Origin of the sequence: Streptomyces sp. NPDC050658 (genome assembly GCF_044457025.1) — a bacterium.
Lineage (GTDB): Bacteria > Actinomycetota > Actinomycetes > Streptomycetales > Streptomycetaceae > Streptomyces.
On sequence record NZ_JBITGM010000006.1, the window covers coordinates 1 to 57,350 of the forward strand.

44 protein-coding genes, 6 tRNA genes and 1 riboswitch are annotated in these 57,350 nt (G+C 71.0%); of the genes, 19 read left to right on the forward strand and 31 right to left on the reverse strand.

The window, feature by feature from the left end:
• Positions 1-512: 512 nt before the first annotated feature.
• The gene (locus ACIBKX_RS21255) at positions 513-1,061 is read right to left on the reverse strand and encodes a MarR family transcriptional regulator (RefSeq protein WP_363270500.1); all 549 of its coding nucleotides are present in this window, start codon (positions 1,059-1,061) and stop codon (positions 513-515) included.
• Between the two features lie 115 nt (positions 1,062-1,176).
• On the opposite strand from ACIBKX_RS21255, the gene ACIBKX_RS21260 reads away from it, so the two are divergent.
• A complete protein-coding gene (locus ACIBKX_RS21260; RefSeq protein ID WP_363270529.1) occupies positions 1,177-2,457 on the forward strand; it encodes an MFS transporter in 1,281 nt (426 codons plus the stop codon).
• A gap of 30 nt (positions 2,458-2,487) precedes the next feature.
• Here ACIBKX_RS21260 and ACIBKX_RS21265 read toward each other — a convergent pair whose 3' ends face one another.
• A complete protein-coding gene (locus ACIBKX_RS21265; RefSeq protein WP_363270498.1) occupies positions 2,488-4,128 on the reverse strand; it encodes a SpoIIE family protein phosphatase in 1,641 nt (546 codons plus the stop codon).
• A gap of 142 nt (positions 4,129-4,270) precedes the next feature.
• Entirely contained in the window at positions 4,271-5,629 is a 1,359-nt protein-coding gene (locus ACIBKX_RS21270) for an NAD(P)/FAD-dependent oxidoreductase (protein WP_363270497.1), read from the reverse strand.
• Between the two features lie 375 nt (positions 5,630-6,004).
• Between ACIBKX_RS21270 and ACIBKX_RS21275 the strand changes: the two genes are divergently transcribed.
• Both ACIBKX_RS21275 and ACIBKX_RS21280 read left to right on the forward strand, forming a co-directional pair.
• On the forward strand, positions 6,005-6,781 hold the full coding sequence (locus tag ACIBKX_RS21275; RefSeq protein ID WP_363270495.1) for a helix-turn-helix domain-containing protein: 777 nt from the start codon (positions 6,005-6,007) through the stop codon (positions 6,779-6,781).
• A 221-nt stretch (positions 6,782-7,002) separates the two neighbouring features.
• Positions 7,003-8,895, forward strand: a complete 1,893-nt coding sequence (locus tag ACIBKX_RS21280) for a sigma-70 family RNA polymerase sigma factor (RefSeq protein ID WP_363270494.1) — start codon at positions 7,003-7,005, stop codon at positions 8,893-8,895.
• A gap of 87 nt (positions 8,896-8,982) precedes the next feature.
• Here ACIBKX_RS21280 and ACIBKX_RS21285 read toward each other — a convergent pair whose 3' ends face one another.
• Together ACIBKX_RS21285 and ACIBKX_RS21290 are read right to left on the reverse strand one after the other, a co-directional pair.
• Positions 8,983-12,498, reverse strand: a complete 3,516-nt coding sequence (locus tag ACIBKX_RS21285; protein WP_399375856.1) for an AfsR/SARP family transcriptional regulator — start codon at positions 12,496-12,498, stop codon at positions 8,983-8,985.
• Positions 12,499-12,579: 81 nt separating this feature from the next.
• Positions 12,580-14,667, reverse strand: a complete 2,088-nt coding sequence (locus tag ACIBKX_RS21290) for an asparagine synthase-related protein (protein WP_363270493.1) — start codon at positions 14,665-14,667, stop codon at positions 12,580-12,582.
• A 701-nt stretch (positions 14,668-15,368) separates the two neighbouring features.
• Here ACIBKX_RS21290 and ACIBKX_RS21295 point away from each other — a divergent pair.
• The 4 genes from ACIBKX_RS21295 (at position 15,369) to ACIBKX_RS21310 (ending at position 20,470) form a co-directional block, all read left to right on the forward strand.
• Entirely contained in the window at positions 15,369-16,817 is a 1,449-nt protein-coding gene (locus tag ACIBKX_RS21295; RefSeq protein WP_363270492.1) for an MFS transporter, read from the forward strand.
• Between the two features lie 173 nt (positions 16,818-16,990).
• On the forward strand, positions 16,991-18,193 hold the full coding sequence (gene lhgO, locus ACIBKX_RS21300) for an L-2-hydroxyglutarate oxidase (RefSeq protein ID WP_363270491.1): 1,203 nt from the start codon (positions 16,991-16,993) through the stop codon (positions 18,191-18,193).
• Between the two features lie 31 nt (positions 18,194-18,224).
• Complete coding sequence (gene trmB / locus ACIBKX_RS21305) at positions 18,225-19,028, forward strand: tRNA (guanosine(46)-N7)-methyltransferase TrmB (RefSeq protein WP_363270527.1); 804 nt, start codon at positions 18,225-18,227, stop codon at positions 19,026-19,028.
• Positions 19,029-19,087: 59 nt separating this feature from the next.
• On the forward strand, positions 19,088-20,470 hold the full coding sequence (locus ACIBKX_RS21310; protein WP_363270490.1) for a PrsW family intramembrane metalloprotease: 1,383 nt from the start codon (positions 19,088-19,090) through the stop codon (positions 20,468-20,470).
• On the opposite strand, the gene ACIBKX_RS21315 is transcribed toward ACIBKX_RS21310, so the two are convergent.
• From ACIBKX_RS21315 to ACIBKX_RS21375, 13 genes are all read right to left on the reverse strand, one after another.
• Entirely contained in the window at positions 20,471-21,415 is a 945-nt protein-coding gene (locus tag ACIBKX_RS21315; RefSeq protein WP_363270489.1) for an aldo/keto reductase, read from the reverse strand.
• A 210-nt stretch (positions 21,416-21,625) separates the two neighbouring features.
• On the reverse strand, positions 21,626-22,708 hold the full coding sequence (locus ACIBKX_RS21320) for a M23 family metallopeptidase (RefSeq protein ID WP_363270488.1): 1,083 nt from the start codon (positions 22,706-22,708) through the stop codon (positions 21,626-21,628).
• Positions 22,709-22,719: 11 nt separating this feature from the next.
• A riboswitch (cyclic di-AMP (ydaO/yuaA leader) is annotated at positions 22,720-22,866 on the reverse strand.
• Positions 22,867-23,087: 221 nt separating this feature from the next.
• Complete coding sequence (locus ACIBKX_RS21325) at positions 23,088-24,251, reverse strand: PP2C family protein-serine/threonine phosphatase (RefSeq protein ID WP_363270487.1); 1,164 nt, start codon at positions 24,249-24,251, stop codon at positions 23,088-23,090.
• 175 nt (positions 24,252-24,426) lie between these two features.
• A tRNA-Met gene (locus ACIBKX_RS21330) sits at positions 24,427-24,500 on the reverse strand.
• Between the two features lie 67 nt (positions 24,501-24,567).
• On the reverse strand, positions 24,568-25,779 hold the full coding sequence (locus tag ACIBKX_RS21335) for an alginate lyase family protein (protein ID WP_363270486.1): 1,212 nt from the start codon (positions 25,777-25,779) through the stop codon (positions 24,568-24,570).
• Between the two features lie 105 nt (positions 25,780-25,884).
• Complete coding sequence (locus ACIBKX_RS21340) at positions 25,885-26,658, reverse strand: glucose 1-dehydrogenase (RefSeq protein WP_363270485.1); 774 nt, start codon at positions 26,656-26,658, stop codon at positions 25,885-25,887.
• Complete coding sequence (locus ACIBKX_RS21345; RefSeq protein WP_363270484.1) at positions 26,651-27,193, reverse strand: cupin domain-containing protein; 543 nt, start codon at positions 27,191-27,193, stop codon at positions 26,651-26,653. The genes ACIBKX_RS21340 and ACIBKX_RS21345 overlap by 8 nt, the downstream gene beginning before the upstream one ends.
• Positions 27,194-27,260: 67 nt before the next feature.
• The gene (locus tag ACIBKX_RS21350) at positions 27,261-27,425 is read right to left on the reverse strand and encodes a hypothetical protein (protein WP_363270483.1); all 165 of its coding nucleotides are present in this window, start codon (positions 27,423-27,425) and stop codon (positions 27,261-27,263) included.
• Between the two features lie 126 nt (positions 27,426-27,551).
• Positions 27,552-27,624, reverse strand: a tRNA-Lys gene (locus ACIBKX_RS21355).
• A gap of 110 nt (positions 27,625-27,734) precedes the next feature.
• Positions 27,735-29,276, reverse strand: a complete 1,542-nt coding sequence (locus ACIBKX_RS21360; protein WP_363270481.1) for an amino acid permease — start codon at positions 29,274-29,276, stop codon at positions 27,735-27,737.
• 131 nt (positions 29,277-29,407) lie between these two features.
• On the reverse strand, positions 29,408-31,672 hold the full coding sequence (locus ACIBKX_RS21365; protein WP_363270479.1) for a DEAD/DEAH box helicase: 2,265 nt from the start codon (positions 31,670-31,672) through the stop codon (positions 29,408-29,410).
• 330 nt (positions 31,673-32,002) lie between these two features.
• Entirely contained in the window at positions 32,003-32,497 is a 495-nt protein-coding gene (locus tag ACIBKX_RS21370) for a hypothetical protein (protein ID WP_363270478.1), read from the reverse strand.
• Between the two features lie 157 nt (positions 32,498-32,654).
• The gene (locus ACIBKX_RS21375) at positions 32,655-33,005 is read right to left on the reverse strand and encodes a metallopeptidase family protein (RefSeq protein ID WP_363270476.1); all 351 of its coding nucleotides are present in this window, start codon (positions 33,003-33,005) and stop codon (positions 32,655-32,657) included.
• A 92-nt stretch (positions 33,006-33,097) separates the two neighbouring features.
• Between ACIBKX_RS21375 and ACIBKX_RS21380 the strand changes: the two genes are divergently transcribed.
• From ACIBKX_RS21380 to ACIBKX_RS21395, 4 genes are all read left to right on the forward strand, one after another.
• Positions 33,098-34,753, forward strand: a complete 1,656-nt coding sequence (locus tag ACIBKX_RS21380; RefSeq protein WP_399375857.1) for a metallophosphoesterase — start codon at positions 33,098-33,100, stop codon at positions 34,751-34,753.
• A tRNA-Glu gene (locus tag ACIBKX_RS21385) sits at positions 34,739-34,811 on the forward strand. The genes ACIBKX_RS21380 and ACIBKX_RS21385 overlap by 15 nt, the downstream gene beginning before the upstream one ends.
• A 39-nt stretch (positions 34,812-34,850) precedes the next feature.
• Positions 34,851-34,925, forward strand: a tRNA-Asp gene (locus ACIBKX_RS21390).
• A 23-nt stretch (positions 34,926-34,948) separates the two neighbouring features.
• Positions 34,949-35,022 (forward strand) — tRNA-Phe (locus ACIBKX_RS21395).
• Between the two features lie 95 nt (positions 35,023-35,117).
• On the opposite strand, the gene ACIBKX_RS21400 is transcribed toward ACIBKX_RS21395, so the two are convergent.
• From ACIBKX_RS21400 to ACIBKX_RS21410, 3 genes are all read right to left on the reverse strand, one after another.
• On the reverse strand, positions 35,118-35,960 hold the full coding sequence (locus tag ACIBKX_RS21400; protein WP_363270474.1) for a cytochrome c biogenesis CcdA family protein: 843 nt from the start codon (positions 35,958-35,960) through the stop codon (positions 35,118-35,120).
• A complete protein-coding gene (locus tag ACIBKX_RS21405) occupies positions 35,957-36,703 on the reverse strand; it encodes a DsbA family protein (protein WP_363270526.1) in 747 nt (248 codons plus the stop codon). Before ACIBKX_RS21405 ends, ACIBKX_RS21400 begins: the two co-directional genes overlap by 4 nt.
• An 88-nt stretch (positions 36,704-36,791) precedes the next feature.
• On the reverse strand, positions 36,792-37,154 hold the full coding sequence (locus tag ACIBKX_RS21410; protein WP_363270473.1) for a hypothetical protein: 363 nt from the start codon (positions 37,152-37,154) through the stop codon (positions 36,792-36,794).
• An 85-nt stretch (positions 37,155-37,239) separates the two neighbouring features.
• On the opposite strand from ACIBKX_RS21410, the gene hrpA reads away from it, so the two are divergent.
• The 3 genes from hrpA to ACIBKX_RS21425 all read left to right on the forward strand — a co-directional run bounded on the left by hrpA (position 37,240) and on the right by ACIBKX_RS21425 (position 41,760).
• Positions 37,240-41,214, forward strand: coding sequence for an ATP-dependent RNA helicase HrpA (hrpA, locus tag ACIBKX_RS21415; protein ID WP_363270472.1), 3,975 nt, complete (start codon positions 37,240-37,242; stop codon positions 41,212-41,214).
• A 95-nt stretch (positions 41,215-41,309) separates the two neighbouring features.
• Positions 41,310-41,384: transfer RNA gene (locus ACIBKX_RS21420), tRNA-Asp, on the forward strand.
• 187 nt (positions 41,385-41,571) lie between these two features.
• A complete protein-coding gene (locus ACIBKX_RS21425; protein WP_363270470.1) occupies positions 41,572-41,760 on the forward strand; it encodes a DUF6274 family protein in 189 nt (62 codons plus the stop codon).
• A gap of 504 nt (positions 41,761-42,264) precedes the next feature.
• Here the strand turns inward: ACIBKX_RS21425 and bldC are convergent.
• Together bldC and ACIBKX_RS21435 are read right to left on the reverse strand one after the other, a co-directional pair.
• Positions 42,265-42,471 carry a developmental transcriptional regulator BldC gene (bldC, locus tag ACIBKX_RS21430; RefSeq protein WP_003949541.1) on the reverse strand — a complete coding sequence of 69 codons (207 nt, stop codon included), beginning with the start codon at positions 42,469-42,471 and terminating at the stop codon, positions 42,265-42,267.
• 508 nt (positions 42,472-42,979) lie between these two features.
• Positions 42,980-43,822 (reverse strand): hypothetical protein, encoded by an 843-nt coding sequence (locus ACIBKX_RS21435; RefSeq protein WP_363270469.1) that lies wholly within the window; start codon positions 43,820-43,822, stop codon positions 42,980-42,982.
• Positions 43,823-44,030: 208 nt separating this feature from the next.
• On the opposite strand from ACIBKX_RS21435, the gene ACIBKX_RS21440 reads away from it, so the two are divergent.
• A complete protein-coding gene (locus tag ACIBKX_RS21440; protein WP_363270468.1) occupies positions 44,031-45,113 on the forward strand; it encodes a Glu/Leu/Phe/Val dehydrogenase dimerization domain-containing protein in 1,083 nt (360 codons plus the stop codon).
• A gap of 290 nt (positions 45,114-45,403) precedes the next feature.
• Positions 45,404-45,658 carry a DUF3073 domain-containing protein gene (locus tag ACIBKX_RS21445; protein WP_363270467.1) on the forward strand — a complete coding sequence of 85 codons (255 nt, stop codon included), beginning with the start codon at positions 45,404-45,406 and terminating at the stop codon, positions 45,656-45,658.
• Positions 45,659-45,795: 137 nt separating this feature from the next.
• Here ACIBKX_RS21445 and purM read toward each other — a convergent pair whose 3' ends face one another.
• Both purM and purF read right to left on the reverse strand, forming a co-directional pair.
• Entirely contained in the window at positions 45,796-46,869 is a 1,074-nt protein-coding gene (gene purM, locus ACIBKX_RS21450; RefSeq protein WP_363270466.1) for a phosphoribosylformylglycinamidine cyclo-ligase, read from the reverse strand.
• A gap of 37 nt (positions 46,870-46,906) precedes the next feature.
• Entirely contained in the window at positions 46,907-48,433 is a 1,527-nt protein-coding gene (gene purF / locus ACIBKX_RS21455) for an amidophosphoribosyltransferase (RefSeq protein ID WP_363270465.1), read from the reverse strand.
• Between the two features lie 163 nt (positions 48,434-48,596).
• Here purF and ACIBKX_RS21460 point away from each other — a divergent pair, with 163 nt between their 5' ends.
• The 3 genes from ACIBKX_RS21460 (at position 48,597) to ACIBKX_RS21470 (ending at position 51,507) form a co-directional block, all read left to right on the forward strand.
• Positions 48,597-48,698 (forward strand): putative leader peptide, encoded by a 102-nt coding sequence (locus tag ACIBKX_RS21460; RefSeq protein ID WP_363270464.1) that lies wholly within the window; start codon positions 48,597-48,599, stop codon positions 48,696-48,698.
• Between the two features lie 69 nt (positions 48,699-48,767).
• A complete protein-coding gene (locus ACIBKX_RS21465; protein ID WP_363270463.1) occupies positions 48,768-50,195 on the forward strand; it encodes a sulfatase-like hydrolase/transferase in 1,428 nt (475 codons plus the stop codon).
• A gap of 130 nt (positions 50,196-50,325) precedes the next feature.
• Complete coding sequence (locus ACIBKX_RS21470; protein WP_363270462.1) at positions 50,326-51,507, forward strand: LPXTG cell wall anchor domain-containing protein; 1,182 nt, start codon at positions 50,326-50,328, stop codon at positions 51,505-51,507.
• Positions 51,508-51,568: 61 nt separating this feature from the next.
• On the opposite strand, the gene ACIBKX_RS21475 is transcribed toward ACIBKX_RS21470, so the two are convergent.
• The 6 genes from ACIBKX_RS21475 to purS all read right to left on the reverse strand — a co-directional run bounded on the left by ACIBKX_RS21475 (position 51,569) and on the right by purS (position 57,128).
• Entirely contained in the window at positions 51,569-52,384 is an 816-nt protein-coding gene (locus ACIBKX_RS21475) for an META domain-containing protein (RefSeq protein ID WP_363270460.1), read from the reverse strand.
• 58 nt (positions 52,385-52,442) lie between these two features.
• Positions 52,443-53,234: a sterol carrier family protein gene (locus tag ACIBKX_RS21480; protein ID WP_363270459.1), complete on the reverse strand. Its 792-nt coding sequence runs from the start codon at positions 53,232-53,234 to the stop codon at positions 52,443-52,445.
• A 10-nt stretch (positions 53,235-53,244) separates the two neighbouring features.
• Positions 53,245-53,883 carry a TetR/AcrR family transcriptional regulator gene (locus tag ACIBKX_RS21485; RefSeq protein ID WP_363270458.1) on the reverse strand — a complete coding sequence of 213 codons (639 nt, stop codon included), beginning with the start codon at positions 53,881-53,883 and terminating at the stop codon, positions 53,245-53,247.
• Positions 53,884-53,950: 67 nt separating this feature from the next.
• A complete protein-coding gene (purL, locus tag ACIBKX_RS21490) occupies positions 53,951-56,200 on the reverse strand; it encodes a phosphoribosylformylglycinamidine synthase subunit PurL (protein ID WP_363270457.1) in 2,250 nt (749 codons plus the stop codon).
• Positions 56,200-56,880 (reverse strand): phosphoribosylformylglycinamidine synthase subunit PurQ, encoded by a 681-nt coding sequence (purQ, locus tag ACIBKX_RS21495; protein WP_363270456.1) that lies wholly within the window; start codon positions 56,878-56,880, stop codon positions 56,200-56,202. The genes purL and purQ overlap by 1 nt, the downstream gene beginning before the upstream one ends.
• Positions 56,877-57,128, reverse strand: a complete 252-nt coding sequence (gene purS / locus ACIBKX_RS21500; protein WP_363270455.1) for a phosphoribosylformylglycinamidine synthase subunit PurS — start codon at positions 57,126-57,128, stop codon at positions 56,877-56,879. The genes purQ and purS overlap by 4 nt, the downstream gene beginning before the upstream one ends.
• Positions 57,129-57,350 lie beyond the last annotated feature (222 nt).

The window sequence follows — 57,350 nt, forward strand, 5'->3', positions numbered from 1 at the left end:
GGCGTTGACTTTTGGCACGCTGTTGAGTTCTCAAGGAACGGACGCTTCCTTTGTACTCACCCTCTCGGGCTTTCCTCCGGGCGCTTCCCTTCGGTGTTTCATTTTGTTCTTGCTGTTCTTGCGTTTCCGACTCTATCAGACTCTTTCGTGTCCGATTTCCTCGGTGCCTTTCCGGTTCCCGCACCAGCCTCTCGGCCTTCGCGTTTCCCTTTCCGGCGGTTCCGACTCTATCAGATCCTTTCGGGCCTGATTCCCAGTCAGAGTGGGTTGTCCTCGCGGCTGTTGGGCCGTTCCGACGTCTCAAACTCTAGCGGGTTTTCCCGGCGGCTCATAATCGAGCCGTGGAATTGAATTCGGGCATGCCGAATGCGATCCCGGTGGGATGTCGTGCAGAGTTTGTTTTGCCGCGTCTCAGCGGCGGGAGTCGTTGTCGCAGAACCGTTACGGCTCCGTGGCAACCCGAAGAACCTTACGGATCGGGCGGGTGACTGTCAAACGCCGAGGTGGGACGTTCAGTCCAGGTCGCTGAGGCGGCCGCCGGCGTCCGGCTGGGCGTCCTCGACCCTGCGCAGGAGGCGGGTCAGCACCTCGCCGAGCGCGCCCCGCTCCTTGGGGGACAGGTCCTGGAGGAGGTCCTCCTCGAAGACCGTGGCGAGGCGCATCGCCTCCAGCCACTTCTCGCGGCCCTCCGCGGTGAGCTCGACGATCACTCGGACCCGGTTGGACTCGTCGCGCTCCCTGGTGACCAGCCCCTCCGTCACCATGCGGTCGATCCGGTGGGTCATCGCGGCCGGCGTGAGGCCGAGCCGCTTGGCCAGCTCGCCGGGGCCCATTTGGTACGGGGCACCGGAGAGGACGAGTGCCTTGAGGACCTCCCACTCGGCGTTGCTGATGCCGAGGGTCGCGGTCTGCCGCCCGTAGGCGACGTTCATGCGGCGGTTGAGGCGGCCGAGGGCCGAGACGATCTCTTCGACCTGGGGGTCGAGGTCCTGGAACTCCCGCTGGTAGGCGGCGATCTGTTCTTCGAGTGTCGGCTCACTGGGGCCGGGGGTGTCACCCATGGCCGCAGTATGGCACGGCCTCGCTTGGCGTTGAAGTCCTTCTATGTGTATTGTTTAGGTTCTAACTTTAGCTTCGAAGTCTTCACTCCTAAGGTAGGTGAAAGTGACCAGGGCGATGGGCGCAGCGATGCGTCGTATTCAGGCAGGCAGCGCGCTGAGCGCGTTCGGCATCGGGTTCACGGTTCCGTTCCTCTACGTCTATGTGGCGCAGGTGCGGGATCTCGGGTCCGGCGCGGCGGGCATCGTGCTCGCCGCCTTTGCCATGGCCGCGCTGATCGTCCTGCCCATCACCGGCCGCGTCATCGACCGCCGCGGCCCCCTCCCCGTACTCCTCGGTGCCGCGCTGATCGCCTCGGTGGGTGCCGTCGCCCTCGGCTTCGCCGACAGTCAGGTCACGGCGATCGCCTCGGCGGCGCTCCTCGGCGCCGGTACCGCCGTGATGCAGCCCGCGCTCGCCACGATGATCGTCTGGTGCTCGACTCCGACCACCCGTACGCGTGCCTTCGCGATGCAGTTCTTCCTGCAGAACCTGGGTCTGGGCATCGGTGGTCTCATCGGCGGCCAGATCGTCGACGAGCACGACCCGAGCAGCTTCACGCTGCTGTTCTCCATCGAGGCCGTGATGTTCCTGGTGCTCGCCGCGATCGCCGTCACCGTGCGGCTTCCGCACGCGCCGGCGCTCCAGGGCAGCCTGCCCAAGGACGCGTCCGCGCCGAAGGGCGGTCTGCGGGCGCTGCTGCGGCACAAGGCGATGGTGCAGCTGTGCGTGCTGGGCTTCGTGCTCTTCTTTGCCTGTTACGGGCAGTTCGAGTCGGGGCTTTCGGCGTACGGCGTCGAAGCGGCCGGGGTCTCGCCGTCGACACTCGGCATCGCGCTCGCCGCCAACACCGCCATGATCGTCATCGCGCAGTTCGCCGTCCTGAAGTTCGTGGAGCGGCGCAAGCGGTCGCGGGTGATCGCGGCCGTGGGGCTCATCTGGGCCGTCGCGTGGATCGCCGCCGGTTACGCGGGGCTCGGCAACGGCAGCCAGGCCATGGCCACCGCCGCGCTGATCTCGACGTACGCGCTCTTCGGGCTCGGTGAGGCGATGCTGTCGCCGACCGTCGCGCCGCTGGTCGCCGATCTGGCCCCGGCGGGCATGGTCGGTCAGTACAACTCGGCCTTCGCCCTGGTGAAGCAGCTGGCCCTCGCGGTCGGTCCCGCTGTGGGCGGGCCCATGGGGGCCTCGCTGCACGGGCCGTACATCGTGACGTTCCTGCTGTTCTCGCTCGGTATCAGCGTCCTCGCGATCCGGCTCGGCCGGCAGCTCACTCCCGTACAGAACCAGCCGTCGCTCGCGAAGAGCCGGGTGGTCGCGCAGGGCGCCCCCGAGCCCGTACCGGCCGCCTCTTCTTAAGAAGTCAGCTCAAGACGTCAGCTCAAGACGTCAGCGCGGCAGGGCGAACTCGCACCACACCGCCTTGCCGCCGCCCGGTGTCCGCCGGGAGCCCCAGTTCGAGGCAATCGTCGCCACGATGGCGATGCCCCGTCCGGCCTCGTCCGCGGGCTCGGCGCGGCGGCGCCGGGGCAGGTGGTCGTCGCCGTCGGTGACCTCGATGATCAGCCGGCGGTCCGTGCGGCGCAGGCGAAGGCGCATGGGCGGTGTGCCGTGCTGGAGGGAGTTGGCGACCAGTTCGCTGGCCGCGAGGACTCCCAGGTCGTGCAGTTCCGGCGGGAAGCGCCAGCTGGCGAGGACGCCGGTGGCGAAGGCACGCGCGCGTGGCGCCGCCTCCACGCCGCCGAGCAGCTCCAGTGCGGCGTTGCGGAACAGCTCCGCCTCCGCGCCGGTGCGTGCCGGATGCTGGAGGACGAGGACCGCCACGTCGTCGTCGTGGTCGGCGGTCACCCCGAGGGCGCGGATCAGTCGGTCGCAGACCACCTGGGGTGTGCCCGTGGCGCCCGCGAGGGCGCGCTCCAGGGCGGCGACTCCCTCGTCGATGTCCTCGCTGCGGCGCTCCACGAGCCCGTCCGTGTAGAGGACGGCGGTCGAGCCGGGGCCGAGGGGGACCGAGCCGGAGGTGTGCAGCCAGCCGCCGGTGCCGAGCGGCGGGCCCGTGGGTTCCTCCGCGCGGTGGATCGTGCCGCTCTCGTCCCGTACGAGGATCGGGAGGTGCCCCGCGGACGCGTAGACGAGGCTGCCCTCGTTCGGGTCGTGCACGGCGTAGACCATCGTGGCGATCTGGCTGGCGTCGATCTCCGCCGCCAGGCCGTCCAGGAGCTGCAGGACCTCGTGCGGGGGCAGGTCCAGGCGGGCGTAGGCGCGCACGGCCGTACGGAGCTGGCCCATGACGGCCGCCGCGCGGACACCGCGGCCCATGACATCTCCGATGACCAGGGCTGTGCGGCCGCCGCCGAGGGTGATCACGTCGTACCAGTCGCCGCCGACCGCCGCCTCCGTGCCGCCCGGTTGGTACGTGGCGGCGATGCGCAGGTCGTCGGGCTGCTCCAACTCCTGGGGAAGGAGCGAGCGTTGCAGGGTGACGGCCGTCTCGCGCTGGGTGCGCTCGCTGGCGCGCAGCCGCTCGGCGGCCTCCGCGTGGTCGGTGACGTCGGCGGCGAAGACGAGGACGCCGCCGTCCTTCAGCGCGTCCACGGGGGTGCACGTGAACGTGTAGGAGCGGCCGCTGGGCGCCTTGCGGGACTTCACCGTGCGCGGCTTGGAGCTGCGCAGGACCTGGTCCAGGAGGGGCAGCAGGCCGAGCTCCTCCAGCTCGGGCAGGGCCTCGCGGGCCGGTTCGCCCACGGGGCGGTCGCCGAACGCGGCGGCGTACGCGTCGTTGACGTACGCGATCCGGTGGTCGGGGCCGTGCACCAGGGCGACGAGGGCCGGGATGTGGTCGAGCACCTCACGGGTCGGCAGTTCGTCGACGCCTGCGGTGGGAGCGGGTTCCGTGCCGTCCGCGCGGCCCTCGGCGCGGGCCGCCGGGACGGAGCTTTCGGCTCGTGCCGGGGAGAGCCCTAGGTCGGTCCGCGCTGCGGCGCGGCGCTGCGTTCCGGGGAGCCGGGCGCTCCAGCGCGTGAAGTTCACTGCGGTAGGCCTCGTGATGTCGCTTCTGGATCGGGCGGGGAATTCCGGCGGTCCTGGCCCGCCCATGGTCACACGAACAGTCTGGCCGACCGGACTGACATCCGTCAGACGCCGGTGTCGCGCGGGGAGTTCCGGCCTCCGGTCAGGAGGACTCCTTCGGGCTTCTGCCCCCGGCCGCGAGTTCGAACTCCGCACGCGGGTGTTCCAGGGATCCCAGGGAGACGATCTCCCGTTTGAACAGGCCGGACAGGGTCCATTCGGCGAGCACCCGGGACTTGCGGTTGACGGTGGGCACCCGGCTCAGGTGGTAGACGCGGTGCATGAACCAGGCAGGGTAGCCCTTCAGCTTCCGTCCGTAGACGTGTGCGACGCCTTTGTGCAGTCCCAGGGAGGCCACGGAGCCAACGTATTTGTGCGTGTACTCCTTGAGGGGCTCTCCGCGCAGGGAGGCGACGATGTTGTCGCCGAGCGTCCTGGCCTGGCGGACGGCGTGCTGGGCGTTGGGGGCGCACTCCTTGCCGGGTTCGTCGGCGGTGACGTCGGGGACGGCGGCGGCGTCTCCCGCGCCCCACGCGTGCGTGGCGCCGTCCACGGTCAGCTGCGCGGTGCAGTTCAGGCGGCCGCGTTCGTTGAGCGGCAGGTCGGTGGCGGCGAGCACGGGGTGGGGTTTGACGCCCGCGGTCCACACGACCGTGCGGGTGGGGAAGCGCGCGCCGTCGCTCAGGACGGCGACCCGGTCCTCGCAGGAGTCGAGACGGGTCTGAAGGCGTACGTCGATGTTGCGGCGCCGCAGCTCGCGGACCGTGTACTTGCCCATCTCCTCGCCGACCTCGGGGAGGATCCGCCCGGAGGCCTCGACGAGGATCCACTTCATGTCCTCGGCCTTGACGTTGTGGTAGTACCGCGCGGCGTAGCGGGCCATGTCCTCCAGCTCGCCGAGCGCCTCGACGCCCGCGTATCCGCCTCCTACGAAGACGAAGGTGAGGGCGGCGTCGCGGACCGCGGGGTCGCGGGTCGATGAGGCGATGTCCATCTGTTCGATGACGTGGTTGCGCAGGCCGATGGCCTCTTCGACGGTCTTGAAGCCGATGCCGTGGTCGGCGAGACCGGGGACGGGCAGGGTGCGCGAGACGGAGCCGGGGGCCAGGACCAGTTCGTCGTACGTGATGTCGACGGGGCCCTCTCCCTCGTCCTGGGTGGCGAGGGTCGTGAAGGACGCGGACCGCTTGGCGTGGTCGACCGACTCGACCTCGCCGATGACGATGCGGCACTTGTCGAGGACGCGGCGCAGCGGGACCACGACGTGCCGGGGCGAGATGGATCCGGCGGCGGCTTCGGGCAGGAACGGCTGATAGGTCATATACGGCTCGGGCGTCACCACCACGATCTCCGCTTCGCCCCGCTTCAGCTCCGGCTTCAGCTTCCGCTGGAGGCGCAGCGCGGTGTACATGCCGACGTATCCGCCGCCCACAACGAGAATGCGCACAGGTTCCTTCACCATCCCATGACGCACCCAGCTCATGAGTTTGTCCACAGGCTCGGCAATTTGTGTGACCGGCCGTGGTGCACGGCCCGCCGCGCGGGCTTTGCCGGGGCGGCGGAAGAATGTGCAGGTCAGCGGGTGGGAGAGGGGAAAAGGGCAGGGGTGCAATCGGGTCGGAATCGGTGCGTACTCCGATCGGGGGGCGGTCCGTGCGGAACCCGCCTCTTCTGAATTGACTCTGGCTCAACTATGTTCGTGTGTCGTCGGGGTGTCGGGGGATGCGCTCGTCGGGTCCAGCTACGGGATTCGGGATCAGGGCTCGCTCCTCAACACTTCGGTAGTCAATGGCGGGGAGTGTCTCCGGGGGGAGACGTCATTACCGGGGGAACGCGTATGCATATGCAGGACTCTCACTGGACTTCGACGACGGCGACGGCACCGGCGGTCGCCACCAGCGGGAACGGACGCGACATGGGGGACGGACCGCGTACGACGCCGCTGCGCGTGGACGCACAGCGCAATCTCGAGCATGTCCTTCGCGCGGCGCGCGAAGTGTTCGGCGAGTTGGGGTACGGCGCGCCGATGGAGGACGTCGCACGCCGCGCGCGGGTAGGTGTGGGCACGGTCTACCGGCGGTTCCCGAGCAAGGACGTGCTGGTCAGGCGGATAGCCGAGGAGGAGACCTCCCGGCTGACGGACCAGGCGCGCGCGGCGCTCGGTCAGGAGGACGAGCCGTGGTCGGCGCTCTCGCGCTTCCTGCGGACGTCCGTAGCGTCGGGTGCGGGCCGGCTGCTGCCGCCGCAGGTGCTGCGGGTGGGTGTGGCCGACGAGGTGGCCGGGGGTGTGCGGGAGGACGAGGCGCGGGTTCCGCAGCAGCGTCAGTCCGCGCCGGGCGGTCCCGAGCTGCGGCTCGTCGAGCAGCGCTCGGCTCCCGCCGAGGAGTCGGTGCCGGACGATCCGGGCGCGGTCGCGCTGCTCGATGTCGTCGGCCGTCTCGTGGAGCGGGCGCGGGCGGCGGGCGAGCTGCGCGCCGACGTGACCGTGGCGGACGTGCTCCTGGTGATAGCGACGGCGGCGCCCTCGCTGCCGGACGCGGCGCAGCAGGCGGCGGCCTCTTCGCGGCTGCTTGACATCCTGCTGGAAGGGCTGCGGTCCCGCCCGACGGCTTGACGCTCGCCGGGGAAGGCTTAACTCCGTTGAAACGCGGGGAAGTTGAGCCTTCCCCGAAAGAGTGAACGGTATGACTCGTTCGCGCGAAGTCACCTCGGACGGGTGGTTGACCGTCATCACCGGCCACCGGATAGCGGCCGTGTGGCACTCTTTCCCGGTGTCGGGGTCCTCTCCCGGCTTCCAGGTCTGAGTGCTGAGTGCGCAAGCGGGGGCTTTCCGCGATGAGTGGTGACGGGCGGGACGAGTCGTCGTCCGCCGTGGGCGAGGAGGCCGGCGGGCTGCCCTCTCGGCAGGTGCCGAGCCAGGGCGGGCCCGGTGGCAGCGGCGGCAGCAGCCCCGGCGGGGCGGATCCCAGCGTTCCGCCGCAGCGGGAGGGCGTCGGCCGGGGCGAGACCCCGGCGGCGGCCGTCGACGCGCCACCGGCCGACAGCGACCTCATCGCCAGCATGCGCGCGGGCGACGACTCGGCGTACGAGGAGCTCTACCGCAGGCACGCCGAGGCGGTCCGCCGCTATGCGCGCACCTGCTGCCGCGACGCGCACACCGCAGACGACCTCACGGCCGAGGTCTTCGCCCGAATGCTGCAGGCGGTCCGTGGCGGCAGCGGCCCCGAGTACGCGGTGCGCGCGTATCTGCTCACCACGGTGCGCCGGGTCGCCGCGGGCTGGACGAAGTCGGCCAAGCGGGAGCAGCTCGTCGACGACTTCGCGGTCTTCGCGGCGCAGGCCGCGCGCAGCTCCGAGGTGTCCGACGACGACACGCTCGATCTGGGCGCGGACGTGCTCGCGATGCACGAGGCCGAGCAGTCGATGGCCATGCAGGCCTTCCGGAGCCTTCCCGAGCGCTGGCAGGCCGTGCTGTGGCACACGGAGGTCGAGGACGAGTCGCCGAGCGACGTCGCCACGCTCTTCGGGCTCGACGCCAACGGCACGCGGGTGCTCGCCAAGCGTGCCCGTGAGGGGCTGAAGGAGGCGTATCTCCAGGCGCATGTGAGCACGACGCTCACCGCCGACGAGGAGTGCGCGCGCTACGCCGACCGGCTCGGTGCCTATGCGCGCGGCAGCCTGCGCACCCGTGCCGAGCGCGGGCTGCGCAAGCACCTGGAGGAGTGCGCCAAGTGCCGCCTCGCGGCGGGCCAGATCAAGGAAGTCGCCAGCGGTATCCCCGGAGTCGTGCCGATCGCGGTCATCGGTTGGTTCGGTGCCGCCGGGTACGCGAAGGTGGCGGCGCTCGTCGGCGGTGGCGCCGCGGGTGCGGCGGGCGCCGGTGCGGCCGGTGCGGCGGCGGCCGGCGGCGGTTCGTCCGGTGGCGCGGCGGGCGGTGCGGCAGCCTCCGAAGGGCTCGGCGCGCCCGCGAAGGCCGGTATCGCCGCGGGTGTCGTCGTCGCGGCAGCGGCGGCCGTGGCGCTCGCGCTCGTCGGCAACGACGAGAAGCCCAAGGACCTGCCGAGCGCCGGGAAGCCCCCGGCGGTGGAGCCCGCCAAGCCGAGCGATCCCCCGCCGCCCCCGAAGCCCAAGCCCAAGCCGCCGGCCCCCGCGCCGAAGCCGCCGCCCCCGGCTCCCGAGCCGAAGCCGACGCCCACACCGACCCCGAAGCCGACGCCTCCGAAGCCGAAGCCGACGCCGACGCCCACACCGACCAAGCCGAAGCCCAAGCCGCCGCCTCCGCCGCCGCCCGCGCCGAAGATCTACCAGTGGAGCCAGCTGCAGTACGGCGGGCTCGGCGACGGCACCAAGCCCGAGATGCGGCTCGGCGAGAGCAGCTGGGTCTGGCAGCGCTCGGGCCTGTCGATCGCGGACACCCAGTACGCCCACGGTGTGACGGTGCACGGCCAGTCCTCCGTCACCATCGACCTCAACCGCAAGTGCACGACGTACGACGCACTCGTCGGTGTCGACGACATGACGATGGGCCTCGGCAAGGTGCGCTTCTCCGTCTTCGGGGACGACGTACGACTGTGGCAGTCGCCGCTCATCAAGGGCGGGGACCCGGCGGTTCCCGTGCAGGTCGATCTGACCGGGCGCAAGACGATCCGCCTGGTCGTCGAGCCACACTCACCGTTCGACACGGCGGCGCTCGCGGACTGGGCACAGTCGCGGTTCCGCTGTACGTAGGGCGCCGTCGGAACGCGTGCGCGTAGGCCGTCATGACGCGTGCACGGAGGTCGTCATGACGTGCAGGGCGTCATGACGTGCAAGGCGTCAGAAGGCGGCGGTCAGTTCGGCGAGCGCCTCCGTGCCGGTGAGCGCGCCGCCCGCCGCGCACTCGGTCTCGTAGCGCTCGGGGCCGAGCGCGGCGATCGCCTCGGCCTCGACCCGTTCGGCATAGCCGAGATCCGGCATCGGGCGCGGGTTGCCGGCCCGCAGCCGCGTGCCGACGGCCAGCAGCCGGGCCGCGCGCGCGTGGTCGCCGGTGCGGCCCACCAGGGAGGCCCCGCCGTCCACGAGCGCCGCGACCACCACCTCCGCGCAGCGGCTCTCCAGCGCGCCCCGCAGCGCCTCGGCGTGCAGGGGCAGCGCCTTGTGGGGACCTGACTCGGCGGCGACGACCTGGGCCTCGAAGCCACGCAGCGCGGCGTCGAACTGCGGTGGCAGCGTGCCGCGGGCCGCTTCCGCGTACGCCGCGTCGCACAGGGAGCGGGCCCGGCCGACGTCGCCGCCCTCCAGGGCCAGCAGCCCCTGGAGGAGCCGCATGAAGGCCCTCGGGTCCGCCACTCCGTAGCGATCGGACTCGGCTCCGGCCTCGTGCAGGGCCTCGGCCGCCGCGCCCCTGTCGCCCTCGCGGTACGCGATCTCGGCGAGCCGCACGATCAGGAACGGCGTCTCGGCGTGGGCGCCCACTTCGTAGGCGAGTTCCAGCGCCTCCTTGTACGCGACCCGCGCGTCCTCGTGCCGGCCGCGGACCATCGCGGCCTCCCCCGCCGCGCTGGACACCTGGGCGCGGAGCCAGCGGTCGCCCGCGCGCCTGCTCAGCGTCCGCAGTTCGGCGATGTCCTCGTCGACGCCGGTCAGGTTGCCCGGCGTGTCGACGGCCATGTGCGTACGGAACATCAGGCCGATGGCGATCTCCCAGTCCCCGCCGTACTCACGGCAGTTGGCGATCGCCTCGTCGAGGGCCGTCCGCGCGTCCGGTGCCGAAGCGTCGAGGAAGAACACGGTGAGCGGCCAGATGAGCCCCGGGAAGCGCGCGGCGGCGGGCACCGGCCGACGGAACACCTTCATCACCCGGCCGATGTACTCGCGGTCGCCGTCGCCGCTCAGGGCGTCCCTCGCACGGGACTCCGCCACCAGGAAGATGTGGAGGAGGCGCAGATTCATCCGCTGCCAGAAGAGGGCGTCCTCGTCGCCGTCCAGCTCGACGCGGGCGTGGTCGAAGGTCGACCTGGCGGCGTCGAGGGCGGAAGGGCCTCCCGCCGGGACATCGGCGTGGACGTCTGTGGGGGTGGCGGCGTGGACGTCTGTGGGGGTGGCGGCGTGGACGTCTGCGCGGCCGGCGGCATGGGCGGTGTCGGGCTCGGGGGCCGGCGCCACGGCCCAGAAGGCGGGGCCCGCGGGGGCGGCGGAGCCGTCTTCCGGGGCGGGCGGGGCGGCGGGTGCGGACGCTCCGGGGATCAGCCGCAGGACGCGGTCGATCCACTCGGTGCCCTCCCTGCGGTAGTTCCGCAGCCACCAGAACCAGCCCATGGCCAGGGCGAGCGCCAGGGCCTGCTCCTCGTCGTGGGACGTGACGGCGCGCTGCAGGGCCGCGCGGATGTTGTCCAGCTCCGTCTCCAGGCGCCGGATCCAGCGGAGTTGGTCCGCCGAGCGGAGCAGCGGCTCGGCCTCTTCGACCAGCGCGCGCACATACGCGGAGTGGCGGCGGCCCGCCGCGGCGAGCAGCCGCGGGGCTTCGGCGGCGCGCTCGGCGGCGTACTCGTGGATGGTCTCCAGCATGCGGTAGCGCATACCGCCCTCGGCGGTGGGCTCGGCGATGACCAGGGACTTGTCCACCAGGGCGCCGATCAGCTCGGCCGCGGACCCGGTGCAGACGGCCTCCGCCGCCGCGAGGTCCCAGCCGCCCGCGAAGACGGACGCCTCGCACAGGACGGTCCGCTCGGCCTCGTCGAGGAGGTCCCAGGACCAGTCGACGACCGCGCGGAGGGTCTGCTGGCGGGGCAGGGCCGTGCGGCTGCCGCTGGTGAGGAGGCGGAAGCGGTCGTCCAGGCGGTCGGCGATCTGGCGTGGGGTGAGCATCCGCAGGCGCGCGGCGGCCAGTTCGATGGCCAGGGGCAGGCCGTCGAGGCGGCGGCAGATCTCGGCTACGGCGGTCTCGTCGTCGCCCGCGTCGAAGCCGGGGCGTGCCGCCGCGGCGCGCTCGGCGAAGAGGCGGTGCGCCGGGTCGGGCGGGAGCGGCTCCACGGGGCGGACCAACTCGCCCGGCACGCCGAGGGGTTCGCGGCTGGTGGCGATGACGGTGAGCCCCGGGCAGCGGGTGAGGAGCGTCTCCGCCAGGTCGGCCGCGGCGCCGATGACATGTTCACAGTTGTCAAGGATCAGGAGCGGACCGCGCGCGGCGCAGTACTCGACGAGCAGGGCGACCGGGTCGCTCTGCGGCACCGCGAGCTCGCTGGTCATCAGCACGGTCTCGCGCAGACCGAGCGCGCTGACGACAGCGCCTGGCACCGCCTCCGGTCGGTCGAGCGGGGCGAGCTCGGCCAGCCATGCCTGCGGATGCCCGGCGGCGGCTTCCTCGGCGAGGCGGGTCTTGCCGGAGCCGCCGGGCCCGGTGAGGGTGACCAGGCGTGCTCTCTGCATGTCCGAACGGATGGCGGCGAGTTCGGGTTCCCGGCCGACGAAAGAGGTCAGCCGGGGGCGGAGATTCCCGCCGCGGGCGGGCTTCGCGGGCGGTGGGGCCGACCGGTGCGATGGGCCCGACCTGCCCGGCGCGCCAGGTCTGTTCGACAGGCCAGGTCTGTCCGACGGACCGGGCCTGTCCTGCGGGCCCACCGGGTCCACCGGGTCCACCGCCAGCAACTCCGCGTGCAGCGCCCGCAGTTCCGGCCCCGGATCAGTGCCGAGGCCCTCGGCGAGGGTGCGGCGGGCGTTCTCGTACGCGGCGAGGGCGTCGGCGCCGCGGTCCGCGTCGCGCAGGGCGCGGATCAGCAGGGCGTGCAGCGGTTCGTCGTACGGCTGGGTGGTGGTGAGCTGCTTCAACTCCGGTACGACGGCGGGGGCGTCGCCCAGGAGCAGGTCCGCCTCGATCCGGGCTCGGGTGGCCTCGGCGAGCAGCGCTTCCGGGCGGATCGCCGCGCGGCGGTCGGGGAGGTCGGCGAGTGCGGGGTCGCGCCACAGGGCGAGGGCCTCGCGGAGGGTGCGGGCGGCTGATGCCGGGTCGCGGCGGTTCAGGGCCCGGGTGCCTTCGCGTACGAGGCGTTCGAAGCTGTGCAGGTCGACGTCTTCGGGGGTGGCGGCGAGGCGGTAGCCGCCGGGGGTGGAGGTGACGGCGTCCTTGCCGAGGGCTCTCCGTAGCCGGCCGACGAGAGCGTGGAGGGCGGCGGGGGCGTCGGCGGGCGGGGTGTCGTCGGCCCAGATCTCGGCGATGAGGGAATCCGCGGGGGCGGTGTGGGGGACGTTCAGGGCGAGGGCGGCGAGCAGCGCCCGCAGCCGGCGTCCCCCTACGGGCAGGGGCGCCCCTTGCTCGTCGTACGCCTCGGTGGCGCCCAGGATTCTGTACCGCACGGGGTTCATTGTCGCGGCTGACCGCACGGGGTTCATTGTCGCGGCTTCGTCCGCACTCCGCGGGGGCACCGGCCCGCCCGGCTACCGCCCGGCGCCCAACGCCCCCCGCTGCGGAACCACGCTCCCCGTAGGGACCGCCCGCTGCCGGGCCGGTGTGCCCGTCCAGCAGGTCCCTCTCCGGGAGAGCAGGCGGCGCAGCCACAGCTCCGTGGAGACCAGGTCGGCCAGGCCGTCCAGGGGGAGCGGCTCGCCCTCGGCCGCCGCGCGGAGGGCCTTGCGCACGACCCTCGCTTCGACCAGGCCCGCCTGGGCGAGGAGCGGGGTGTCGAAGAGGGCGATCAGGTCGTCGACGGCGACCCGCAGCCCCGTCCGCGCGGCGGCGGCCGAGGAGGCGTGGGACGGCGCGCCCCAGCCGGGCGGCAGTTCGGCCACTCCGGCGCCTTCCAGGACCGTACGGAGGATCGCCGCACGGGCGCCGGGCTGGACCCGCAGCGCCACGGGCAGCTCGCGGCAGGCGCGGACGACCTGGTTGTCCAGGAAGGGCGCGTGCAGCCGCTGGAAGCGGACCTCGGCGGCCTGCTCCAGGACGCGCAGGTCCGCCGCGTGCCGGGCGAGGGCGGCGCGGGCGCGGAATTCGCCGGGGCGTTGGCCTGGTCCGGCGCCGGGGCGGCCCGTCGTGTCCTGGAGGCGAACCGATACTTCAGCGAGGGCCTCGCCGGTCAGCCAGCGCGCCGCGGGGCCCGGCCTGGCCCACGCGAGGGCGGCAAGCGACGCATCCACCGCCCCGCCCGGCTCGTCGAACCGGCGCTTGAGGAGGCGGTCGGCGAGCGAGTCGACGCCTGCGCGGTACGGCATTCGGGCCAGCTTGCGTGCCGCGCCGTACACGCGCGCGGGGACCATGACGGAGCCGTCCGCCTTCGCCAACGCGGCGACGGGACGCACCAGATGGCGTCTCCTGCGGTCCATCAGGAGATCGGCGAGGCGCGCCGGATGCGCGTCGAGGACCTGCCGGGCGCCGTACCCCGTGAAGTGGTCCGCGCTGCCGGAGGAGAGCCGCGCGCGGTGCCGCTGGGCGGCGATGAGGGTGCCGCTGGGTTCGTCGGTCAGCGGGCCGTCCAAGTCCGCGTACGGGAGGGCCTCTTCGCCCCCGGCGACCACCACGTGGTGCAGCCGCGGGTTGGCGGCGATCGCGCCCGCCCGCTCCAGCTCGGCCTCCCGGCCGTTGACCGCGAGATCGTTGAACGTGACGGCGAGGAGCCGCTCCCCCGCGCCCGTGCCGTGGCCGAGGACCGTGCCGGGCATCCCCGGAAGGCCGGCCGCGAGCAGCGCGAGGGTCCCGGAGGCGGGCCCTCCGGAGAGGTCGGCGCCGATGCCGGGCACCGGCATCCCGCGCGCCGCGCGCCGTTCGGCGGGACCCATGCCGGGCACGGGGCCGGGGTCGATGTCCGCTCCGGGGACGTGGCGCGGGGCGCCGAGGCGGGCGCGCACCGCCTCCACGAGCGCGTCGCGCACGCCGTCCACGGCGCTCGTCGCGTCGGCCGAGGGCGCCGCGACCGCCAGCGATGCCACCGGTTCGTACCCGGCGATCTCCCGGGCGCCCGCGCGCAGGATCAGCGCGTGCCCCGGTGGCACACGGCGCACGCCCTGGTAGGGCGTCGAGTCGTGCAGCGCCTCCGGTACGTCCGGCGCGGCGAGGAGTGCCGCGAGGTGGCCGATGTCGAGGTGGGCCTCGATGAGGTCGGCGAGCGGGAGGGCCGCCGTCGCGTACGCCGTGCCGGAGGCCCAGGGGGTGTAGAAGACGGGGCGCGCTCCGGCGAGGTCGCCGGCGACCATGACGCGGCGCCCGACCTGGACGACCGCGGTGTAACTGCCCGACCAGGCGGTGAGATGGCGCAGGGCGCCGCCGCGGGCCGCGAAGAGGCCGACCCTGAGCTCCTCGTCGCTCGCCCCGCAGGTGCCGAGCACGGCGATCCGGGTCTGTTCGTCGGCCTTCACCGTGCGCACCTCGTCGGCGCGCCAGTCCCCCACCGCCCACAGCGGGTCCGGGTCGCCCCACAAGAGTTGGGAGCCCACGGGGTGAACGGTTTCGCCGTTCTCACCGGCGGCCCCGGCCGAACCGACCGTCGAAGGCTTCGCGGCAGTGCTGCTCCACCCCACCAACCACCGCATCGCTGCCTCCACAGGCTGTGGACAACCAGTGCACCGAAGAACTGGGGTCCCATGCTGCCACGAAGGAGGCGTGCGGGAGCGGCTACCGGGCTGCTCGCGCTCCCTCTGATATCCCTGGAGAGAGCGGTACTTGAAGGGCTCAACAACACCCTTCCCCTTGCGCGCGGCCGATTTGTACCGCACCCCGGAGGGGCGATTTTCGGCCAAATCAGTGGATGGCGCCCGCGTGCGGGAACCGTGAAAGGCAACACACAGTCCGGGAGGCGGAGTTCGCCCCCCGGACCGGTCCGCCGCCCGCGGGGATGGAGGCGGCGGTGTCCCCCAGCCCACTGACTCCAGCGCAGCGGGCCGACCCACGCACCATCCATGGAAGCGCTCCCCATATGGCCGGTGAAGAGCGCACACGTGGGCGCACGGCCACACACCGGGAGCACACCCCGGCACCCTCGCTCTCCCCTACCGGCAACAATCTCGCCATCCGGAACTGCGCCTCTTAACGCTTGGGATGCGGCGAACTACGCTGTGTGTGCTGATGTTTTCGCGGAGGCATATTCCTGGGTCCCCGGCCAAATGCTCTTGCGGCCGAGGGTTCCGGGCCACGGCGCTCGTAGTCGCGGACGCCGCTGCCCCTGGGGGAACGCAGCACGAATGCCGAGTGGTCGAGCCACTGCCCGGCAGCCGTCTGTGTCGAGGGGTGGCGCATGTCCAGGGAGCAACGCGGGCCGAACGAGAAACTCGGCACCGTTCTCGCCCTCGCGGGAATCAGCAACGCGGGACTCGCGCGCCGGGTCAACGACCTCGGCGCCCAACGCGGGTTGACGCTTCGATACGACAAGACGTCGGTGGCCCGGTGGGTGTCCAAGGGGATGGTGCCGCAGGGCGCAGCCCCGCACCTCATCGCCGCCGCGATCGGCCAGAAGCTCGGCCGTCCGGTGCCGCTGCACGAGATCGGCCTCGCGGACGCCGACCCGGCGCCCGAGGTGGGCCTGGCCTTCCCGCGTGACGTGGGCGCCGCGGTGAAGTCGGCCACGGAGCTCTACCGGCTCGATCTGGCGGGCCGCCGCGCGGGCAGCGGCGGCATCTGGCAGTCGCTCGCCGGCTCCTTCGCGGTGAGCGCGTACGCGACTCCGGCCTCGCGCTGGCTGATAACCCCGGCCGACAGCTCGGTCGCCCGCGACGTCACCCGTGACGCGCCCCGCGAATCGGGGCACTCCGAAGACGGCGGGCCGCCCATGAAGGTGGGCCACAGCGACGTCCTTAAGCTGCGCGAGGCCGCCGAGGACGCCCGGCGCTGGGACTCCAAGTACGGGGGCGGCGACTGGCGTTCGTCGATGGTCCCGGAGTGCCTGCGGGTCGAGGCGGCGCCCCTGCTGCTCGGCTCGTACTCGGACGAGGTGGGCCGCTCGCTCTTCGGGGCGTCGGCCGAACTGACGCGCCTGGCGGGCTGGATGGCCTTCGACACGGGCCAGCAGGAGGCCGCGCAGCGCTACTACATCCAGGCCCTGCGCCTGGCCCGCGCGGCCGCCGACGTGCCCTTAGGGGGGTACGTCCTTGCTTCCATGTCCCTCCAGGCGACCTACCGCGGCTTCGGCGACGAGGGAGTCGACCTCGCGCAGGCCGCGCTGGAGCGCAACCGCGGTCTGGCCACCGCGCGCACCATGAGCTTCTTCCGCCTCGTCGAGGCACGCGCGCACGCGCGCGCCAGTGACGCGCAGGCCGCGGGGGCGGCGCTGCGGGCCGCCGAGGGCTGGCTGGAGCGGGCGCGGGACGGCGACAACGACCCGTCGTGGCTCGGCTTCTACTCGTACGACCGTTTCGCGGCGGACGCCGCCGAGTGCTACCGGGACCTGAAGGCGCCCCGGCAGGTGCGCCGCTTCACGGAGCAGGCGCTGTCCAGGCCGACGGAGGAGTTCGTGCGCTCGCACGGGTTACGGCTCGTGGTGTCGGCTGTCGCCGAGCTGGAGTCCGGGAACCTGGACGCGGCGTGCGAGCAGGGCACGCGGGCGCTTGAGGTCGCCGGACGCATCTCGTCCGCGCGGACGACGGAGTACGTCAAGGATCTGCTGCACCGCCTGGAGCCCTACGGGGACGAGCCCAGGGTGGTGGAGCTGCGGGAGCGGGCGCGGCCGCTGCTGGTCGCTCCCGCGTAGGCCCGGCCGGTGTCCCGGCGTCGGGGCCCCTGTCCGTGTCCCCTACACACAGCCCGTTCGGCAACAGCAGTTACGCACTCCGTAACCCTCCGGTCCTCACCGGGTTTGGGGGCGTTGTCAGTGGCGCAGTGCACTATCTGGTGTGGGAGATCTGGTGCGGGAGGTGATGCGGGATGGTCCGGGACGTGGCGTACGACTGCGATGTGCTGGTGATCGGCGGCGGAATCGTCGGTCTCTCGACGGCGTATGCCCTCACGCGCGGCGCGCCGGGGACACGGGTCACCGTCCTGGAGAAGGAGCCGGGCCCGGCCCGGCACCAGACGGGGCGCAACAGCGGCGTGATCCACAGCGGGATCTACTACAGGCCCGGCTCCCTGAAGGCGCGGTTCGCGGTGCGGGGCGCCGCCGAGATGGTCAAGTTCTGCGCGGAGTACGGCATCGCGCACGAGGTCACCGGCAAGCTGATCGTCGCCACCGATCGGGAGGAGCTGCCCCGACTGCACGCGCTCGTGCAGCGCGGCAGGGAGAACGGGATTCCGGTCAGGGAGCTGGGCCCCGCCCAGATCGCCGAGTACGAACCGGAGGTCCGGGGCCTGGCCGCCATCCACGTCGGCACCACCGGGATCTGTGACTACGGGGCGGTGGCGGAGCGCCTCGCGGAGGCCTCCGGGGCGGATGTGCGGTACGGCGCGGAGGTCGTCCGCATCGACCGCCGGGCCGCGCTCGGGGTGGCCGTGCGGACCGCCGACGGGACGGTGCTGCGGGGAAAGGCGCTGGTCAACTGCGCCGGTCTGCAGTGCGACCGGGTGGCGATGCTCGCCGGGGACGACCCGGAGATGCGGATCGTCCCCTTCCGGGGGGAGTACTTCGACCTGGCGCGGCCCGAGCTGGTGCGGGGCCTTGTCTATCCCGTGCCGGATCCTGCGTTCCCCTTCCTGGGGGTGCATCTGACGCGGGGCATCGGCGGCGGGGTCCACGTGGGGCCCAACGCGGTGCCGGCGCTGGCCCGTGAGGGGTACGGCTGGGGGGTCGTACGCCCCCGTGAGCTCGCCGGGACGCTGGGCTGGCCCGGCTCCTGGCAGATAGCCCGGCGGCACTGGCGCTATGGGGCGGGCGAGCTGCGGCGCTCCCTCTCCAAGGGGGCGTTCACCTCCGCCGTGCGCAGGCTGCTGCCCGCCGTGACGGAGGAGGACCTGGTGCCGGCGGCCGCGGGAGTGCGGGCCCAGGCGGTGCTGCGGGACGGAACGCTGGTGGACGACTTCCTCATCCGGGAGTCGGCCCGCACGGTCCATGTCCTGAACGCGCCGTCCCCCGCGGCGACGGCATCGCTGCCGATCGGCCGGGAGGTCGCGCGGCGGGTGCTGGGGGTGCTGTAGGGCGCGGACCCGGCCGCCGGGGGCAAGTAAAATCGACGGCACTGTGTCTGAGTCGAACCCCGCCCCCCAGAACCCCCGCCCCTCGCGCCCCAAGGCGGAGCCCCGCTTTCCCGGCGGGCCGTCGCCCGACCCCGCGGGGTCGCACCACGAGCGGCGTATCCGGAGTTTCCAGCCCCGGCGGAGCCGGGTCACCACCAGCCAGGCGGACGCCCTGCAGCGGCTGTGGCCCCAGTGGGGGCTGGACATCGACGGGCGGCGTGTCCTCGATCTCGGGGAGCTCTTCGGGGACGACGCCATGCCCGTCGTACTCGAGATCGGGTTCGGGATGGGCGAAGCCACCGCTCAGATGGCCGCCGACGATCCCGGCACCGGGATTCTCGCCGTCGACGTGCACACCCCGGGACAGGGCAACCTCCTCGGGCTCGCCGACCGGAACGGGCTCAGCAACGTCCGGGTGGCGAACGGCGACGCCGTCATCCTGCTCCGCGAGATGCTCGCCCCGGCCTCCCTCGACGGACTCCGCGTCTACTTCCCCGACCCCTGGCCCAAGGCCCGCCACCACAAGCGCCGCATCATCCAGGCCGCGTTCCTCGACCTCGCCGCCCCCAGCCTGAAGCCCGGCGCGCTGCTGCACTGCGCGACCGACTGGGAGGAGTACGCCGAGCAGATGCTGGAAGTGCTCACCGCGCACCCCCTCTTCGAGAACACCCAGGAGGACGGCGGCTATGCGCCCCGGCCTTCCTTCCGTCCCCTCACACGGTTCGAGGGACAGGGGCTCGACAAGGGGCATGTGGTCCATGACCTGCTGTTCCGCCGGGTAACAGACGCCCCGTAGCCGCCCGGGCGAAATCGCACCGTCGCGGCACACCCCCGTCCCTCGTTAGGGTCAACGCCGTGGCCACCAGTACTCCGCACCCGCACCCGATGCCCCCCGCAGGGCCCCCCGGGCTGCGGCACGCCCGCTGGTGGCAGCGGCGGGCGATCCGCGCAGCCGCGCTGGTCACCCTGCTCGCCCTGTCGGGACTGGTCATCCTCGCCCTGGTGCGGGAGCAGACCGGCACCGAGGGCTTCCTGGTCGGCCTCGGGCTCGCGACGCTGCCCGTGCCGCTCCTGATAGCCGCCTTCCGGTGGCTGGACCGGGTCCAGCCGGGCCCCTGGCGGAACATCCTGTTCTCCTTCGCCTGGGGCGCCTGCGCCGCCGCCCTCATAGCGATCGTCGCGAACAGCTTCGCGACCCGCTGGATAGCCACCGCCACCGCCGACCCCACCAGCGCCGACACGCTCGGCGCGACCGTCATAGCGCCGATCGTCGAGGAGACCGCGAAGGCCGCGGCCGTACTGCTGGTCTTCCTCTTCCGCAGACGCGAGTTCACCGGAGTGCTCGACGGCGTGGTGATAGCCGGAGTGACCGCCACCGGCTTCGCGTTCACCGAGAACATCCTCTATCTGGGCAGCGCCTTCGGCACCGACCAGCTCAACGGCGGCACCGGCCTCGCCTCCGTCACCGCGGCGACCTTCTTCGTACGCGTCGTGATGTCGCCCTTCGCGCACCCCTTGTTCACCGTGCTCACCGGCATCGGCTTCGGCATCACCGCGCTCGGCACCGGCCGCGGACGGCTGCGCCGCATGCTGCTCCCGCTCGCCGGACTGCTCCTCGCGATGGGCCTGCACGCTCTGTGGAACGGCTCGGCGACCTTCGGGGAGTACGGCTTCTTCGCGGTGTACGCGCTCTTCATGCTGCCCGCGTTCGGGCTGCTGACCTGGCTGGTGATCTGGCTGCGGCAGCGCGGACTGCGCCTGGTCCGGGCCGAACTGCCCGCCTATGTGCTGGCGGGCTGGCTCACCGCCCCCGAGCCGTACGCGCTCGGCACGATGCGCGGCCGCACCATCGCCCGCGACTACGCCTCGTACACCCAGGGGAAGGCCGCGGCGCGCACGGTCGCCGAGTACGAGGCGTACGCGACGTCACTCGCCCTGCTCCGGCACCGGGGGCGCCGCGGCCGGGCCGGCGCCGACTTCGTCGTACGGGAGAGAGAACTGCTGCACGCGCTGTGGGAGCGCCGCGAGACCGCACGGCCCGCGCTCGCCTACGCGGCGCGGGCGACGGCCCCGGTGCTCGTGCCGATGCCGCCGCCGTACGGGTACTACGGCGCACAGGGAGCGCATCCGGCGCACGGCCCCCAGGGCTACGCCTACGCCCAGCCGATGCCGGCCTACCCCGCGTACGGGGCCGCGTATCCGGCGTACCAGACCCCGTACCCGCCCTACCGGCGTTGATCAGGCGGAAGCCGTCGTCAGAGCGCTGATCTCGGCCGGGGTCAGCTCAAGCTCCGCCACCGCGAGCAGCGCGGGCAGCTGCTCGACCGTACGGGCCGAGGCGATCGGCGCCGCCACGGTCGGCTGCGCGGCGAGCCACGCGAGGGCCACCGTCGCGACCTCGGCGCCGCGCGCCGCCGCTATCGCGTCGAGGGCGGCGAGCACCCGCACGCCCCGCTCGGTCTCCAGGTGCTTGCCCGCGCCCTCGGCCCGCGCGCTGTCGACCTGCGCGCCCGGCCGGTACTTGCCGGTGAGGAAGCCGGAGGCGAGCGAGTAGTACGGGACGGCGGCAAGGCCGGAGCGCGAGGCGACGTCCTGCAGCGAGCCCTCGTAGGTGTCGCGCGAGACCAGGTTGTAGTGCGGCTGGAGCGCCACATAGCGGGCGAGGCCCTCGCGGTCGGAGAAGTCGAGGGACTCCTGGAGGCGCTCGGCGGTCAGGTTGGACGCGGCGATGGCGCGCACCTTGCCGGAGTTCACCAGTTCGTCGAGCGCGCCGATGATCTCCTCGACGGGGACGCTCGGGTCGTCGAAGTGCGTGTAGTAGAGGTCTATGTAGTCGGTGCCGAGACGGCGCAGCGACTCCTCGGCACCGGACTTGATGGTGCTCGCGGACAGGCCCTTGTAGTCCGGGTGGGCGCCGACCTTGGTGGCGACGACGACATCGGAGCGATTGCCGCGCGCGCGGAGCCAGTTGCCGATGACGGTCTCGGACTCGCCGCCCTTGTTGCCCGGCGCCCAGGCCGAGTAGACGTCGGCGGTGTCGACGAAGTTGCCGCCCGCCGCGGTATAGGCGTCGAGCACGGCGAAGGACTGCGCCTCGTCGGCCGTCCAGCCGAAGACGTTGCCGCCCAGGGCGAGCGGGAAGACCTCGAGGTCGGAGGGGCCAAGCTTGCGTAGAGAAGTCATACGGGGCTCAACACGCCTACGGAGGCTGGCATTCCGTACAGCGGGATCCGAGTTCCGCACCGGCTCGGCTCGTGGGCATGCGAAGCCGGCAGCCCTGACGTCGGGGGGTTGCCGCCAGGACCGCCGGAGTTGATGGGGTGCCGCAGAGGGACCGGCCCTCAACCAGAGGGGATTCCTCAGAGGGACCGGCCCTCGGTCAGAGGCTTTTCCTCAGAGGGACTGACCCTTGCCCCGCAGCCACGCCGCCGGGTCGACCCCGGTGTCGTCGCCGCCGGGGTGGATCTCCAGGTGGAGGTGCGGCCCGGTGACATTGCCGGTGGCGCCCACGCGGCCGATGGTGTCGCCGGTGGTGACCTTCTGGCCGACGCTGACGCTCATCGAGGACTGGTGGTTGTACCAGATCTCCGTGCCGTCCTCGAGCTCCAGGATGGTGCGGTAGCCGTACGCCCCCGCCCAGCCGGCCTCCTTGATGGTGCCGGTGTGGATCGCCTTGAGGGGCGTACCCGTCGGCGCCGCGAAGTCGAGGCCGGTGTGGTAGCCGGAGGACCACATGGAGCCGGGCTGACCGAAGGTGCTGGTGAGCGTGTACGAAGCGAGGGGCAGGGTGTAGCTCTTGGCGAGCTTGGCCAGGCGCTCGGCCTCGGCCTTGCGCCGGGCCTCCTCTTCCGCCTTCTTCTTGGCGGCGGCCTTCGCGGCGGCGATCTTCTTCTCGGCCGCGGACTGCTCGGCGGCGGCCTGCGCGGCGGCCTTCTTGACGGCGGCTTCCTCGGCCGCCTTCTGGACCGCGTCGTCCGCCTGGTCCTGCTGGTTCTCGGCCTGCTCCATGATGCGGGCCCGCAGCGCCTCGCCCGCGCCCGTGGTGCCCTGCTGGGCCTCCTCGGCGCTGACGCCGGCGACGGAGAGCGGGGTGGCGCTCGCGACGCCCTCGCCGGAGGAGCCCGACTCGTCGGAGTCATCGGATATCAGCGAGCCCACGCCGGGAAGCGACTTGGCCTCCGGCAGCGAGTCCGTGACGGCCGAGATGTCCGGCATCTCGATGGAGACCGGGGGCTTGCCGCCCTGCGCGGTGGCGATGCCGCCCGCACCGACGGCGGCGATGACGCCCACGCCGAGCACGGTGGAGCTGCGGGCGAGTCCGCCGCCGCCCCTCTTGTGGACGCGGTGCCTGCCGCGGACGGGACGAATGGACTCCTCGGTGGGGTTCCACTCCTCCCAGGGCTCTTCGTCGTACGCACCGATCTCGTCGTCATTCGGTACGTAAACGGCTTGGGGGGCAGGCCGGTTGGACGCCACTGGGGCGCGCTCCTTTCCTTCCTTCTCGCCTACCGGGTTAGCTGACGGGTTCGGAGCAGGAAGGTCTCCTACGAACATCTGGCACGGATGCACAGATGCCCGATTCACCCCAATTGGTGGTTCCCCGGCTCCCTTTCGGGATTAGGCGCGTGCGCACGGAGCCGCCTCGAGTGACGGCTGGGACGACCGCGCTGCGTTATCGAACGTTAATAGACAGCGGTGCCGTATTCCAAGCCGTTCCGACTGATCGTTAACGCCTTTGGCCTGTACTTAACGGGACACCGAGGGCCGGAACGGGGCGAGTTGGCCGCACTTTTTCGCCCACCGGACCTTCACATCTCCTTGACAGTACGTCAGTTGTTATGCGGAGTGGTGTCTTTCAGTCACGGCCCGTGACATCGTCCCCAGGGCCCGGCCCGGCGTCCGGCGCCTCCGGCCGCCGAACCGCGAGCAGCGCCATGTCGTCGGTCCCGCCGCCGCCCGTGTGCCGGCGCACCTCCTCGACGAGCGTCGCGAGGAGTACGTCCGGTCCGTGCGGGCCGGGGAAGATCCGGCCGCCGAGCCGGGCCGCCGGGTTGTAGAACTCGCCGCGGATGTCCCGCGCCTCCGAGAGCCCGTCGGTGTAGAGCAGCAGCATCGCCCCCGGCGGGAACTCCGCCTCGTCGGCACGGTCCGGCCAGGCCCCCAGGTCACCCATCCCCAGCGGCAGCGCGGGCTCCCCCGGCGACAGCACGCACAGCCGTCCGTCACCGCGCAGGAGCAGCGGCTCGGGATGGCCCCGGTTGACGATGCGGATGACTCCGTCGCCGTGCGGGATCTCCGCGATGACGGCCGTGGTGAACCCCTCGAACGCGTCGAGTCCCTCGCGCCGCGTGCCCTCCCGCGCGAGCGCCCGCTCCAGCCGCTGTGCCACCGCCTCCAGCGTCGCCTCCTGCTCGGCCGCCTCGCGGAAGGCCCCGATGACCACGGCGACGGCGGCCACCGCGCCCATCCCCTTGCCGCGTACGTCGCCGACGATCAGCCGTACGCCGTGCGGGGTGTCCTGGACGGCGTACAGATCTCCCCCGATGAAGGCGTCGGCCTCCGCGGCCTCGTAGCGGGCGGCGACGTCGAGCCCTCCGATCCGGTGGTCGGGCTGCGGCAGGACGGCGCGCTGGGCGGTCTCGGAGATGGAACGGGCGGAGGCCAGCTGCTCGTCGCTTCTGCGTACGACACGGTTGATGAGGACGGCCAGCACGGCGACGGTCACCACGGTGAGCAGCTCGGTGACGGCCTCCACGTCGGTCGTGGTGCTGTTGCCGAAGTGCAGGGTGAGCACGGCGGCGCAGGAGGCGGCCCCGATGAGGCTGGTGCTGTGCAGCGAGTAGAAGGGGGCGGCGATCAGCGGGGCGGCGGTGAAGAGGGGAGCCGCGGTGAACTCCGGGGGCGTCGAGACGTCGTACACGACCCCGATGACGAGCAGCAGCCACGGCAGGAGCCGCACCAGGGCCCGCTCGTGCCGGACGTCGGGGCCTTCCCTCGGACGTCCTTCTCGCTGCCCCACCGCTGTCTCCCGCCGAAGTCCGCGCCCGGGACCAGCCCCATGACCGCACCTGTCCAGGCTTCCCGGAGCGGCGGCGGGCGGCGAGCGGTGTGGGCCGATCGGATGAAACGTGGGGGATACGGGAGAACGCCGAAGGCCCGGATCCAAGATCTGGATCCGGGCCTTCGGTCTTTAGTAGCGGGGACAGGATTTGAACCTGCGACCTCTGGGTTATGAGCCCAGCGAGCTACCGAGCTGCTCCACCCCGCGCCGTTGAAATGAACAGTACGCCATGTGGCGGGGTAAAAGCGAACCGGTTAACCGGCAGGGGCGCGGCTCACGCGTTCTGGGCATGCGTAAGGGTCTCCCAGGCCACGAACAGATCGTCCGTGCCCTCGGGCCGCCGCCGCTCCGTGAACTTCTCCGTCTCCGGAAGATCCAGCTTCAGCCGCTGCCCCAGGTGATTGAGCCCGACCTCGGTGTCGGGCCCCATGTCGCGCTGCACTTTCCCGCCGCACAGCCATTTCGGTGCCTTCGCGCCCAGCTGGTACTTGGAGTGGAATTCGAGCGCGGCCCGCAGCCGCTCCTTGACCTCGCCGTACAGGTCGACGCCCTGGTGCCAGGCGGTCTCCGCGATGTGCGCGGTGGCGGCGAGCGAGTAGCTGGCGTGCTTGAAGTTGCGGCAGGTCTCCTGGGAGATCCCGTCGGTGAAGGTCTTCTGGCCGAACCAGTACTTCTGGAGCTGCTCGGGGGTGTTGATTCCGCTGCCCTCGGGCGAGACGGGAAGCGGCCCGTCCGACTCCAGATAGAAGTAGGCCGGTACGCGGCCGCGGAAATGCGTCACGGCCTTCTCGAACGACTCGTGGTCGTCGAGGAACACCGCCATGCTGATGGTCGCGTCGGCCATCAGGAGATCCCAGTTCCCGTTGAAGTCGGCGGCGCCTTCCCGCACTTGGGGCAGATAGGCGTTGCGCAGCATCCGCTCGAAACGGAGCAGCTCGCCGTCGGTCCAGCCGTCGTACGAGTACCGGACGGCCTCGGCGGCGCGCGCCCACGAGGAGGCGGCCCAGGCGGTCTGCAGTCCGGCGCCGGCGTCCGTGTGCCGGGTGATCACCCGGGACCAGGCGTCCATGATCTGTACGGCCTTCTCGGCGTGCGCCCGGTCGCCGGTGATGTTCCAGAGCAGCGCCTGGGTGTACGCGGCGATGGCGTCCTCGCGCTCCTCGACGCAGCCCTGGCCGGGGCGGTCGTCGAACGGGCACTCCACGACGGGGTACGGCTTTGCCTGGTAGTCGGCGGCCGCGTACTTGCTGGCCCGCATCTGCTCGTACGCCCCCAGCCAGGGCTCCTCCCGCGCCGCCACATGCGCCCGCACCCGCGCCAGCTGGGCCTTGCTGACGAGCACTCCGGGGTGCTCGAAGGCGAGGTCGGCGGGGCGCGCCCGCTCGGTGGCCCCGCCGGAACCGCCACCGGAACCGCCGCAGGCCACGGCGGCGACCGCAAGCAGCGGCACGAGCGCCAACACCACAGCCCGCCTTACGGAACCCATGCCGCACCTCCGGATCGACCCCCCGGAAGCCTCAGCGTCGCCCGCGGGGCGCGTGGACGCCGCGCGGGGGAGGGCCGTTCGGGCGACGGAGGCTCCGCCGCTGGTTCACCACGTGGGGTGCGCGCCGACCCCTCCGTCGACCACCAGGTCCGTGCCGGTGATCCAGGAGGCCGCGTCGGAGGCGAGGAAGACGCAGGCGTTGCCGATGTCCTCCGCCCGGCCGAGACGGCCGAGCGGCGCCGCCCGGTGCCACCGCTCCACCCCCTGCGGCCAGTCGGTCTCGATCTCCGGCCGGTGTACGAGGCCGGGCGAGACCGTGTTGACGCGGATGCCGCGGGGCCCGTACTCCAGGGCCGCCGAGCGCGCGAACATGATCAGCGCGGCCTTGGAGGCGTTGTAGTGGGCGTGGCCGGGGGCCGGCTGGGTGCCCTCGATGGAGGCGATGTGCGTGATGGTGCCGCCGCCGTGGGCGGACATGTGGCCCGCCGCGGCCTGGGTGCAGCTGAAGGCGCTGGTGGTGTTGGCCTCGTACAGCGCACGCCAGTCCGCCGCGGTCATGCCGGTCAGCTCCTGGACGGGCTGGATCCCGGCGCTGTTGACCAGCGCGTCGAGCCGCCCGCGCCAGGCGGCGGCCTCCGCCACGAGCCGGTGGCACTCCTCTTCCCGCGTCAGATCCGCGGTGCGTGCGAGGGCCTGACCGCCCTCGCCCGTGATCTCCTCGACGAGCTGCCGGGCCGGGTCCGCACTGCGGTGGTAGTGCACGACGACGGCGGCTCCCGCCCGCGCGAACTGCCGGGCGATGCCCGCGCCGATCAGCCCTCCGGCGCCGGTCACGAGTGCGACGCGGCCGGTCAGGCTCGGCAGGTTCGGGTCAGCCATGCGGGGCGTCCTCGGCGGCTCGGGGGCTGTCGGGCATACGGGTCGGCGCGTCCGCTCGGCACAGCGCCCGGATCCGGGCGGCCTGGCCGGGGTGGCGGGCGGCCAGCGTTCCCGCGTCGCCGCCTTCGTAGTCCTCGGGCAGGAAGCCGGGCGCCATCGTCGTACCGAAGAATGACCAGCTGCCGCCGGGCGCGACGGCGGCGCCCATCCAGGTCCCGGCGGGCACGACGGCCTGCGGCCGCTGATCCGGGATGCCGTGACCCAGCGTCAGGACCTCGTCGGTGCCGTCGGGGTGCAGGAGCAGCAGCTCCAGCGGATCGCCCTGGTAGAAGTGCCACACCTCGTCGATGGGCAGCCGGTGCAGCGCCGAGAAGTCCCCGTCGGCCGCGGTCAGCAGCATCATGATCGCCGACCCCGCGGCCCGCCCTCCGGCGTCCTCGGGTCCGGCCCAGGTACGGGCGAACAGCCCGCCCTCGACCGGCAGCGGCTTCAGTCCGTAGCGCTCGGCGAGGAGTGCCGGGGTGATGGCGGCCATGGCGCGACTATAGGGGCCCGAGCCCACGGAAGCGCCGGACTTCAGCGACGGGCCCTCCGAGGGTCCCTCAGTCGCCCCAGCCACTCGCGTCGAGGGTCATCTGCCAGATGGTGTAGGGCAGTTCGGGGTGGAGCCGGCGGAGGATCTCGCCCGGCAGGGTCATCGGCGGGGCCGTGTCCGGGTCGGCGAGGCTGCGGGCGGCGGGCCGCGGGCCGCCCGGTGATGTCCTCAAGGACGAACGGCCCACACATCCGGACATCGGGCCCGCCCCCGAAAACGCGGCAGCGCCCGCCCCACCGAAGTGGGCGCGGGCGCTGCGTAGCAGGTCAGAGCGGGTGTCTGGAGCACCTGCTTGCCGTAGACCGTGTGGGACTCGAACCCACAACCAATGGATTAAAAGTCCACTGCTCTGCCAATTGAGCTAACGGTCCGTGCCGAGGCACCCCACGAGCATAGCGGGACGGGCCCTGTCGTCCGATCGGGTATCGGCTCCGGGCCCGTCGCGAGTTTCGCGGCGGGCCGTCAGAGGGGGGGCGGCGCGTCAGGGATCGGGCTGGTCGAGGAGGGTGGAGCGGGACGCCGTGCGTTCGTGGTCCGGGTTGAGGAACCAGTGTCTGGCCGACACGAACCACCACGTCGCTGCGGAGCCGAGGACCACCAGCACCGCGATCGGGGCGTAATTGAAGGTCTCCCAGGTCACCGGCGAGACCTGCGGCAGCATGAAGAGGACCGTGATCAGGGCGACCCAGGTCACCGCGACGACGCCGATCGGGCGGGACCAGCGGCCCAGGTGCCAGGGGCCGCGTTCGAAGGCCTCGCCCTTGCGCAGTCGCAGGAAGGTCGGGATGACGTACGCGATGTAGAGGCCGATGACCGCGATCGACGTCACCGCCGCATACGCCGTGACGTTGATCAGGTAGGGGAGGCCCAGCACCAGCGCGCCGAGTGCGGCGAGCCAGACCGCCGCCACGGGGGTGCGCGTACGCGGGTCGACCGTGTGCCAGATGCGCGAGAACGGCAGTGCGCCGTCCCGCGAGAAGGCGTAGATCATCCGGGAGTTGGCGGTCACCGACGCCATCCCGCAGAAGAGCTGCGCGCCGATCACGACGAGCAGGAGCAGCTTGCCCGTGGTCGCGCCGAGGGCGTCCAGGAGGATCTGGGCCGGCGGCGCGCCCGTCGCGGACTCGCGGGCACCGTCGTACGACTGGATGGCGAAGGTGAAGCCGAGGAGGAGTACGAAACCCGCGATCCAGGACGTCCAGATGGAGCGGACGATGCCTCGCGGGCCCGCCGTCGACGCGTCATGGGTCTCCTCCGTCATGTGCGCGGAGGCGTCGTAGCCCGTGAACGTGTACTGGGCCATCAGGAGGCCGATCAGGACTACGTACGCCCCGCTCCCCCACCCCGTGTTGTTCACGAACTCCGTGAAGACGAACGACGCCGACTGGTGGCTGTCCGGCGAGAAGGCGAGCGCGCCGACGATGACCGCGACGCCGATGACGTGCCACCAGACGCTGACGCTGTTCAGGAGACCGACGATGCGTACGCCGAAGGTGTTCAGGAGGCCGTGCAGGACCAGGATCGCCGCGAAGAGCAGGATCGTGCGCTCCTCGGTGACCGTGAAGTCGAACTGCAGGTTCAGGTACGCGCCCAGGAAGGACGCCGCCCCGAAGTCGATGCCCGCGGTCACGGCGACCTGGCCGAGGACGTTGAACCAGCCCGTGAACCACGCCCACGCCGCCGCCGTGCGGGCGGGCGCGAGGCGGTGGGCCCAGAAGTAGAGGCCGGCGGAGGTGGGATAGGCGGAGCAGATCTCCGCCATCGCCAGGCCCACGAAGAGGGTCATGAGGCCGACCGCGACCCAGCCCCAGGTGATCAGCGCGGGGCCGCCGGTGTTCATGCCGAACAGGTACATCGTGAGGCAGCCGGAGAGGACCGAGATGATCGTGAAGGAGACCGCGTAGTTGGAGAACGCGGACATGCGGCGCGCGAGCACTTGGGTGTAGCCGAGCTGGGCGAGGCGCTCCTCGTCGGAGCCGGGTGGTGGTCCGCCTGTGCCGTCCTTGCCGTCTGTGGTCGTCATGCACCAGCGTTGCCCACGACAGGGACATGACACACGTCACGTCTGGACAAAACAGCCGCGCGCATACGGCAGCGGGCCCGCCCCCCGAAGGGACGGGCCCGCTGCCGTATCGCTGTCAGTCGCTAGAGCGCTCAGCCGTTGCGCTTCCAGCGCGGCTTGTCGTCGCGGCGCCCGAAGGAGCCCGTGCCGGTGCCGGAGCGGTCGTCACGGCGCTGGTACGACGGGCGGTCGTGGCCACCGGAGCGGAAGCCGCCGGAGGGGCGGTCGTCGCGGCGGTCGCGGTTGAACGGACGGTCGCTGCCGCGGTGGCCGCCGGAGGGGCGGTCGTCCCGACGGAAGCCGCCACCGCGGTTGTCGTCACGGCGGTCGCGGTTGAAGCCGCCACCACGGTTGTCGTCACGGCGCTCGAACGAACGGCCGCCACGGTCGTCACGGCGGTCGTCGCGGCGGAAGCCACCGCCACGGTTGTCGTCACGACGCTCGAAGGAACGGCCACCACGGTTGTCGTCGCGGCGCTCGAACGAACGGCCGCCACGGTCATCGCGGCGGTCGTCGCGGCGGAAGCCACCGCCACGGTTGTCGTCACGACGCTCGAAGGAACGGCCACCACGGTCGTCACGACGGTCACGGTTGAAGCCGCCACCACGGTTGTCGTCACGGCGGTCGCGGTTGAAGCCGCCACCGCGGTTGTCGTCGCGGCGCTCGCGCTCGTAGTTGCCGCGCTCGTCCCGCTGCGGACGGCGGTCGTACGAGGAGGAGCGCTCCTCGCGCACCGGGCGCTCGGCCGGCTGCTCCGGCGCGGCGGCGGCTGCCTCCACGGCGGCCTCGGCAGCGGCGGCGGCCTCGGCCACCGCGGCCTCCGGGTCGTCACCGCGCTCGCGGGCGGCACGCGCGGTGAGCCGCTCGGCCTCCTCGCGCAGCTCGGTCGCGCGACGCTGGGCGCGCTCCAGCTCCTTGGTGAGGTCCTTGACCTCACGCTCGGCCTGGGTCGCCGCGTTGCCCGCGGAGTCGGCCTGCACCTCGGTCATGGAGCGGGCGCCGGTGATCTCGGCGACCTCGGGGTCGAAGGCGCCGCCGCCGTTGATGATGTGGCGCGAGGCGTCGACGCCCGCGTCCTCCATCAGACGGAAGATCTGGCGGCGCTGGTGCGGCAGGGACAGGGACACGACCGTGCCGGAGCGGCCCGCGCGAGCGGTACGGCCGGAGCGGTGCAGGTAGTCCTTGTGGTCGCCGGCCGGGTCCACGTTCAGGACCAGGTCGATGCCGTCGACGTGGATGCCGCGCGCGGCGACGTCGGTGGCGACGAGGGCGTTGACGTAACCGTCCTTGAAGTCCGCGAGGGTGCGGGTGCGCGCGCCCTGCGTCATGCCGCCGTGCAGCGCGTCGGCCTTCACGCCGGACTCGCGCAGCTGCTCGGCGATGCGGTCGGCGCCCAGCTGGGTGCGGACGAAGATGATCGTGCGGCCCTTGCGCGCGGCGATGGCGGCCGTGACCGGCGCCTTGTCGCGCGGCTTCACGATGAGGATGTGGTGCGTCATGGTCGTGACGGCGCCCTGGGCGGCGTCGACCTCGTGCGTCACCGGGTTGTTCAGGTAGCGCTTGACCAGCGTGGAGATCTCGTTCTCCATCGTGGCCGAGAACAGCATGCGCTGGCCGCCGACCGGGACCTGGTCGAGCAGCTCGGTGACCTCGGGCAGGAAGCCCAGGTCGGACATCTGGTCGGCCTCGTCGAGGACGGCGACCTCGACGTTCTCCAGGGAGCAGGCGCCGCGGTTGATGATGTCGCGCAGCCGGCCCGGCGTGGCGACGAGGATGTCGACACCGCGCTCCAGGGCGTAGATCTGGTTGCCCATGGACGTACCGCCGCAGACGACCTTCATCTTCAGGCCGAGGACGTCGCCGTAGGGCTGGAGGGCGTCGGCGACCTGCATCGCCAGCTCACGGGTCGGGGTCAGGATGACCGCGCGGGGCTTCTTCTTCTCGGTGTGGCCGTCGGCGAGGCGCGCCAGGGTCGGCAGACCGAAGGAGAGGGTCTTGCCGGAGCCGGTGCGGCCACGGCCCAGGATGTCCTTGCCGGCCAGGGCGTCCGGGATGGTCGCGGCCTGGATCGGGAAGGGGGTGTGCACGCCGTTGCGCGCGAGCTTGCGGACGACACCGTCGGGCAGACCGAGGTCGCCGAAGGTGATCTCGGGCTCGGCGTCCTCGTCGGAGGCGGCGTCGGTGGCCTCCGCGTCGGTGGCCTCCGCGTCGGCCTCGGCCTCGGTCTCGGCCTCGACGACGACCTGCTCGGCCGCCTCTACGACGTCCTCCGCCACAACGGCCTCGACGGTCTCGGCAGCGGCCTCGACGGTCTCGTTCTCGGGCAGGACGGCGTTGTCAGAACTGGAAATGGACATGCGAAATGCGAAACCTTCCGGAGTCTCGGCACGCGCCCGTCAACTCCGTGATTTCGCAATGGACCGCCTCTATGCGGTCAGCCACGGCAAGGGAGAGTACGCGCCACGCGGCGCTCTTCTGTGTCGGCGCCGGGCAAATGGGATCAAACGATCTACCACCATACGCACCCACCACCCCATAAGGCAAACCGAGCCGTCCGGGGGGCCTTCGATTCCAGCCCCCTCAGCCCGTCTCACCTGTGAGGAGACGGGTTCCGGCCAGCGGCTGATCTGCACCGGTCCGCACCCGCCGACACCCGTTCACGGCGGTAGGCACAGATCCATGGAGGTCTACGCCGGTCCCGCCTCCGGCGACGGCTCCCGCGACCCCAGCTCCGGCGACCGCTCCCCCAGCTGAGCGTCCTGCCCCGGCTCCTCGTGCGCCGAGGAGGAGGGCTCCGGGGTGGGCGGCGTGGGCGTCGGCGTCGGGGACGGCTTGGGGGGCGTCGGCGTCGGCGTGGGGCGCGGCGGGGCCGGCTTGGTCCGGGTGGGGGTGGGCCCGCCGTCCTTCGTCGGCGAGGCGGGCGCCGCCGTGCTCCCGCCGGCGGAGGCGGAGGCAGAGGCCGCGGTGCCCTCGGCGGCCCCGCCCTTCTCCGCGCCCCGCCCCTTGCCCTTCCGCTTGCCGTGCCCGTCGCCCTTGGCGTCGGCGCGCCCGCCGCCGGAGCCGCCGCCGGCCGAACCGCCGCCCGAGGTGGCACCGCCGCCGTCCGGGGCCGCCGCCCCGTCGCGCTGCCCCGCGGAACGCGCGGGTCCGGGCTCGTCGCGCCCGTCGTCACCGATGCTCATGCAGCCCGCGGTCGCCAAGACGGCCACCGCGGCCGCGGCCCACCGGACAGGAACGTACAACTGGCGCACGGCCGAGCACCTCCGAGGCGCTGGAAATCGGGACGCCCTGCCCAACTCCCCTGCCCCGCAAGAGGACACGGACGCCGCGGCGGCCCCGTCAGCCGTAACCCAGCGCGTGCAGCCGCTCGTCGTCGATCCCGAAGTGATGAGCGACTTCATGTACGACGGTGATCTCCGTCTCCACCACCACGTCCTCGCGCGACTCACACATCCGGAGCGTCGGCCCCCGGTAGATGGTGATCCGGTCGGGCAGTACTCCCGCGTACCACTCGCCCCGGTCGGTGAGCGGAGTCCCCTCGTAGAGCCCGAGCAGCTCGGGGTCGTCGGCCGGCGGTTCGTCCTCCACGAAGACCGCCACGTTGTCCATCAACCGCGTCAACTCCGGCGGAATCCGGTCGAGCGCCTCGGCGACCAGTTCCTCGAACTCTTCCCGCGTCATCTCCAGCACACCCCCATTGTCGGCCACGGCGCCGCATAGCCACCCGTCGCCTTGGGCATACGGGACCAATGGCCCGCGACGTCACAGTCGTCATGCAGGTGATGAAGAGGATCAAGGGCGCACGAAGGGCACCCGCCGCCCTCGTGCGCCACTACCGCGCACGCCACCCGCATCCGGTCGGCGAGCTGGTCAGCCCCCCGCACCCGTACGGCCGCGCGATCGGCCTGGTCGCGGTCGTCCTGCTCGGCGCGTGGCTCGGCCTGCTGATCGTGGGCAGCGTCCACGTACCCGTGGGACCGATGGACACCCGCATGACGCTGCGGCCCTCGCTCACCGGCGGCACGAAGATCGACGTCTCCCCGCTCGGCGCCCTGGAACTGCGCTCGCACACCGCTCCCATCCGCCTCGACGTGGACGTCGACCGCCTCGACCCGGTGCGCTCCCAGGCCCTGGTCGACCACCCCGAGCGGATCTCCGGGCTCCAGGAGGAGGTGGCGCGGGACGTCGGCCACGGGACGCTCGATCTGGCCGTACGTTCCTGTGTCGCCGTCGTCTCGGGGGCGACGGCGCTGGGGCTCGCCGTGTACCGGCGGCCGCGCCGGGCGCTCGCGGCGGGCGGTCTGGCGCTCACGCTGCTGGCGGCGTCGGGCACGGCGGCGTACGCGACATGGAACCCGAAGTCGGTCCTGGAGCCGAAGTTCTCCGGCCTGCTGAGCAGCGCCCCTTCCGTGGTCGGCAACGCACGCAGCATCGTGAGCGAATTCGACATCTACCAGCAGGAGCTGGCGCGCCTCGTCACCAACGTGACGAAGCTGTACGACGCGACGTCGACGCTTCCCGCGTACCAGCCGAACCCGTCCACGATCCGGGTCCTGCACGTCTCGGACATCCACCTCAACCCGGCGAGCTGGAAGATCATCTCCTCGCTCGTCGAGCAGTACGACATCAACGTCATCGTCGATTCCGGCGACACGATGGACCACGGGAGCGCGGCCGAGAACGCGTTCCTGGACCCGATCGAGGACCTGGGCGCCCCATACGTCTGGGTCAGGGGCAACCACGACTCCCGCACCACCCAGCGCTATCTCCAGCGCATGAAGAACGTGCACGTCCTGGACGAGGGGCGGGCCGTGTCGGTCGCGGGCCTGCGGTTCGCCGGGACGGGCGATCCGCAGTACACGCCGGACCGCTCGGTGGCGGCGGAGGGCAAGCCGGCGGAGGTCATGGCGGGCATCCGCCTGGCCTCGTCCCTGCGCGACCAGCAGGCGGCGGGCACGCCGGTGGACATCGCGGTGGCCCACAACCCGGACGCGGCGCGGGAGACGGACGGCGAGGTGCCGCTGGCCCTGGCGGGCCACATCCACCACTCCGAGATGGAGGTCATGGAGGGCGGGACGCGGCTGCGCATCGAAGGGTCGACGGGCGGCAGCGGGCTGCGCGCGGTGGAGGGCAAGTACCCCGATCCGGTCGAGGCGTCGGTGCTCTACCTGGACCGGGAGACGCGGCGCCTCCAGGCCTGGGACGAGATCAAACTGGGCGGCCTCGGCCTGACGAAGGCAGAGGTCAGCCGCCACTTGCCGAAGGAGAACCAGCCGGGAGCAACGCCGTCACCGCCCCCTCCGACCCGCTCCTCCGGGGCCGGCGCCCCGCCCCCCCCCGATAACCGTTTTGGCGATAGCTCCCCGCATCCCATATGCTTCTCACGTCCCCGACGCGCTGCAAAGCGCCCAGGTGGGCCCTTAGCCCTCATCGTCTAGTGGCCCAGGACGCCGCCCTTTCAAGGCGGTAGCACGGGTTCGAATCCCGTTGGGGGCACGCATTACCTTGTGCGAGACTAGTGCTCGCACAACGCTTGGTCCTGTGGAGCAGTTTGGAGTGCTCGCCACCCTGTCAAGGTGGAGGCCGCGGGTTCAAATCCCGTCAGGACCGCTGCGATTCCTCGCGAATCGCGTGGCTGGGTAGCTCAGTTGGTACGAGCGATCGCCTGAAAAGCGATAGGTCGCCGGTTCGATCCCGGCCCCAGCCACCTCTTCCGGAAGCCCCGCCCCTGTCGGCGGGGCTTCTGCCGTTCCCGTCCACTTCCCCGAAGGCCCCGTCCACCGGACGGGGCCTTCGGCGTTCCTACTCGGCCTCGGGTTCCGTGCCGGTCCGGCGGCGCCACTGCCGCACCGCGACCACCACCCCCACCAGCACCACGGCCCCCGCGATCAGTGCCGCGTCCGGTACCGCCCTGCCGACGTCACCCGCCCACTGCTCCACCGCGAACGAGTCGTCCACGTCCAAGAGGCCCGGTAGGGCCGTCGTGCCGTCGTAGGCGAGGAACAGGGCGCCCAGGGCCACGAAGAAGAGGCCTGAGAGGAGTGAGGTCGTGTGGAGTTCGAAGCGGCCGACTCGGAAGGTGCGGCCACGCAACCACCGCCGCCGTCCGAGATCGAAACGCTCCCAGAGCAGTGCCAGGACGAACAGCGGCACTGCCATCCCCAGGGCGTAGACGGCGAGGAGCAGGCCGCCGTACACGGGGCTGCCGCTCACCGCTGCCACCGTCAGGACGCTGCCCAGGATCGGGCCCGCGCAGAATCCGGCCAGGCCGTACACCGCCCCCAGGGCGTAGACGGACACCGCCGTCGTCGGGCGGATGCGGCCCGAGAGTTCGGACATCTTGCGTGAGGCGAAACCCATCCCCACCACCTGCAACACACCCAGCGCGATGATCAGCCAGCCCGCGGCCAGGACCAGCTGATCCCGGTGGCCGAAGAAGAAGCGCCCCGCGACCGAACCCGCCGCCCCCAGCGGCACCAGCGTCGTCGCGAGCCCGGCGTAGAAGATGCCGGTGCGCGCGAGCAGCCGGGACGTCGAGTCGATCGAGTAGGCGAAGAAGGCGGGCAGGAGAAGTGCGCTGCACGGGCTGATCAGGGCGAGGAGACCGCCCAGGAACGCCGCGAAGTAGCCCACATCGGCGGTCACTTCTTCCCCGCCCTGGCCGTCTTCGCCGCCTGCTCGATCGCCTGGCCGAAGACCTCGTCCGGCTGTGCTCCGGAGATGGGCCGCCCGTTGACCAGGAAGGACGGGGTGGACGTGGCCCCCAGGCCGTACGCCTCCTCCTGGTCCTTCTTCACGGCCGCCACCGCGCCGTCACTCGCCGCGTCGCTCACGAAGCGGTCCACGTCCTTCACGCCCGCCTCCTTGGCCAGCTCCTTCAGGCGGTCGTCGCCGAAGCCCTTCTCCTTGGCCCCGTCGGCGTACGCCGCCTCGTGGAACTGCCAGAAGCGCCCCTGCTTCCCCGCCGCCCACGCGCCCCGCGCGGCCCGCTCGGAGTCCTCCCCGAAGATCGGGAAGTTGCGCCACTCGATGCGCAGGGTGCCGTCCTCGACGTACTTCTTCACCAACTCCGGCTCGGTGTCACGGGCGAACTTCCCGCAGTAGCCGCACTTGAAGTCGGCGTACTCGATCATGACGACCGGCGCGTCGGCACGGCCCTGCGCGAGCGGGTCCTTGGCATCGCGCCGCGCCAGCTTCGCCAGCTCCGGGTAGACGCCGGCCTGCGGGTCGGCGGAGACGTCCGCGGCGGGCTCCTCCTTCGCGGTGACCGAGGAGGGCTCGTCGGGCTTGGTGGCGGTGTAGGACGCGGCGCCGAGCAGCAGCGCGGCGACGGCGACGCCCGCGCCGATCGCGATGTTCTTCTTCTTTGTGCCGTTGTTCTTGGGCATCTTTGTGCCGTTGTTCTTGGGCATCAGGGAGCTCTCTCTTGTTCCTGCTTGTTCCTGTACGTCGTTGAAGGGGCCCGGGCAGGGGCCTCTAAACGCGCAGGACGGAGAGAGCTATCGGCGACGGCGGTGCGAGCACCGGCGGCCCGCGCTCCGGTGCGAGGCACAGCACCGTCTGGTCGGCGGCCCAGCCACCGGACGCGGCATGGGCCTGATGCAGCGCCGGCAGAAGTTCGTACGCGGAACTGGAGCGCGCCGGGGCCGCCGGCGCCTGACCGGCGTCCTGCTGCCCGCCCTTGCCGCAGCCGGGGGCGCCGGTGGACTCCGTGACCTGCACGGTCACCGCGGGCTTCACCACCGGCTCCGCCGCCACCGCGGGCCCGCAGAATCCGCCGAGCACGACGAGCAGCACCGCCACCAGGGGGCACCATCGCGCGCTCGGTCGGGACAACATCCCCCGAATCGTACGTGCCGTGGCGGCCCCGCCCGAAGAAATCGGTTCGCCACTCCCGAGCCCCGGGTGAGATCCTGGACCGCGTATGTCTACGCAGCCTGCCCTCACCCTCGACACCCTCGCCCCGCGCCTGTCCGAGCTCTCGCTGCGCGATGAGCACCGGATCGGCCGCCGGCTCGAAGGTGCGCGCCGGATCCGCAAGCCCGAGGCCCGTGCCGCCGTCCTCGCCGAGATCGCGGCGGACGTCGACAAGGCCGCGGCGCGGATGGCCGAGCGGGGCAGCCGCCTGCCCGCGATCACGTATCCCGAAGAGCTGCCGGTCAGCCAGAAGAAGGACGACATCGCGGCGGCGATCCGCGACCACCAGGTCGTGATCGTCGCGGGCGAGACCGGCTCCGGCAAGACCACGCAGATCCCCAAGATCTGCATGGAGCTCGGCCGCGGCGTCCGCGGCATGATCGGGCACACCCAGCCCCGCCGCATCGCGGCCCGCACGGTCGCCGAGCGCGTGGCCGACGAGCTGAAGACGCCGCTCGGCGAGGCGGTCGGCTGGAAGGTCCGCTTCACGGACCAGGTCAACCAGGACGCCACGTTCGTGAAGCTCATGACGGACGGCATCCTGCTCGCCGAGATCCAGACGGACCGCGAGCTGCGCGCGTACGACACGATCATCATCGACGAGGCCCATGAGCGGTCCCTCAACATCGACTTCCTGCTCGGCTATCTCGCCCAGCTGCTGCCCAAGCGCCCGGACCTGAAGGTCGTCATCACCTCCGCGACGATCGACCCGGAGCGGTTCTCCAGACACTTCGGTGACGCGCCGATCGTCGAGGTCAGCGGGCGTACGTATCCGGTGGAGGTCCGCTATCGCCCGCTCCTCGAAGAGGACGGCGACGACTCGGACCGCGACCAGATCACGGCCATCACGGACGCGGTCGAGGAGCTCCAGTCGGAGGGCAAGGGCGACATCCTCGTCTTCCTCTCCGGAGAGCGCGAGATCCGCGACACGGCGGACGCGCTGAACAAGAAGAACTACCGGTTCACCGAGGTCCTCCCCTTGTACGCCCGGCTCTCGCACGCCGAGCAGCACCGCGTCTTCCAGCAGCACACGGGCCGCCGGATCGTCCTCGCGACGAACGTCGCCGAGACCTCCCTGACCGTCCCTGGCATCAAGTACGTCATCGACCCCGGCACGGCCCGCATCTCCCGCTACAGCCACCGCACGAAGGTGCAGCGGCTGCCCATCGAGGCGATCAGCCAGGCCAGCGCCAACCAGCGCAAGGGCCGCTGCGGCCGTACGAGCGACGGCATCTGCGTCCGCCTCTACAGCGAGGACGACTTCGACGCCCGCCCCGAGTTCACGGACGCGGAGATCCTGCGCACGAACCTCGCCTCCGTCATCCTCCAGATGACCGCGGCCGGTCTCGGCGACATCGAGAAGTTCCCCTTCATCGACCCGCCGGACCACCGCAACATCCGCGACGGCGTCCAGCTCCTCCAGGAACTGGGAGCGCTGGACCCGACGCAGAAGGACGTACGCAAACGCCTCACCCCGCAGGGCCGCAAGCTCGCCCAGCTGCCGGTGGACCCGCGGCTTGCCCGGATGGTCCTGGAGGCCGACAAGAACGGCTGCGTACGCGAGGTCATGGTGATCGCCGCCGCGCTCTCCATCCAGGACCCGCGCGAGCGCCCCTCCGACAAGCAGACGCAGGCGGACCAGCAGCACGCCCGCTTCAAGGACGAGACGTCGGACTTCCTCGCCTTCCTGAACCTGTGGCGGTACGTCCGTGAGCAGCAGAAGGAGCGCGGCTCGTCGTCCTTCCGCCGGATGTGCAAGGCGGAGTACCTGAACTTCCTGCGGATCCGCGAGTGGCAGGACATCTACACGCAGCTGCGTACGGTCGCCAAGCAGATGGACATCCATCTGAACGAGGACGACGCCCCCGAACAGCACGTCCACATCTCCCTCCTCGCCGGTCTCCTCTCCCACATCGGGATGAAGGACGTGAAGGAGTCCAAGGACAGCGATCCCAAGCAGCGGGGCGGCGGGCGGAACGAATATCTCGGCGCCCGCAACGCCAAGTTCGCGGTCTTCCCCGGCTCGGCGCTCTTCAAGAAGCCGCCGCGCTTCATCATGTCGGCGGAGCTGGTGGAGACCTCGCGCCTGTGGGCACGGGTCAACGCGAGGATCGAGCCCGAGTGGGTCGAGCCGCTCGCACAGCACCTCCTGAAGCGGACGTACAGCGAACCGCACTGGGAGAAGGACCAGGCTGCGGTGATGGCGACCGAGAAGGTGACGCTGTACGGCGTCCCGATCGTCACCGACCGCAAGGTGAACTACGGGCGGATCGACCCCGAGGTCTCCCGCGACCTGTTCATCCGCAACGCGCTGGTCGAGGGCGACTGGCGTACGCACCACAAGTTCTTCGCCGCCAACCGCAAGCTGCTCACCGAGGTCGAGGAGCTGGAGCACCGGGCCCGGCGGCGCGACATCCTCGTCGACGACGAGACGCTCTTCGACTTCTACGACCAGCGGGTGCCCGAAGAGGTCGTCTCCGGGGCGCACTTCGACTCCTGGTGGAAGAAGAAGCAGCGGGAAGAGCCGGAGCTGCTCGACTTCGAGCGGTCGATGCTGATCAACGAGAAGGCGGGGGCCGTCTCCAAGGACGACTACCCCGACTCGTGGCGGCAGGGGCAGCTGAAGTTCCGCGTGACGTACCAGTTCGAGCCGGGCGCGGACGCGGACGGCGTGACGGTCCACATCCCGCTCCAGGTCCTGAACCAGGTCACGGACGAGGGCTTCGACTGGCAGATCCCGGGCCTGCGCGAGGAGGTCGTGATCGAGCTGATCCGCTCCCTGCCGAAGCCGATCCGCCGGCACTACGTCCCGGCCCCCAACTACGCGAAGGCATTCCTGGACCGGGCCGTACCCCTCCAGGAGCCGCTGCACGTGACGCTGGCGCGTGAGCTGCAGCGGATGGTGGGCGTCCCGGTGTCTCCGGACGACTTCGACCTCTCCCGCGTCCCCGACCACCTGAAGATCACCTTCCGGATCACCGACGAGCGGCGCAGGAAGCTGGCCGAGGACAAGGACCTGGAGGCGCTGAAGCTCCAGCTGCGTCCGAAGGCCCGCAAGGCGCTCTCCCAGGCGGCGGCAGCGACGGCCGAGCGGACGGGCGGCTCGGCGGTGGAGCGGACGGGCCTCACGGACTGGTCGATCGGCTCCCTCAGCCGCGTCTTCGAGACCCGCCGGGCCGGCCAGCCGGTGAAGGCGTACCCGGCGCTCGTGGACGACGGGGACACGGTCTCCGTACGTCTCTTCGACACGGAGGCCGAGCAGCAGCAGGCGATGTGGAAGGGCACGCGTCGGCTCATCCTGCGGAACATCCCGGTGAATCCGGCCAAGTTCGCCTCGGACAAGCTGACCAACCTGCAGAAGATCGCCCTGTCGGCGAACCCGCACGGCTCCATCCAGGCCCTCTTCGCGGACTGTGCGATGGCGGCGGCGGACAAACTGATCGGCGACTTCGGCGGGCCCGTGTGGGACGAGGAGTCGTACCGGAAGCTGTACGAGAAGGTGCGGGCCGAGATCGTCGACGCGACGGTGCGTACGGTCGGCCAGGTCCAGCAGGTGCTCGCCGCCTGGCAGGCCTGCGAGGGCCGCCTGAAGTCCACGAAGAGCCCGACGCTGCTTGCCAACCTCACGGACGTACGGGCCCAGTTGGACGCGCTGATCCGGCCGGGCTTCGTGACGGCGACGGGACTGCGCCGCCTGCCGGACCTGATGCGCTACATGGTGGCCGCGGACCGGCGGCTCCAGCAGATGCCGACGAACGTCCAGCGGGACACGTCACGCATGGCGAAGGTCCACGAGATGCAGGACGAGTACGCCTGGCTCCTGGAACAGCTGCCGCAGGGGCGGCCGGTGCCGCAGGAGGTCCTGGACATCCGCTGGATGATCGAGGAACTCCGCGTCAGCTACTTCGCGCACGCGCTGGGCACGGCGTTCCCCGTCTCGGACAAGCGGATCGTGAAGGCGATCGACGCGGCTGCGCCGTGATCATCCGGCCACACAGGGTGAGTTCGACCGTCGGGCCTGCACTGCTGTACAGTCTCATCTCGCAGCACAACGCGAAAGCAAGCGCTGCGGAGCAAGGTCCTGTGGAGCAGTTTGGAGTGCTCGCCACCCTGTCAAGGTGGAGGCCGCGGGTTCAAATCCCGTCAGGACCGCAGTAAAGAAGGGGCCGCATCCGGTGATCGGATGCGGCCCCTTCTGGCATGCCGCCGCACATCGACGCGGGCCCTTCTCCCGTGCCCCCACGGCCCGTTGTCGCTCCCCGCATCTTGACTGCGTCACATTCCGCCGGTACCTAGACAACGAGGGAGCGGGCGGGACGCTCCCCCACGGAGGTGGCGTATGGCTATGTCCGCACGGCATGAGACGCGCGCGCTGTTGCGCGCCCATCTGGCGGCCGCTACCGGCTACCGGCACCTGACCCGGCACTGCGCGATCTGCCACCGGCTACAGCGGCTCGTCCTGGAGGCCGCCCCCGCCCCTCAGGGCGGCTGTGAGAGCGGCGAGGACGAAAGTCCCCCGAACGCATGACCAAAGCCGCCCCGCGACCCGCCCCGTTGGTGGGAGGCTGAACTCGTGGGCGGGGCAGGCGATTCCGGCAGGCTCCTCTAGCCCAGAGGCAGCACGGGCAACAAGACTCACGGCGTGTGACGGGTGTCACCGAAGGAGTTTTGGAAACCCCGGAACTTACACCCGTCCTACAACGGGTCAATTTAATATGTGCAATTGCACCAGCCCGAGAGGGCTCCGCCCAGCGCCCCCAAGGCCGGCCCGACGGGGGCCCACCGGCACTCCTCAGAGACCAACAAGCCCGCTCACAGGGCCGCTCACCAGCAGCTCTCGCGCGCACAAAAAAGATCGCGCTGGACCCGGCGGAGTCCAGCGCGATCGAACGACTCACCCATGAGGCTCAGGCGTGGGGCCCGTTGGGGCGGGACCCGCGTCGCGTGTAGCTAAAGGTCGGACGGTGCGGCCAGGTTGGGGGACCCGGCAGCGGTCGTGCGTTTCGTCCAGGTACTGCGGTTATGCGGTAAATCAGGCCTCGCTGCGCTGCTGCGGGATACCCGCGAGCAGTGCGCGGACCTCAGCCTCGCGGTAACGGCGATGCCCGCCGAGCGTGCGAATCGACGTGAGCTTGCCAGCCTTGGCCCAGCGCGTCACCGTCTTGGGGTCGACGCGGAACATCGTGGCGACCTCAGCCGGGGTCAGCAGCGGCTCGGCATCAGGGGTGCGAGCGGTCATGAGCGGCCTCCTCGGAGAACCGAACCTTCTCGGTTCATTCCTCTAAATTCTGCACCTTGACCCGCGTTGCCCGAAATGGCGGACGCGAGTCGAGTCGGTTATAGGACGAACGGCTTGTCCTCGGCACTACAACTACACCATCCGTCCAGCCACGTCGGCCAAACCGATGGAATTGCCCTCCCAGGTGTCTATCAGCGACGGAAGCCGATGGACCATGCCATAGCGGACAGTCACGCCACAGTGACGATCAGTCACAGAGCGATCAGGAGTCAACAGACCCCCCATAGCGTGCAATGCCGAGTATTCCGCCCATACATGGGCGGAAGGAGCCCTCCCCGGACTCCTTGTCCTATTTTGGCACGAGGGGGGGTGATGGGCGCAAGGGCCCCCTAAGTGCGGTCCGTCACGCTTGAGACAAAAGCCCGGATCGGGACCTACGTCCTGTGTAGGCGCCACGTAGGGAAGTTGGGGCGCCGGGAGGACGACGGTGAGCCAGGCAGTCGGGGAGTCAGTTCGACGACTGACGGTCCCTGACCGCCCGCCACCGCTCCATCAGCCTCGCATACGCCTCGCCGGCCCCCTCGCCGTCACCGTTGCGCAGCGCCTCGATCCCCTCCGCCACATCCGCCGCCGAGTGGTCGCCGTCGAGCAGCTCCTGGGACAGGGCGTGCACAAGACCGCCGTAGTCGAGCTCCACCAGCGAGCGCGGATGGAACTCCTCCAGCCAGCGCCCCACGTCCATCAGACCGTCGACCAGCGGCCCCTCGTCGATCGCGTCCCGCAGCGTCCGGAGCCCGCGGGCCACCCGGCGCCGGGCCTGCACCATCGGCGTCCGGTAGCGGAGGATGGGCGGCGAGTCCGCCGTCCCCTTCTCGTACTCCCGTTCCTCGTCGGACACGAGCACGAACCAGTTCAGCGGCACCTGCCACGTCGACGTACGGATCCAGGGGCGCGCGTCGGGATTGCGGGCCAGCCACCGTTCGTAGTCCGCGGCCGTCTGGCGGCGCACCACGGGCGGCAGGACCGCGTCGAGGACCGGCGTGGGCAGCTGCCCCGGCAGCCGGCCGAGCGCCTGCCAGCCGCGCAGCCGGGTGCGCCACGGACAGACGCACAGCACGCCGTCCAGCTCCACCACGAAGGCGTCGCCGCTCTCGTGCACCGGAACCGGCACCGGCGGCGTCGGCAGCAAGTCGGCGAGGGAGCCGCGCAGTTCGTCCTGGTACGAGGGACGGTCGGAGCGACGCGCGTAGCGCGCCCAGTGGCCGCGCTCCGGCTCCGGGAAAGCGGCCAGCGGCTCATACACGCGCAAGTAGGACGCGTAGGGGACGATCAACGAGGACACCTTGGGCACGGCTGCTCCCTCCCCCGCCCACCGACTGGAAACACATCAAAATCGTGCCATGGCCGAACTCAGCCGTACCCCTAGCGCGACAGGAGAGGGTGATCCTCGGCACTGCGCGGCCACCGGGTTCTCACAGGCTCTAGTCTCATGCCCAACAGGCCCCGCCACCCGCACGGGCGCCTGCCCAACCGCCGCTACTTGACCGGGAGTCACCACAGTGACCGAAGCAACCGACGGCGTCCTGCACACCCTGTTCCACTCGGACCAGGGCGGCCACGAACAAGTCGTGCTCTGCCAGGACCGTGCCAGCGGCCTCAAGGCCGTCATCGCCATCCACTCCACCGCCCTGGGCCCCGCCCTCGGCGGCACCCGCTTCTACCCCTACGCGTCCGAGGAAGAGGCCGTCGCCGACGCGCTGAACCTCGCCCGCGGGATGTCGTACAAGAACGCCATGGCCGGTCTCGACCACGGCGGCGGCAAGGCCGTGATCATCGGCGACCCGGAGAAGATCAAGAGCGAGGAGCTGCTGCTCGCCTACGGTCGCTTCGTGGCCTCGCTCGGCGGCCGCTACGTGACGGCGTGCGACGTCGGTACGTACGTCGCCGACATGGACGTCGTCGCACGCGAGTGCCGCTGGACCACCGGACGCTCCCCTGAGAACGGCGGCGCCGGCGACTCCTCCGTGCTCACCGCCTTCGGTGTCTTCCAGGGCATGCGGGCGTCCGCCCAGCACCTGTGGGGCGACCCCTCGCTGCGTGGCCGCAAGGTCGGCGTCGCGGGCGTCGGCAAGGTCGGCCACCACCTCGTCGAACACCTCCTTCAGGACGGCGCCGAGGTCGTGATCACCGACGTACGCGAGGAGTCCGTACGCAGGATCACGGACAAGCACCCGTCCGTGACGGCCGTCGCCGACACCGAGGCGCTGATCCGCGTCGAGGGCCTGGACGTGTACGCCCCGTGCGCGCTCGGCGGAGCCCTGAACGACGACTCCGTGCCGGTGCTCACCGCGAAGGTCGTCTGCGGCGCCGCCAACAACCAGCTGGAGCACCCGGGCGTGGAGAAGGACCTCGCGGACCGCGGGATCCTCTACGCGCCGGACTACGTGGTGAACGCCGGTGGCGTGATCCAGGTCGCCGACGAGCTGCACGGCTTCGACTTCGACCGGTGCAAGGCGAAGGCGTCGAAGATCTTCGACACCACTCTTGCCATATTCGCTCGTGCGAAGGACGACGGCATTCCGCCGGCTGCCGCGGCCGACAGGATCGCCGAGCAGCGGATGGCGGAGGCCCGCCGCCGCTGACCCCGCGAAGGCTCTGCCGGGCCCCCGTCGACGCATGGGCGAGACAAGACTCACCCCCGTCGGCGGGTCGCCCGACAAGAAGAGGTTAAAATCGCAGTTGACCAGCGAGGACAGGGCTCCTCGCGGGTCCTGCGCCGAGGCGCGTCCTGTGGGCGACGTACCGTATGGCCGCAGGAACAGGTACCGTGGAAGCCCTACGGACCGGCCTCTCCACGGAGAGCCCGTTCCTGATCATGAACGCGTGTCAAGACTCTGGGGTCACCAAGCCCCATATCCGAGGGGGTCGAGCCATGGGGCGCGGCCGGGCAAAGGCCAAGCAGACGAAGGTCGCCCGCCAGCTGAAGTACAGCAGCGGCGGGACTGACCTGTCGCGTCTGGCCAATGAGCTGGGCGCTTCGACTTCGCAACAGCCGCCGAATGGCGAGCCGTTCGAGGACGACGACGAGGAAGACGACCCGTACGCCCAGTACGCGGATCTGTATAACGACGACGAAGAGGACGAGGACGACGAGTCCGGTCCTTCGTCGCAGCGCCGCGGCGCTTGACCTCGTTGCTTTCGCAGTATTCGCAGTTCTCGTAGCAACTGCACTTCACCCGGTCCGGGGTGGTCACCACGCCGGACCGGGTTTTGTGCTGCCCCGAGGCCCTGAGGGCGGCCCCCGAGGGGGCCGCCGCGCGGGGACTACTTCGCGTAGTCACCGATGAGCTCAGCGCCGGTGGCGTGGTCGCCGCGCTCGGTGATCTCACCGGCGATCCAGGCGTCCAGGCCACGGTCCGCGAGGGTCTGCAGCGCCGCGTCCGCCGACTCCTCGGGGACGATCGCCATCATGCCGACGCCCATGTTCAGCGTCTTCTCCAGCTCCAGGCGCTCGACCTGACCGGCCTTGCCGACCACGTCGAAGACCGCGCCCGGCGTCCACGTCTCACGGTCGACGATCGCGTGCAGGCCGTCCGGGATCACCCGGGCGAGGTTCGCCGCGAGGCCGCCGCCGGTGATGTGGCTGAACGCGTGGACGTCCGTGGTGCGGGTGAGCGCCAGGCAGTCCAGGGAGTAGATCTTGGTGGGCTCCAGGAGCTCCTCGCCGAGCGTCCGGCCGAACTCCTCGACCTGGCGGTCCAGGGTCCAGCCCGCGCGGTCGAAGACCACGTGACGGACGAGCGAGTACCCGTTCGAGTGAAGACCGGAGGCCGCCATCGCGATGACCGCGTCACCCTTACGGATGCGATCGGGGCCGAGCAGCCGGTCCGCCTCCACGGCGCCCGTGCCGGCGCCCGCGACGTCGAAGTCGTCCGGGCCGAGCAGGCCCGGGTGCTCCGCCGTCTCGCCGCCCACGAGGGAGCAGCCGGCGAGGACACAGCCCTCGGCGATGCCCTTCACGATGGCGGCGACGCGCTCCGGGTGGACCTTGCCGACGCAGATGTAGTCGGTCATGAAGAGCGGCTCGGCGCCGCAGACGACGATGTCGTCCATGACCATCGCGACGAGGTCGTGGCCGATGGTGTCGTAGACGCCCAGCTGGCGGGCGATGTCGACCTTCGTGCCGACGCCGTCGGTCGCGGAGGCGAGCAGCGGGCGCTCGAAGCGCTTGAGGGCCGAGGCGTCGAAGAGGCCGGCGAAGCCGCCGAGGCCGCCGAGGCCCGCGACCTCGGGACGCTGGGTCTTCTTGACCCACTCCTTCATCAGCTCGACGGCGCGGTCGCCCGCTTCGATGTCTACGCCTGCGGCCGCGTAGCTGGCACCGGTGGTCTCAGACATGAGTGGTGAGAGCTTTCGTGTCGTTACTACGTGGGGCTTACGGGCGACGGATCGCGTCGGCCGCTGCCGTGGCGGCAGGGCCTGCCGCCAGCTCCGTCTCCAGGAGCTGCTTGCCGAGCAGCTCGGGGTCGGGGAGCTCCATCGGGTACTCGCCGTCGAAGCAGGCGCGGCAGAGGTTCGGCTTGTCGATGGTGGTGGCCTCGATCATGCCGTCGATGGAGATGTACGAGAGGGAGTCGGCGCCCAGGGACGTACCGATCTCCTCGATCGTCATGCCGTTGGCGATCAGCTCGGCGCGGGTCGCGAAGTCGATGCCGAAGAAGCAGGGCCACTTCACGGGCGGGGACGAGATCCGGATGTGGACCTCGGCGGCGCCGGCCTCGCGGAGCATCTTGACCAGGGCGCGCTGGGTGTTGCCGCGGACGATCGAGTCGTCGACGACCACCAGCTTCTTGCCCTTGATGACTTCCTTGAGGGGGTTCAGCTTGAGGCGGATGCCGAGCTGGCGGATCGTCTGCGAGGGCTGGATGAAGGTCCGGCCGACGTAGGCGTTCTTGACCAGGCCCGCGCCGAAGGGGATGCCGGAGGCCTCCGCGTAACCGATCGCGGCGGGGGTGCCGGACTCGGGCGTCGCTATGACGAGGTCGGCGTCGACCGGAGCTTCCTTGGCCAGTTTCCGGCCCATCTCGACGCGCGAGAGGTAGACGTTCCGGCCCGCGATGTCGGTGTCCGGGCGCGCCAGATAGACGTACTCGAAGACACAGCCCTTGGGCTTCGCTTCCGCGAATCGGGACGTTCGCAGTCCGTTCTCGTCGATCGCGACGAACTCGCCCGGCTCGATCTCGCGGACGAAGCTCGCGCCGCAGATGTCGAGGGCGGCGGACTCCGACGCCACGACCCAGCCGCGCTCCAGGCGGCCGAGGACCAGCGGGCGGATGCCCTGCGGGTCACGGGCGGCGTACAGCGTGTGCTCGTCCATGAAGACGAGGGAGAAGGCACCGCGCACGTCCGGGAGGACCTTGGCGGCGGCTTCCTCGATGGTCAGCGGCTTGCCGTCGTCGTCCACCTGGCCCGCGAGGAGAGCCGTCACCAGGTCGGTGTCGTTGGTCGCCGCGACCTGGGTCGCGCGGCCGTTCTCCTTGGGCAGGTCGGCCACCAGCTCGGCGAGCTGGGCCGTGTTGACGAGGTTGCCGTTGTGCCCGAGCGCGATGGAGCCGTGCGCGGTGGCACGGAACGTCGGCTGGGCGTTCTCCCAGACGGAGGCTCCGGTGGTCGAGTAGCGGGCGTGACCGACCGCGATATGACCTTGGAGCGAGCCGAGAGAGGTTTCGTCGAAGACCTGGGACACGAGGCCCATGTCCTTGAAGACGAGGATCTGGGAGCCATTGCTGACCGCGATTCCCGCGGATTCCTGACCCCGATGCTGGAGGGCGTAGAGCCCGAAGTACGTGAGCTTTGCGACCTCTTCGCCCGGAGCCCAGACACCGAAGACGCCACAAGCGTCCTGGGGGCCTTTCTCGCCGGGGAGCAGATCGTGATTGAGTCGACCGTCACCACGTGGCACGACACCGAGTGTAGGCGAGATCGACCACTGGTCCGAATTGGGGATACGGGCTTTCTACGGAGCGTGAGCGGGGTCACGGTGCGGGCGTGCCGTACTAAGCCCGTGTGAACAGATGAGGCGGAGCGTTGACGGGGGCGGGCGCGACCCGTGAAGCTCCTGGTCCATGCCCCAGCAGCCCCTCGGTGACCCGACGGTCACCCTTGTGGAGCGCCGCCACGTCGACCTGGTCCGTGTCGCGAGCGCCATCTGTCACGCCTGCGCCTGAACACTCCCTCCCTCTTCTCTTCCTCTCGGGTACGTGCGACCGCGCCGTGCCCCGTTCAGGAGTGCAGCCATGCCTTCGTACGACCAGTCCGCCCTGTCCCGACGCGCCTTCACCGGGGCGGTGGGCGCCGGTGCCGCCGCCGCGGTGGGGCTGCCCGCGGCCGGGGCCGAGGCCCGTGAGCGGCCGTTCCGCGCGGCCGCCGGACGGCCCGGCACCAAGCGGCCGAACATCCTCTTCATCCTCGGCGACGACCTGGGGTGGGCCGATCTCTCCTCCTACGGATCGCCGCACATCAAGACCCCGAACCTGGACCGCCTTGCCCGGCAGGGGGTGCGGTTCACCGATGCCTACTCCGGGTCCGCGACCTGCTCGCCGACGCGGTTCAGCCTCTACACGGGGCGCTTTCCCGGTCGTACGAAGGGTGGGCTCGCGGAGCCGATAGCGGACAAGTCGGTGGGTCTTGAGCCGACGCATCCCACACTGGCCTCGCTGCTGCGGGACGCCGGGTACGCGACCGCCCTGATCGGGAAGTGGCACTGCGGGTATCTGCCCGACTACTCGCCGACCCGGTCGGGCTGGGACGAGTTCTTCGGGAACTTCGGCGGGGCCCTGGAGTACTACTCGAAGCTGGGACTCGGCGGTGAGTACGACCTCTACGAAGGCGACGTCCGGGAAGGCGACGCCGAGTACAAGGACCTGCGGTACTACACGCGCATCCTCACCGAGCGGGCGAGCGAGTACATCCGGCGGGAGGGGGGTCACGGTGACAGGCCCTGGCTGCTCAACCTGAACTTCACCACCCCGCACTGGCCCTGGATCGCGGACGGGGACGAGGAGCAGAGCGCCGAGATCGTACGGAGGATCAAGGCGGGCGAGAAGGGGGCGCTGTGGCATCAGGACGGCGGGTCCGTCGAGAAGTACACGGAGCTGGTGCAGGACCTGGACCGGTCGATCGGTGAGGTCCTCAAGGCGCTGAAGCGGTCCGGGCAGGAGCGGGACACCCTGGTCTTCTTCGCCTCGGACAACGGCGGCGAGCGCTTCTCCTACAACTGGCCGCTCTCCGGCAACAAGGCCTCGCTCCAGGAGGGCGGCATCCGGGTGCCGACCATCGTGCGGTGGCCGGCCCGGATCGACGGCGGTCAGGTCAGCCACGAGCCGGTGTTCACGCCGGACTGGACGGCGACGCTCCTGGAGCTCGGCGGGGCCCGGCCGAGCCCGGCGTATCCGCTGGACGGGACGAGCCTCGCGCCCTACCTCCTGAAGGGCGAGGAGCTCGCCGAGCGGGAGCTGTTCTGGCGGGTGCGCGGGGAGCGGGCGCTGCGGCGCGGGCAGTGGAAGTACTACCGGGGCAGGGGCGGCAAGGACCAGCTGTTCGACCTCGCGGCCGATCAGCGGGAGCAGGCCGACCGGGCGGTGGACGAGCCGGGGCTGCTGGGTGAGCTGAGGGCGGCGTGGGAGAGGACGGACAAGGGGCTGCTGCCGTACCCCGCAGCCTGAACTGGGCCTTAAGCGCGCCCTAAGAACCCTTCCCGGGGGTTCGCGTGGGCCCGTGTGATCGCTAGCGTGCCTCGCGCGCGCCCGAGTTGATCACCAGACCCGCGCGAACCCCCACCTGGAAGGTCCCCCCATGAACCCGTCCCCGCGCCGCTGTCTCATACCCGCCGCAGTGGCCGCAGCGGCCTTGGCCACCGTCGCCGCGCCCACGACAGCCGCCGCCGACGAGCCGCAGCGGCGCGTCCAGGTCGCCATGGTGAACTTCACGGACAGCCGGATCCCGGACGCGGGCAAGCTCGAATCCGCCCTGAAGGACAACTACTTCGGCGCTTCTGGCTCCCTCACCTCGTACTACAACGAGGTCACAGGCGGCGCGACCACGTTCGAGGCCGCCGCGGACGACGGGGTCACCGGGCCCGTCGACATCGATCTGGCGGCCGCGGGCTGCGACACCGGGAAGATCAACGAGCTGACCCGGAAGGCGCTCGCCGCGCAGGGCATCCCCGAGGACAGCTACGACCATCTGTCGCTCGTCTTCCCCTCGGAGAAGGCCGGCTGCGACTGGCTGGCGCTCGGCACGGTCGGCGGCGGCACCACGTGGATGCCGATCGGCGCCGACGGGAAGATGTCGATGACCGCCCTGGTCCACGAGTTCGGGCACAACTTCGGCTACAGCCACCACATGCGGCTGCGCTGCCCCGAGGGCGATCTGGGCGCGGGCTGCAAGGAGGACGGCACCAGCCACAAGACACCGATGGGCGGCGGAGGTTGGGAGGCCGGGCTCACCTCGCCGGAGCTGCTCCACAACAAGTGGCTGACCGGCGGCGAGGTCGCGAGGCCCACCAAGTCCGGGACCTATGAACTGCGTCCGCTGTACGGCAGTGGCGGCGGGGTCCGCGCCATCGACATTCCGCTGGGCGAGGACCGTCTCGTCGTGGAACTGCGGCACGAGTCCGGCACCCTCGACGCCGAGATCCAGGGCGTGCACGCGCACCGGGTGCCGGACGGGAACTACGCCAAGTCGGCGCTGGTCGACGCGATCCCCTCCGGGGGGAAGCTGAGGGACGAGGCGCGGCAGGTCGAGGTCAAGGTGGTGAAGGCGGGGGCGGAATCGGCGACGGTGTCGGTGAGCCTGGACGGGAAGGCAGCGCCGGCCGCAGCCGAGAAGCCCAACGAGGCCCGCCCCGAAGGAAGTTCGAGCAGCCTGGCCAGAACCGGCGGCGACGCCGACACCACGCTCGCCTACGCGATCGGCGGCGGGCTGCTTCTCGCGTCGGGCGGCGCGTTCCTACTCAAGTCACGCCGCCGAGGCTGAGCGCCCCGTAAGGGGCGCGGGGAACTGCGCGACAAGCCACGACGGCGCCGCACCCGAAAAGCTAGTGCGTCTTCAGGTCAGCATTCGCACTGATGACGGTGCCATCGGCGGCGGTGAGCGTCAGCCCCCGGTGCGTCAGCCGATAACTCACCTTGCCGTCAAAGAGCTTCAGCAGCTTCTGCTCGGTCTCACGAGCAGCGCCCTCACACATCATCCGGGTACTGCGGGGCGCGCCCAGAGTGATGTGCTCGCCCTGCACCTCGGCCTTGGCCGTGACGTTGTTGCAGCCGAGGTTGCCGCGGACGGTGCCGTCCTTGCCGAAGGCGAGGAACGCCTTGCCGTCGACCTCCTTGGGCAGGGACGTCGAGGTCTTGTCGTCGCCGACGGCGTTCACGACCCACTTGGTGCCCGTCAGCGGCGCGTCCGGCTCCGAGGTGAGGGCCACGCGGTCTCCCTTCTCGGTGGTGAGCGTCAGCTTGTCGCCGTCGACTGCGGCCTTCAGCTCGCCGTTGCCGAGGGTGCGCGTCAGGGTCTCCTCGAAGTCCAGTTTGTCGCAGCCCATGTCGGTCGACGTGGCGTTGCCGAAGTCGATCTTGTCGCCCTTCATGGACACGTCAGCGGAGAATCCGTTGCAGCCGTAGTTGCCCTGCGCCTTGCCCTTGTCGTCGATCGTGACGTGGGCGCCGCCGGGTGCCTGCTGCTTCTTGCCGTCCACGGTGAGGCTCTGGACGCTCCAGTGGACGCCGGTGATGGGCAGCTCGGAGGCGACGGAACCACCGCCGTCGCCGTTGCCCGCTCCGGTCTCGGTGCCGCATGCGGTGAGCAGCCCCGCGGTGGCCAGGGCTAGGACGGTGGGGGTCAGTCGCTGCTTCTGCATGTCGCTGTGACGGGACAAGTGGGGGTTCTGGTTCCCCCGCCCGTACCGGGAGTCACCGTCAGCTCATGACCGGCAGCAGCCCCGCCAAGTCCGCCCGCTCGCCGCTCGCACTCACCCTCGCCTCGTCGAGCGCCGCCTTCCAGTCCGTACGCCCCGTCGCCAGGCGGATCCAGGTCAGCGGATCGGTCTCGACCACGTTCGGCGGGGTGCCCCGCGTGTGCCGGGGCCCCTGCACGCACTGGACCACGGCGAACGGCGGCACCCTGACCTCGACGGCGCCGCCGGGTGCCTTCACCGCGAGGGCGTCGGCGAGCAGCCGGGTGCAGGCGGCGAGGGCCTGGCGTTCGCAGGGGACGTCGAGGCCCGGCACGGCGTCGTTCAGGTCGTCGGTGTGGACGATCAGCTCGACGGTGCGGGTGACCAGGAAGTCGTCGAGGGTCATCGCGCCGAACCGGGTCGGGGTCAGCCGCCCCGCCGTGCCGTCCGGCAGCGCCTCGTCATAGGCGGCGAGGGTACGCGCGTACAACTCGGCGAGATCCTGGGCGGCGAAGGCGCGCGACGCCTCGTCGACCTGCTCGGCGGCCGATGCCGTCGCGAACGGCCAGTCCAGGAGGGCGACTTCGCGGGCCGCGGGCTCCGGCATGGCGAGGAACCTGCTGACGGCGCCGAGCCCCATGGTGAGGTGCGCGGCCAGCTCCCGCACCGTCCAGTCCCCGAGCCGGGTCGGCAGCGCGAGCTGCTCGGGCTCCAGGGAGAGCACCGCTTCTTGTACGTTCACGAACTGGGCCCGCACGGCGGTGCGGATCTTGGCGGAGTCGTACGTACGCGTGCGCTTCTTGGCCGGTGGCATGGGGCCGAGCCTAATGCGGTGCGGGGTAGCCCCGGAGACCGTTTTCGACCTGGGCGAAGACGCGCTCCGCGGACCCGGCACAGTCCTCGGCGATCTTGTCGAGGGAATCGCCTTCCAGGGTGCGGCGGTGGTTCTCCGTGATCAGCGCGTTGCGGGCGCCGAGCAGCTGGGCGGCGGCGACCTGCGCGAGCAGCCGGTCGCCGGTCTCCTCGGCGAGCGCGTCCGTGAGGAGCTGCATGCTGCGCATGTGGAAGACGACCATGCGGTGCGCCAAGGTCGGGGTGTCGCTGATGAGTTGCCGCACCTTGAGGGCGCGCGGGTCGCCGCTGAGGCCGACGGCGGGGTCGTGCCCGGCGATCTGCGCGAGGAACGCCTCGCGCACCGCCGTGACGGCGGAGTCGCCGGGCTTCCGCTCGCGCACCGCGCGGGCCGGGTCGCCGACGTGCTCCTCCATGGGGCTGACGATCACGCCTTCCTTGGTGCCGAAGTAGTTGAAGACGGTCATCTTCGACACTTCGGCCGCCTCGGCGATCTCCGCCACGGAGACGTGGTCGAAACCGCGCTCGGAGCAGAGGTCCACCGCCGCCCGCCAGATCCGACTCGCGGTCTGCCTCTTCTTCCGCTCGCGCAGCCCGAGCTCCTCAGTCATGCAGGTCACGGTACCGGCAGCCCCCGCCGGGACCAGCAGGTCCGGACGGGGGCGGCAGGCGGAACCGTCAGGCGAAGAGCCCCGGCAGGGTCCCCTCGTGCGCCTCGCGCAGCTCGCTCAGCGGGAGCGTGAACTCGCCCTGTACGTCGACCGCGTCACCGTCGACGACACCGATGCGCGTTACGGGAAGGCCCCGCGCCCCGCACATGTCGGTGAAGCGCAGCTCCTCGGAGCGGGGGACGGCCACGACCGCACGCCCGGCCGACTCGCTGAACAGCAGGGTGAACGCGTCCAGACCGTCCGGGACGATCAGGCGCGCGCCCTTCCCGCCACGGAGGCAGGACTCGGCGACGGCCTGTGCGAGACCGCCGTCGGAGAGGTCGTGCGCGGCGTCGATCATGCCGTCGCGCGAGCCCGAGACGAGGATCTCGGCGAGCAGCCGCTCGCGCTCCAGGTCGACCTTGGGGGGAAGTCCGCCGAGGTGGTCGTGGACGACCTGCGACCAGACCGAGCCGCCGAACTCCTCGCGGGTCTCACCAAGGAGGTACAGCAGCTGGCCCTCTTCGGCGAAGGCCATCGGCGTACGCCGTGCCACGTCGTCGATCACACCGAGGACGGAGACGACCGGCGTCGGGTGGATCGCCGCCTCGCCCGTCTGGTTGTAGAGCGAGACGTTGCCGCCGGTCACCGGGGTGCCCAGGATCTGGCAGGCGTCGGCGAGACCACGGGTGGTCTCGGCGAACTGCCACATCACGTCCGGGTCCTCGGGCGAGCCGAAGTTCAGGCAGTCCGAGACGGCGAGCGGCTTGGCGCCCGTCGCGGCGACGTTGCGGTACGCCTCCGACAGGGCGAGCTGCGCGCCGGCGTACGGGTCGAGCTTCGAGTAGCGGCCGTTGCCGTCGTTGGCGAGGGCGACACCGAGGCCGGTCTCCTCGTCGATACGGACCATGCCGGAGTCCTCGGGCTGCGCGAGCACCGTGTTGCCCTGCACGAAACGGTCGTACTGGTCCGTCACCCACGCCTTGGAGGCCTGGTTCGGGGACGCGACGACCGCGAGGACCTGCTCGCGCAGCTCGTCCGAGGTCGCCGGGCGGGCCAGCTTGCCCGCGTCGTCCGCCTGGAGGGCGTCCTGCCACTTCGGACGGGCGTAGGGACGCTCGTAGACCGGACCGTCGTGGGCGACGGTGCGCGGGTCGAGGTCGACGATCTTCTCGCCGTGCCAGAAGATCTCAAGCCGGTCGCCGTCGGTGACTTCACCGACGACGGTGGCGATGACGTCCCACTTCTCGCAGATCTCCAGGAAGCGCTCGACCTTGTCGGGCTCGACGACGGCACACATCCGCTCCTGCGACTCACTCATGAGGATCTCCTCGGGAGTGAGCGTGGAGTCGCGAAGGGGTACGTCGTCGAGCTCGACGCGCATACCGCCGGAGCCGTTGGACGCCAGCTCGGAGGTCGCACAGGAGAGACCGGCCGCACCGAGGTCCTGGATACCCACGACCAGCTTCTCGGCGAAGGCCTCCAGGGTGCACTCGATGAGGAGCTTCTCCTGGAAGGGGTCGCCGACCTGCACGGCCGGGCGCTTGCTCGGCTTGGTGTCGTCGAAGGTCTCGGAGGCCAGGATCGAGGCGCCGCCGATGCCGTCGCCGCCCGTGCGAGCCCCGTACAAGATGACCTTGTTGCCGGGGCCGGAGGCCTTCGCGAGGTGGATGTCCTCGTGCCGCATGACGCCGATGGCACCGGCGTTGACCAGCGGGTTGCCCTGGTAGCAGGCGTCGAAGACCAGCTCGCCGCCGATGTTCGGCAGGCCCAGGCAGTTGCCGTAGCCGCCGATGCCCGCGACGACTCCGGGGAGCACGCGCTTGGTGTCGGGGTGGTGGGCGTCGCCCATCCGCAGCGGGTCGACGACCGCGACCGGGCGCGCGCCCATCGCGATGATGTCGCGGACGATGCCGCCGACACCGGTCGCCGCGCCCTGGTAGGGCTCGACGTACGAGGGGTGGTTGTGCGACTCGACCTTGAAGGTGACCGCGTAGCCGTTGCCGACGTCGACGACGCCCGCGTTCTCACCGATCCCGACGAGCATCGCGTCGTTCTCGGGGGCCTTCTCGCCGAACTGGCGCAGGTGCACCTTGCTGCTCTTGTAGGAGCAGTGCTCGGACCACATGACGGAGTACATGGCGAGCTCGGCGCCGGTGGGACGGCGGCCCAGGATCTCGCGTACGCGCTCGTACTCGTCTTCCTTCAGGCCCAGTTCGGCCCAGGGCAGCTTGACCTCGGGGGTCTCGGCGGCGTGCTTGACGGTGTCGAGAGTCATCAGACGTTGACCAGCTTCTTCAGGATCGAGGTGAAGAATCCCAGGCCGTCGGTGCGGCCGGTCCCGATCAGCGGCTCGACCGCGTGCTCGGGGTGCGGCATGAGGCCGACGACATTGCCGGCCGCGTTGGAGACACCGGCGATGTCCCGCAGCGAGCCATTGGGGTTCACGTCGAGGTAGCGGAAGACGACCCGCCCCTCGGCCTCCAGCATGTCGAGGGTCCGCTCATCGGCGACGTACCGTCCGTCGATGTTCTTCAGCGGTACGGAGATCTCCTGGCCGGCGTCATAGTCGGCGGTCCAGGCGGTGCCCGAGGTCTCCACGCGCAGCTTCTGGTCTCGGCAGATGAAGTGCAGGTGGTTGTTCTTCAGCATCGCGCCGGGCAGCAGGTGCGTCTCGGTGAGCACCTGGAAGCCGTTGCAGATGCCGAGGACCGGCATTCCGGCCTTCGCCTGCTCGATGACGGACTCCATCACCGGCGAGAAACGCGAGATGGCCCCCGCGCGCAGATAGTCGCCGTACGAGAATCCGCCGGGCAGCACGACGGCGTCGACCTGCTTGAGGTCCTTGTCCTTGTGCCACAGCGGCACGGCTTCGGCGCCGGCGACGCGGACGGCGCGCTGGGTGTCGCGGTCGTCGAGCGTTCCGGGGAAAGTGACGACTCCGATTCGAGCGGTCACTTCTCTTCCTCCACCTTTACGAAGAAGTCTTCGATCACGGTGTTGGCGAGGAAGGTTTCCGCCATCTCGTGGATACGGGCGAGGGCGGCCTCGTCGACCGGTCCTTCCACCTCGAGTTCGAAGCGCTTTCCCTGACGTACGTCGGAGATGCCCTTGAATCCGAGGCGCGGCAGTGCACGCTGCACCGCCTGGCCCTGGGGGTCGAGGATCTCCGGCTTGAGCATGACGTCGACTACGACGCGTGCCACTGGCACTCCCGGTGTGTGGTGCTGGCTGAGCGGTCCCTTCAGACTACCCGCACAAAAATTCTACTCGCGTAGATTCGTAGAATCCTACGTGAGGACGGTCACGTTCCCGCAGCTACTCACGTATCGAACAGGGCACCTTCGCGAAAAATCCTGGAAAAGATCACGCATCACCATTGCTCCCGGACACGCGGAAGGATTTAGTCGGGCTTCACAATGCAATGC

Coding starts and splice junctions, on each gene's coding strand:
- ACIBKX_RS21255 (WP_363270500.1), bottom strand. CDS start 1,061: ATGGGTGACACCCCCGGCCCCAGTGAGCCGACACTCGAAGAACAGATC.
- ACIBKX_RS21260 (WP_363270529.1), top strand. CDS start 1,177: ATGGGCGCAGCGATGCGTCGTATTCAGGCAGGCAGCGCGCTGAGCGCG.
- ACIBKX_RS21270 (WP_363270497.1), bottom strand. CDS start 5,629: ATGGTGAAGGAACCTGTGCGCATTCTCGTTGTGGGCGGCGGATACGTC.
- ACIBKX_RS21275 (WP_363270495.1), top strand. CDS start 6,005: ATGCATATGCAGGACTCTCACTGGACTTCGACGACGGCGACGGCACCG.
- ACIBKX_RS21280 (WP_363270494.1), top strand. CDS start 7,003: ATGAGTGGTGACGGGCGGGACGAGTCGTCGTCCGCCGTGGGCGAGGAG.
- ACIBKX_RS21290 (WP_363270493.1), bottom strand. CDS start 14,667: ATGCGGTGGTTGGTGGGGTGGAGCAGCACTGCCGCGAAGCCTTCGACG.
- ACIBKX_RS21295 (WP_363270492.1), top strand. CDS start 15,369: ATGTCCAGGGAGCAACGCGGGCCGAACGAGAAACTCGGCACCGTTCTC.
- lhgO (WP_363270491.1), top strand. CDS start 16,991: ATGGTCCGGGACGTGGCGTACGACTGCGATGTGCTGGTGATCGGCGGC.
- ACIBKX_RS21315 (WP_363270489.1), bottom strand. CDS start 21,415: ATGACTTCTCTACGCAAGCTTGGCCCCTCCGACCTCGAGGTCTTCCCG.
- ACIBKX_RS21335 (WP_363270486.1), bottom strand. CDS start 25,779: ATGGGTTCCGTAAGGCGGGCTGTGGTGTTGGCGCTCGTGCCGCTGCTT.
- ACIBKX_RS21340 (WP_363270485.1), bottom strand. CDS start 26,658: ATGGCTGACCCGAACCTGCCGAGCCTGACCGGCCGCGTCGCACTCGTG.
- ACIBKX_RS21345 (WP_363270484.1), bottom strand. CDS start 27,193: ATGGCCGCCATCACCCCGGCACTCCTCGCCGAGCGCTACGGACTGAAG.
- ACIBKX_RS21360 (WP_363270481.1), bottom strand. CDS start 29,276: ATGACGACCACAGACGGCAAGGACGGCACAGGCGGACCACCACCCGGC.
- ACIBKX_RS21365 (WP_363270479.1), bottom strand. CDS start 31,672: ATGTCCATTTCCAGTTCTGACAACGCCGTCCTGCCCGAGAACGAGACC.
- ACIBKX_RS21370 (WP_363270478.1), bottom strand. CDS start 32,497: ATGAGCATCGGTGACGACGGGCGCGACGAGCCCGGACCCGCGCGTTCC.
- ACIBKX_RS21380 (WP_399375857.1), top strand. CDS start 33,098: ATGAAGAGGATCAAGGGCGCACGAAGGGCACCCGCCGCCCTCGTGCGC.
- ACIBKX_RS21405 (WP_363270526.1), bottom strand. CDS start 36,703: ATGCCCAAGAACAACGGCACAAAGAAGAAGAACATCGCGATCGGCGCG.
- ACIBKX_RS21410 (WP_363270473.1), bottom strand. CDS start 37,154: ATGTTGTCCCGACCGAGCGCGCGATGGTGCCCCCTGGTGGCGGTGCTG.
- hrpA (WP_363270472.1), top strand. CDS start 37,240: ATGTCTACGCAGCCTGCCCTCACCCTCGACACCCTCGCCCCGCGCCTG.
- ACIBKX_RS21425 (WP_363270470.1), top strand. CDS start 41,572: ATGGCTATGTCCGCACGGCATGAGACGCGCGCGCTGTTGCGCGCCCAT.
- bldC (WP_003949541.1), bottom strand. CDS start 42,471: ATGACCGCTCGCACCCCTGATGCCGAGCCGCTGCTGACCCCGGCTGAG.
- ACIBKX_RS21445 (WP_363270467.1), top strand. CDS start 45,404: ATGGGGCGCGGCCGGGCAAAGGCCAAGCAGACGAAGGTCGCCCGCCAG.
- purM (WP_363270466.1), bottom strand. CDS start 46,869: ATGTCTGAGACCACCGGTGCCAGCTACGCGGCCGCAGGCGTAGACATC.
- ACIBKX_RS21460 (WP_363270464.1), top strand. CDS start 48,597: ATGCCCCAGCAGCCCCTCGGTGACCCGACGGTCACCCTTGTGGAGCGC.
- ACIBKX_RS21465 (WP_363270463.1), top strand. CDS start 48,768: ATGCCTTCGTACGACCAGTCCGCCCTGTCCCGACGCGCCTTCACCGGG.
- ACIBKX_RS21470 (WP_363270462.1), top strand. CDS start 50,326: ATGAACCCGTCCCCGCGCCGCTGTCTCATACCCGCCGCAGTGGCCGCA.
- ACIBKX_RS21475 (WP_363270460.1), bottom strand. CDS start 52,384: ATGCAGAAGCAGCGACTGACCCCCACCGTCCTAGCCCTGGCCACCGCG.
- ACIBKX_RS21480 (WP_363270459.1), bottom strand. CDS start 53,234: ATGCCACCGGCCAAGAAGCGCACGCGTACGTACGACTCCGCCAAGATC.
- ACIBKX_RS21485 (WP_363270458.1), bottom strand. CDS start 53,883: ATGACTGAGGAGCTCGGGCTGCGCGAGCGGAAGAAGAGGCAGACCGCG.
- purL (WP_363270457.1), bottom strand. CDS start 56,200: ATGACTCTCGACACCGTCAAGCACGCCGCCGAGACCCCCGAGGTCAAG.